The sequence below is a fragment of the Methylorubrum sp. SL192 genome, from assembly GCF_026672325.1.
Lineage (GTDB): Bacteria > Pseudomonadota > Alphaproteobacteria > Rhizobiales > Beijerinckiaceae > Methylobacterium > Methylobacterium extorquens.
Genome location: NZ_JAPPQV010000003.1, coordinates 4,232,680 through 4,288,726, shown reverse-complemented (window position 1 = coordinate 4,288,726; position 56,047 = coordinate 4,232,680). Strand labels below are relative to the sequence as shown.

At 68.8% G+C, this 56,047-nt stretch carries 53 protein-coding genes (2 of these 53 running past the window's edge); 27 read left to right on the top strand and 26 right to left on the bottom strand.

What is annotated here, in order from left to right; all coding sequences use genetic code 11:
- Both clpA and clpS read right to left on the bottom strand, forming a co-directional pair.
- Nucleotides 1-180 carry the 5' portion of an ATP-dependent Clp protease ATP-binding subunit ClpA gene (clpA, locus tag OVA30_RS20665; RefSeq protein ID WP_268176662.1) on the bottom strand. 2,304 nt of this gene lie to the left of the window's left edge, so 180 of the gene's 2,484 nt are visible here — the first part of the coding sequence; it begins with the start codon at nt 178-180; the stop codon falls past the left edge of the window.
- 22 nt (nt 181-202) lie between these two features.
- Complete coding sequence (clpS, locus tag OVA30_RS20660; RefSeq protein ID WP_268176661.1) at nt 203-598, bottom strand: ATP-dependent Clp protease adapter ClpS; 396 nt, start codon at nt 596-598, stop codon at nt 203-205.
- Between the two features lie 433 nt (nt 599-1,031).
- Between clpS and OVA30_RS20655 the strand changes: the two genes are divergently transcribed.
- A complete protein-coding gene (locus OVA30_RS20655) occupies nt 1,032-2,516 on the top strand; it encodes a D-alanyl-D-alanine carboxypeptidase (protein WP_003600921.1) in 1,485 nt (494 codons plus the stop codon).
- Nucleotides 2,517-2,643: 127 nt separating this feature from the next.
- Here OVA30_RS20655 and OVA30_RS20650 read toward each other — a convergent pair whose 3' ends face one another.
- Nucleotides 2,644-3,339, bottom strand: a complete 696-nt coding sequence (locus tag OVA30_RS20650; protein WP_268176660.1) for a J domain-containing protein — start codon at nt 3,337-3,339, stop codon at nt 2,644-2,646.
- 69 nt (nt 3,340-3,408) lie between these two features.
- Complete coding sequence (locus OVA30_RS20645) at nt 3,409-4,554, bottom strand: S1C family serine protease (RefSeq protein ID WP_268176659.1); 1,146 nt, start codon at nt 4,552-4,554, stop codon at nt 3,409-3,411.
- Between the two features lie 515 nt (nt 4,555-5,069).
- Here OVA30_RS20645 and OVA30_RS20640 point away from each other — a divergent pair.
- Nucleotides 5,070-5,285 carry a hypothetical protein gene (locus tag OVA30_RS20640; RefSeq protein WP_003600916.1) on the top strand — a complete coding sequence of 72 codons (216 nt, stop codon included), beginning with the start codon at nt 5,070-5,072 and terminating at the stop codon, nt 5,283-5,285.
- On the opposite strand, the gene OVA30_RS20635 is transcribed toward OVA30_RS20640, so the two are convergent.
- Entirely contained in the window at nt 5,278-6,207 is a 930-nt protein-coding gene (locus tag OVA30_RS20635; RefSeq protein WP_268176658.1) for a DUF817 domain-containing protein, read from the bottom strand. The two genes, OVA30_RS20640 and OVA30_RS20635, sit on opposite strands and share 8 nt — an antisense overlap.
- A gap of 114 nt (nt 6,208-6,321) precedes the next feature.
- On the opposite strand from OVA30_RS20635, the gene OVA30_RS20630 reads away from it, so the two are divergent.
- The 3 genes from OVA30_RS20630 (at nt 6,322) to OVA30_RS20620 (ending at nt 10,719) form a co-directional block, all read left to right on the top strand.
- Entirely contained in the window at nt 6,322-6,822 is a 501-nt protein-coding gene (locus OVA30_RS20630) for a hypothetical protein (protein ID WP_268176657.1), read from the top strand.
- A 104-nt stretch (nt 6,823-6,926) separates the two neighbouring features.
- The gene (scpA, locus tag OVA30_RS20625) at nt 6,927-9,092 is read left to right on the top strand and encodes a methylmalonyl-CoA mutase (protein WP_268176656.1); all 2,166 of its coding nucleotides are present in this window, start codon (nt 6,927-6,929) and stop codon (nt 9,090-9,092) included.
- Between the two features lie 193 nt (nt 9,093-9,285).
- Entirely contained in the window at nt 9,286-10,719 is a 1,434-nt protein-coding gene (locus OVA30_RS20620; RefSeq protein WP_268176655.1) for a mannose-1-phosphate guanylyltransferase/mannose-6-phosphate isomerase, read from the top strand.
- On the opposite strand, the gene glpD is transcribed toward OVA30_RS20620, so the two are convergent.
- From glpD to OVA30_RS20600, 4 genes are all read right to left on the bottom strand, one after another.
- Nucleotides 10,707-12,224 carry a glycerol-3-phosphate dehydrogenase gene (glpD, locus tag OVA30_RS20615; protein ID WP_268176654.1) on the bottom strand — a complete coding sequence of 506 codons (1,518 nt, stop codon included), beginning with the start codon at nt 12,222-12,224 and terminating at the stop codon, nt 10,707-10,709. The genes OVA30_RS20620 and glpD overlap by 13 nt on opposite strands.
- Nucleotides 12,221-12,523, bottom strand: a complete 303-nt coding sequence (locus OVA30_RS20610) for a hypothetical protein (protein ID WP_268176653.1) — start codon at nt 12,521-12,523, stop codon at nt 12,221-12,223. Before OVA30_RS20610 ends, glpD begins: the two co-directional genes overlap by 4 nt.
- Before the next feature lie 8 nt (nt 12,524-12,531).
- Entirely contained in the window at nt 12,532-12,717 is a 186-nt protein-coding gene (locus tag OVA30_RS20605) for a hypothetical protein (protein ID WP_012255824.1), read from the bottom strand.
- Nucleotides 12,718-12,816: 99 nt separating this feature from the next.
- On the bottom strand, nt 12,817-13,026 hold the full coding sequence (locus tag OVA30_RS20600) for a hypothetical protein (protein WP_003600907.1): 210 nt from the start codon (nt 13,024-13,026) through the stop codon (nt 12,817-12,819).
- A 326-nt stretch (nt 13,027-13,352) separates the two neighbouring features.
- On the opposite strand from OVA30_RS20600, the gene OVA30_RS20595 reads away from it, so the two are divergent.
- A complete protein-coding gene (locus OVA30_RS20595) occupies nt 13,353-14,993 on the top strand; it encodes an inorganic phosphate transporter (protein ID WP_268176652.1) in 1,641 nt (546 codons plus the stop codon).
- Between the two features lie 13 nt (nt 14,994-15,006).
- Here the strand turns inward: OVA30_RS20595 and glcE are convergent, their stop codons facing one another.
- Nucleotides 15,007-16,197 carry a glycolate oxidase subunit GlcE gene (gene glcE, locus OVA30_RS20590; RefSeq protein WP_268176651.1) on the bottom strand — a complete coding sequence of 397 codons (1,191 nt, stop codon included), beginning with the start codon at nt 16,195-16,197 and terminating at the stop codon, nt 15,007-15,009.
- Between the two features lie 132 nt (nt 16,198-16,329).
- The gene (locus OVA30_RS20585) at nt 16,330-17,790 is read right to left on the bottom strand and encodes a lipopolysaccharide biosynthesis protein (protein ID WP_268176650.1); all 1,461 of its coding nucleotides are present in this window, start codon (nt 17,788-17,790) and stop codon (nt 16,330-16,332) included.
- A 139-nt stretch (nt 17,791-17,929) separates the two neighbouring features.
- Here OVA30_RS20585 and OVA30_RS20580 point away from each other — a divergent pair, with 139 nt between their 5' ends.
- Nucleotides 17,930-18,571 carry a MarC family protein gene (locus OVA30_RS20580; protein WP_012255819.1) on the top strand — a complete coding sequence of 214 codons (642 nt, stop codon included), beginning with the start codon at nt 17,930-17,932 and terminating at the stop codon, nt 18,569-18,571.
- A 43-nt stretch (nt 18,572-18,614) separates the two neighbouring features.
- Here the strand turns inward: OVA30_RS20580 and OVA30_RS20575 are convergent, their stop codons facing one another.
- The gene (locus tag OVA30_RS20575) at nt 18,615-19,619 is read right to left on the bottom strand and encodes a magnesium transporter CorA family protein (protein WP_003603801.1); all 1,005 of its coding nucleotides are present in this window, start codon (nt 19,617-19,619) and stop codon (nt 18,615-18,617) included.
- A 214-nt stretch (nt 19,620-19,833) separates the two neighbouring features.
- Between OVA30_RS20575 and groES the strand changes: the two genes are divergently transcribed.
- From groES to OVA30_RS20560, 3 genes are all read left to right on the top strand, one after another.
- Nucleotides 19,834-20,124 carry a co-chaperone GroES gene (gene groES / locus OVA30_RS20570; protein ID WP_003603800.1) on the top strand — a complete coding sequence of 97 codons (291 nt, stop codon included), beginning with the start codon at nt 19,834-19,836 and terminating at the stop codon, nt 20,122-20,124.
- 92 nt (nt 20,125-20,216) lie between these two features.
- Nucleotides 20,217-21,857 (top strand): chaperonin GroEL, encoded by a 1,641-nt coding sequence (groL, locus tag OVA30_RS20565; protein WP_003603799.1) that lies wholly within the window; start codon nt 20,217-20,219, stop codon nt 21,855-21,857.
- A 271-nt stretch (nt 21,858-22,128) separates the two neighbouring features.
- Nucleotides 22,129-22,338, top strand: a complete 210-nt coding sequence (locus OVA30_RS20560) for a hypothetical protein (protein WP_238507793.1) — start codon at nt 22,129-22,131, stop codon at nt 22,336-22,338.
- Between the two features lie 24 nt (nt 22,339-22,362).
- On the opposite strand, the gene OVA30_RS20555 is transcribed toward OVA30_RS20560, so the two are convergent.
- A complete protein-coding gene (locus OVA30_RS20555; protein WP_268176649.1) occupies nt 22,363-22,887 on the bottom strand; it encodes a hypothetical protein in 525 nt (174 codons plus the stop codon).
- Nucleotides 22,877-23,782, bottom strand: a complete 906-nt coding sequence (locus OVA30_RS20550; RefSeq protein ID WP_268176647.1) for a ParA family protein — start codon at nt 23,780-23,782, stop codon at nt 22,877-22,879. The genes OVA30_RS20555 and OVA30_RS20550 overlap by 11 nt, the downstream gene beginning before the upstream one ends.
- A gap of 296 nt (nt 23,783-24,078) precedes the next feature.
- Here OVA30_RS20550 and OVA30_RS20545 point away from each other — a divergent pair, with 296 nt between their 5' ends.
- The gene (locus tag OVA30_RS20545; RefSeq protein ID WP_003603794.1) at nt 24,079-24,477 is read left to right on the top strand and encodes an MAPEG family protein; all 399 of its coding nucleotides are present in this window, start codon (nt 24,079-24,081) and stop codon (nt 24,475-24,477) included.
- Between the two features lie 18 nt (nt 24,478-24,495).
- Here OVA30_RS20545 and OVA30_RS20540 read toward each other — a convergent pair whose 3' ends face one another.
- Nucleotides 24,496-25,563 (bottom strand): adenylate/guanylate cyclase domain-containing protein, encoded by a 1,068-nt coding sequence (locus OVA30_RS20540; protein WP_041358316.1) that lies wholly within the window; start codon nt 25,561-25,563, stop codon nt 24,496-24,498.
- 294 nt (nt 25,564-25,857) lie between these two features.
- Nucleotides 25,858-28,041 (bottom strand): transglycosylase domain-containing protein, encoded by a 2,184-nt coding sequence (locus tag OVA30_RS20535; protein WP_268176646.1) that lies wholly within the window; start codon nt 28,039-28,041, stop codon nt 25,858-25,860.
- A gap of 454 nt (nt 28,042-28,495) precedes the next feature.
- On the opposite strand from OVA30_RS20535, the gene OVA30_RS20530 reads away from it, so the two are divergent.
- Nucleotides 28,496-29,797, top strand: coding sequence for a PepSY-associated TM helix domain-containing protein (locus tag OVA30_RS20530; protein WP_268176645.1), 1,302 nt, complete (start codon nt 28,496-28,498; stop codon nt 29,795-29,797).
- A 2-nt stretch (nt 29,798-29,799) separates the two neighbouring features.
- Here OVA30_RS20530 and OVA30_RS20525 read toward each other — a convergent pair whose 3' ends face one another.
- The 3 genes from OVA30_RS20525 to OVA30_RS20515 all read right to left on the bottom strand — a co-directional run bounded on the left by OVA30_RS20525 (nt 29,800) and on the right by OVA30_RS20515 (nt 32,573).
- Nucleotides 29,800-30,582, bottom strand: coding sequence for a restriction endonuclease (locus OVA30_RS20525; protein ID WP_268176644.1), 783 nt, complete (start codon nt 30,580-30,582; stop codon nt 29,800-29,802).
- Between the two features lie 219 nt (nt 30,583-30,801).
- On the bottom strand, nt 30,802-31,329 hold the full coding sequence (locus OVA30_RS20520) for a MucR family transcriptional regulator (RefSeq protein WP_015952860.1): 528 nt from the start codon (nt 31,327-31,329) through the stop codon (nt 30,802-30,804).
- Nucleotides 31,330-31,922: 593 nt separating this feature from the next.
- The gene (locus tag OVA30_RS20515; protein WP_268176643.1) at nt 31,923-32,573 is read right to left on the bottom strand and encodes a class II aldolase/adducin family protein; all 651 of its coding nucleotides are present in this window, start codon (nt 32,571-32,573) and stop codon (nt 31,923-31,925) included.
- Nucleotides 32,574-32,916: 343 nt separating this feature from the next.
- Here OVA30_RS20515 and OVA30_RS20510 point away from each other — a divergent pair, with 343 nt between their 5' ends.
- The gene (locus OVA30_RS20510; RefSeq protein WP_012255810.1) at nt 32,917-35,619 is read left to right on the top strand and encodes a bifunctional acetate--CoA ligase family protein/GNAT family N-acetyltransferase; all 2,703 of its coding nucleotides are present in this window, start codon (nt 32,917-32,919) and stop codon (nt 35,617-35,619) included.
- A 109-nt stretch (nt 35,620-35,728) separates the two neighbouring features.
- On the opposite strand, the gene OVA30_RS20505 is transcribed toward OVA30_RS20510, so the two are convergent.
- The gene (locus OVA30_RS20505; protein ID WP_003607126.1) at nt 35,729-36,256 is read right to left on the bottom strand and encodes a Dps family protein; all 528 of its coding nucleotides are present in this window, start codon (nt 36,254-36,256) and stop codon (nt 35,729-35,731) included.
- Between the two features lie 146 nt (nt 36,257-36,402).
- Complete coding sequence (locus OVA30_RS20500) at nt 36,403-38,163, bottom strand: L,D-transpeptidase family protein (RefSeq protein WP_268176640.1); 1,761 nt, start codon at nt 38,161-38,163, stop codon at nt 36,403-36,405.
- A 455-nt stretch (nt 38,164-38,618) separates the two neighbouring features.
- Here OVA30_RS20500 and ruvB point away from each other — a divergent pair, with 455 nt between their 5' ends.
- The 4 genes from ruvB (at nt 38,619) to ybgC (ending at nt 41,446) form a co-directional block, all read left to right on the top strand.
- Nucleotides 38,619-39,689, top strand: a complete 1,071-nt coding sequence (ruvB, locus tag OVA30_RS20495) for a Holliday junction branch migration DNA helicase RuvB (RefSeq protein ID WP_268176638.1) — start codon at nt 38,619-38,621, stop codon at nt 39,687-39,689.
- Nucleotides 39,682-39,807: a hypothetical protein gene (locus tag OVA30_RS20490; RefSeq protein ID WP_442786116.1), complete on the top strand. Its 126-nt coding sequence runs from the start codon at nt 39,682-39,684 to the stop codon at nt 39,805-39,807. Before ruvB ends, OVA30_RS20490 begins: the two co-directional genes overlap by 8 nt.
- A gap of 320 nt (nt 39,808-40,127) precedes the next feature.
- Nucleotides 40,128-40,844, top strand: coding sequence for a DUF4142 domain-containing protein (locus OVA30_RS20485; protein WP_056464146.1), 717 nt, complete (start codon nt 40,128-40,130; stop codon nt 40,842-40,844).
- Between the two features lie 170 nt (nt 40,845-41,014).
- Entirely contained in the window at nt 41,015-41,446 is a 432-nt protein-coding gene (gene ybgC, locus OVA30_RS20480) for a tol-pal system-associated acyl-CoA thioesterase (protein ID WP_041358313.1), read from the top strand.
- Here ybgC and OVA30_RS20475 read toward each other — a convergent pair.
- Nucleotides 41,433-42,683, bottom strand: a complete 1,251-nt coding sequence (locus OVA30_RS20475; RefSeq protein WP_268176637.1) for a methyl-accepting chemotaxis protein — start codon at nt 42,681-42,683, stop codon at nt 41,433-41,435. The two genes, ybgC and OVA30_RS20475, sit on opposite strands and share 14 nt — an antisense overlap.
- Nucleotides 42,684-43,122: 439 nt before the next feature.
- Here OVA30_RS20475 and tolQ point away from each other — a divergent pair, with 439 nt between their 5' ends.
- The 4 genes from tolQ (at nt 43,123) to tolB (ending at nt 47,181) form a co-directional block, all read left to right on the top strand.
- Nucleotides 43,123-43,839: a protein TolQ gene (tolQ, locus tag OVA30_RS20470; protein ID WP_003602810.1), complete on the top strand. Its 717-nt coding sequence runs from the start codon at nt 43,123-43,125 to the stop codon at nt 43,837-43,839.
- A 49-nt stretch (nt 43,840-43,888) separates the two neighbouring features.
- On the top strand, nt 43,889-44,338 hold the full coding sequence (locus OVA30_RS20465) for an ExbD/TolR family protein (protein WP_268176635.1): 450 nt from the start codon (nt 43,889-43,891) through the stop codon (nt 44,336-44,338).
- Nucleotides 44,339-44,352: 14 nt separating this feature from the next.
- The gene (gene tolA, locus OVA30_RS20460; RefSeq protein WP_268176633.1) at nt 44,353-45,762 is read left to right on the top strand and encodes a cell envelope integrity protein TolA; all 1,410 of its coding nucleotides are present in this window, start codon (nt 44,353-44,355) and stop codon (nt 45,760-45,762) included.
- A gap of 78 nt (nt 45,763-45,840) precedes the next feature.
- Complete coding sequence (gene tolB / locus OVA30_RS20455; protein ID WP_003602805.1) at nt 45,841-47,181, top strand: Tol-Pal system beta propeller repeat protein TolB; 1,341 nt, start codon at nt 45,841-45,843, stop codon at nt 47,179-47,181.
- An 898-nt stretch (nt 47,182-48,079) separates the two neighbouring features.
- Here tolB and OVA30_RS20450 read toward each other — a convergent pair.
- Nucleotides 48,080-48,715 carry a glutathione S-transferase N-terminal domain-containing protein gene (locus OVA30_RS20450; protein WP_012255801.1) on the bottom strand — a complete coding sequence of 212 codons (636 nt, stop codon included), beginning with the start codon at nt 48,713-48,715 and terminating at the stop codon, nt 48,080-48,082.
- A gap of 359 nt (nt 48,716-49,074) precedes the next feature.
- On the opposite strand from OVA30_RS20450, the gene OVA30_RS20445 reads away from it, so the two are divergent.
- From OVA30_RS20445 to gltX, 6 genes are all read left to right on the top strand, one after another.
- Nucleotides 49,075-49,356, top strand: coding sequence for a hypothetical protein (locus OVA30_RS20445; protein WP_015824774.1), 282 nt, complete (start codon nt 49,075-49,077; stop codon nt 49,354-49,356).
- A gap of 162 nt (nt 49,357-49,518) precedes the next feature.
- Complete coding sequence (locus OVA30_RS20440) at nt 49,519-49,953, top strand: DUF4345 domain-containing protein (RefSeq protein ID WP_253398753.1); 435 nt, start codon at nt 49,519-49,521, stop codon at nt 49,951-49,953.
- Nucleotides 49,950-51,986: an FUSC family protein gene (locus OVA30_RS20435; protein WP_268176631.1), complete on the top strand. Its 2,037-nt coding sequence runs from the start codon at nt 49,950-49,952 to the stop codon at nt 51,984-51,986. The genes OVA30_RS20440 and OVA30_RS20435 overlap by 4 nt, the downstream gene beginning before the upstream one ends.
- 8 nt (nt 51,987-51,994) lie before the next feature.
- Nucleotides 51,995-52,189, top strand: coding sequence for a DUF1656 domain-containing protein (locus tag OVA30_RS20430; protein WP_012255798.1), 195 nt, complete (start codon nt 51,995-51,997; stop codon nt 52,187-52,189).
- Nucleotides 52,186-53,265 carry an efflux RND transporter periplasmic adaptor subunit gene (locus OVA30_RS20425; RefSeq protein ID WP_268176630.1) on the top strand — a complete coding sequence of 360 codons (1,080 nt, stop codon included), beginning with the start codon at nt 52,186-52,188 and terminating at the stop codon, nt 53,263-53,265. The genes OVA30_RS20430 and OVA30_RS20425 overlap by 4 nt, the downstream gene beginning before the upstream one ends.
- 56 nt (nt 53,266-53,321) lie before the next feature.
- Complete coding sequence (gltX, locus tag OVA30_RS20420; protein ID WP_268176629.1) at nt 53,322-54,671, top strand: glutamate--tRNA ligase; 1,350 nt, start codon at nt 53,322-53,324, stop codon at nt 54,669-54,671.
- Here the strand turns inward: gltX and OVA30_RS20415 are convergent.
- The 3 genes from OVA30_RS20415 to OVA30_RS20405 form a co-directional block, all read right to left on the bottom strand.
- Nucleotides 54,668-55,447 (bottom strand): class I SAM-dependent methyltransferase, encoded by a 780-nt coding sequence (locus tag OVA30_RS20415; RefSeq protein ID WP_268176628.1) that lies wholly within the window; start codon nt 55,445-55,447, stop codon nt 54,668-54,670. The genes gltX and OVA30_RS20415 overlap by 4 nt on opposite strands.
- Nucleotides 55,444-55,935 carry a VOC family protein gene (locus tag OVA30_RS20410; protein WP_268176627.1) on the bottom strand — a complete coding sequence of 164 codons (492 nt, stop codon included), beginning with the start codon at nt 55,933-55,935 and terminating at the stop codon, nt 55,444-55,446. The genes OVA30_RS20415 and OVA30_RS20410 overlap by 4 nt, the downstream gene beginning before the upstream one ends.
- A gap of 88 nt (nt 55,936-56,023) precedes the next feature.
- On the bottom strand, nt 56,024-56,047 hold the end of the coding sequence (locus tag OVA30_RS20405; RefSeq protein ID WP_012255793.1) for an MFS transporter. Its footprint extends 1,191 nt past the window's final position; 24 of the gene's 1,215 nt are visible here — the last part of the coding sequence; its start codon lies beyond the right edge, outside the window — the gene reads right to left on this strand; it ends in the stop codon at nt 56,024-56,026.

Sequence of the window (56,047 nt, the reverse complement as noted above, 5' to 3'; positions counted from 1 at the left end):
GAGATTGCGGCGCAGTACGTCGGTCTCGACGTTACAGGCTCGCATCACCGCGGCAGCATCCTGATCATCGACGAGGGCGAGCAGGAGGTGTTCGAGGGTCGCGTATTCGTGGCGGCGCTCTCCGGCCAAGGCCAGGGCGCGGTGGAGGGCTTGCTCGAGGCTACGTGAGAAGCTGGGCAATGCTCTGGCCTTCGCTGGATGCCTATTTCTTTTCCATAACGCACTGAAGCGGATGTTGGTGCTTGCGGGCGAAATCCATCACCTGCGTCACTTTCGTTTCCGCGACCTCGTAGGTGAACACGCCGCACTCCCCCACACCATTGTGGTGGACGTGCATCATGATCTGGTAGGCGTCGTCGTGGCTCTTGTTGAAGAACCGCTCCACGACATGCACGACGAATTCCATCGGCGTGTAATCGTCGTTGAGCAGCAGCACGCGGTACAGGCTCGGTCGCTTCGCCCGCGGCTTGGTGCGGGTGATGATCGCGGTGCCCGAACGGTCGTCGTCGCCGGGGCTGCGCGGGGTTGAGGCCGCACGCACCGGAACTCGTCCCCGACCCGCCTCCTGCACGTTGTCCTTAATCAGCTTGGAAGACATCTGAATCGAAGCGACCTTGGTCTGGCAGCCTTCGGCGCCAGCGTCCCGGTGAGGGGCGCGGCGCTCAACAGGCAATCTATAGGCCGATCGGCGCCTGCGCCAGTGAGGTGCGCGAAACTGTCCGTACTGATTGAACGCGCGGCCAGCCCTGCGCCCACGCGCGAAATGCGGCGCGGCCGTCTTTGGATCCGATGACGAAACGCCGCATGGCGGACCCGACGCGGGCGACGCCGGCCTTCCCGAGCGGGTCTCGTCAAGACCGGCTTAACCCCTGTGGCGAAAGGACGATCTCGCACCCGCATCGGCCGGCATTAACGGCCGCGTAACCGCGTTCATCCTACCGTCTTCGACAGAGATTGCGGACCCGATGGCGGCGTTCGTGAAGGGTGCCAGCCGGGCTTGAACGTCCGACTGTCGAGGCGAAGGTTTCGAGATGCGTCGCGTAGAAGGCCGGCCCACCACGGGGTCCCGCGCTGTCGCCGTGCTGCTCCTGGCGACGAGTTTTCTCGTCGCAGTGGCCGACCCGGCCGAGGCAAAACGCCGAGGCCACGCCCGCAAGGCGGTGAGCGGGTACAACCCGCCCTACGCCGCCATGGTCGTGGACGTGAAGTCGGGCCGCACGCTGCACGCGGTCAACGAGGACGCGCTGCGCCACCCAGCCTCCATCACCAAGGTGATGACCCTCTACATGCTGTTCGAGCAGCTGGAGAAGGGCCGCTACGACCTCGACTCGCCGCTCTCGATCTCGGCCAACGCCGCCGCCCAGGCGCCGTCGAAGCTGGGGCTGCGCCCCGGCTCGACCGTCACGGTCGAAGAGGCGATCAAGGCGCTCGTCACCAAGTCGGCTAACGACGTGGCCTGCGCCATCGGCGAGAACATCGCCGGCTCCGAGCCGCGCTTCGCCGAGATGATGACGCGCAAGGCCAAGGCGCTCGGCATGAGCCGCACCCACTACGCCAACGCTTCGGGCCTGCCCGACCCCGACCAGATCACCACGGCCCACGACCTCACCCTGCTGGCCCGTGCGATCCAGGATCGCTTCCCGCGCTACTACCGCTACTTCCAGACCCGCTCCTTCGCCTTCCGCGGCCGGACCATCGGCAACCACAACCGCTTGCTCGGAAATGTCGAGGGCGTGGACGGCATCAAGACCGGCTACACCCGCGATTCCGGCTTCAACCTGATGACCGCAGCCAAGCTCGGCGACCGGCAGATCGTGGCGATCGTGCTCGGCGGCAAATCGGGCGCGAGCCGCGACCGGATCATGGCCGACCTCGTCCGCGCCAATCTGCCCCGCGCCTTTGCCGGCAGCCGTCAGACCGCGCCCGTGGTCGAGGTGGCCGAGCGCGGTCGCCCGGCGGTGGTCGCCGAGGCCGATTCCCGCACCCGTACGGTCCTTGCCTCGGCGGATGACGAAGACATCGAGACGACGAGCTCCACCAGCAACGCTCCGCTCGACATCCGGCCTGCCACCACCACGCCGGGATCGCGCCGCACCACCCTCCAGGCGCTGCCGGGCGCTGCCCAGGCCTATGCCGGCTCGGCGGGTCAGGCGCCGTTCCCGGGTACGGCCGGCAAGTCCACCGCCCGCTTGCCCGCCGTCGAGGGCGTCGCCTCCCGGGCCGAGGGCCCGCCGAAGGATGCCCGCGGCGACAGCGCCAAGCCGGTCACGCCGAGCCCCTGGGTGATCCAGCTCGGTGCCATGGACGACGAGGATAAGGCCAAGTCGATCCTCGCCGACGCACGCAGCCGCACCGGCATGCTCTCCAAGGCCGCGCCCTACACGGTGCGCGTGACCCATGGCGGCACCACGCTGTTCCGCGCCCGCTTCTCGGGATTTGCCGAACAGAGCACCGCGCAGGATGCCTGCGCCGCGCTGAAGAAGAACGGCTTCAACTGCTTCGCGACCCGGAGCTGATCGCCTCCAACAGCCCTCCTCGGTGCGGCTGCCGGCGCGTTCGGCCGGCGACCGCCCGATGACAGGAGCCGTATCAAGCGGCTTCGACGACCTTCGACATATCGACCCTGACAACGCGCGTGGAGTTCTAGCGATGTCGGTTCACCAGTCTGTCACGCGCCGCGTTCACGCGCGCCGCTCCCTCGACGCTGCCGCCCTGGTCGGGATGCAGCCGCTTCATCAGCGTCCGATGAGCCGCGCGGACGTCCTCCAGGGACGCCCCGCGCTCAAGCCCCAGGACCTGATAGGCCTCCTGCTCCGTCATCGACCCTGGCTTCGTCGGTCCGCCCGTCCGCGGGTCTCCGTCGACATCAGCGTCTACACGCCAGCCGGGGTGCCGGCGGTCGAGATACGCCTCTAGCCCGCGGGCGCCCTCGGGATCGTTGGCGCTCAGCAGAGCGGCCAACTCGATGAGCGCCTCTGACGGCACCGCCGAGAGGCGGCGGCCGGCGAAGGGTCCGACGAGCACGGTCCCGTCCATCGGCTCCCCGTCGGTGCCGAGGTCGAATTCGAGGGCGGCCGTCCGCACTTGCCGGGGCTCCCGGTATCCGCGCCATGCGCGGACCCGCCGGATCACGCCCGCCTCGCCCTCCGAGAGCCAGACGCCTCCTGCACCGAGCAGAAGGGCCAGGAGGAAGCTGCCGCGCAGCGACAGCACGAAGGCCGTTGCCAGCAGGACGTAGCCGGCGAGCAGGCGCGGCGTCAGGCCGAAGGGCAGGCGCCCGTTGCGGCGGCCGAGCCACCAGAATCCGATGAGCGCCAGAAGGCCGAGGGCGATGAGCATCCCGCGGTCATCGGCTGGTTCGGTGCGCGCGTAAAGCGCTCATCCGGTGCACGCCCACGGGGAGCGGGATTACAACCGCGTCTGCGCCACGTCGGCGGTATTCACCCGCACCGTCCGCACCCGGCCATCGCGCTCCACCAGCAAGCTCACCGGGCGGTCGAGCCCGGCTTCCTCGACCGCGGCGGTCAGATCCGACAGGCGGTGAACCGGGCGGCCGTTGGCGCCGACGATGACGTCGCCGATCGTGCCGGTGCGGGGATCGACGCCGCGCAAGCCGGCCTGCGCCGCCGGCGAACCGGGCAGCACCCGCAGCACCACGACGCCGTCGATGCCGAGCCGGGCGGCGGTCGCCTCCTGGCCGGCGATGATGCCGATGCCGGGATTGCGCACGCGCCCGTTCTTGATGAGGTCCGGCACCACCCGGTTCACGACATCGACCGGCACCGCAAAGCCGATGCCGGCGCTGGCGCCCGAGGGCGAGAAGATGGCGGTGTTGACGCCGATCAGGCGCCCGGCGGAATCGAGCAAGGGCCCGCCGGAATTGCCTGGGTTGATCGCCGCATCGGTCTGGATGACGCCCGACAGCTCCCGGCCCTCCTGCGTCGGCAGCCGCCGCTGGAGTGCGCTGATGACCCCGGTCGTCAGCGTGTGATCGAGGCCGAACGGGTTGCCGATGGCGAAGGCCGACTGCCCGACCTTGAGGTCGGCCGAGGTCCCTACAGCCAGGGGAGGGGGCATCTTGGCCACGCGGCCGAGCTGGAGCACGGCGAGATCGTAGCTCGGCGCCGTGCCGACGACCCGCGCGCCGATCACTTCGCCCGAGGCGAGCCGCACGGAGATCGAGCCGCCACCCTTCGTCGCGGCCTCGACGACGTGGTTGTTGGTGACGACGTGGCCCGCCGCGTCCCAGACGAAACCGGTGCCGGTCTGCGTGCCGGAGCCCTGCTGCTGTTCCCCTTGGCCGAACTCGTCGTCCGGCTCCATCAGCGCGCGCCCTTGCGCCGCCGCCTGGGCGAAGACGTGGACGACGGAGGGCGAGGCGCTGGCGAACAGATCGACGGTGGTCTTCTCCGCCGCCGAGAGATCGCCGCGCGCCGCGACCGAGCGGGGCGCGTTCGCCGAGTAGAAGAAGGCGAGGATGTAGGGCTGCGCCACGAAGGCGATCAGCAGGCCCAGCGTCACGCCCAAGGCGACGCGCACGAAGCGATCCGGCACCGACAACCTCAGCCCTGCTCAGCCATGAACCGCGCGACCCGCGCCGCGTCGGCGGTACGGGCTACGTTCAGGTTCTCTCCACCAAACTCCTGAGAGTCAGGTCCGTCGCGCCGAAAAGCGCGCGTCCGGCAATTGAGACTTAGCTGTGTCGGGTGTGGCGTCCAGTCAACAAATCCCCGCTTTCCTACACAGGGAAGCTGGGTGCGGCACCGCACCGAGGGATGCCCCTACGAAGAGTAACCAATTGCATACTGTTTCATACGCAGTGTCGTCCTACAGATGAAAAGGCATCGGTGGGTGGGTCCGGACCAATTCTTGGCGAAACCAAGGCAAGGTTCAGACGAGGAACTGCGACGAAACGGTGATCGAACGGCTATCGAGCACTCGAATTGATCGCAAAGCCGCCCCAGAGATGCTTCGATCGCCCTAGAACTTTGTACATACCGGCCCAGCGACGTCAGTCGTCGCCGCGATCCTTTCGCGAACGGGCCCGGTTCGAACAGGAAGCGCATGAGATGGAAACCGAAGCTCTCGAACGTCCTGCCGACCTGACGATCTGGCGCACCCTGCCGGCCTCGTCTCCCCTGGCCCAGCCGGAGCGCTACGACACCCTGCGCGAGGCGCTGCTTGCCGCCAAGGGCGCCCTCGGCGACCCCTCGAAGCAGCCCTGGATCATCACCGAGGAGGGCGAAATCCTCTCCCCGAACTGGATCCGCACCTACGTCAACTGATCGCGGCCTCAGCGCCCGGATCGGCAGGCCGTGCGGGTGCCGCCTCGGGGCATGGCTCCGGCCGGCTCACCAGCGTGACGAGCACGTAGGACACGATCATCAGCAGGAACCACGAGCCGAGCTTGGCCGCCGAGACCGGCGACCAGCCGGCCGCCTGGTTCGGGTAGAGCCAGACCCGGCTCGCCGTGCCGATGTTCTCGGCCAGCCAGATGAACCCGGCAACGAGGACGAAGCCGAGCAGCAGCGGCATCTGCCGGTACACGTGCCAGACCTTGAAGTGCACGACCGTGCCGCCGAACAGCACGCCGGTCGCGATGAACAGCATCGCCCGCATGTCGGCCACGTAATGGTGGCTGAAGAAGTTGAGGTAGATCGCCCCCGCCAGCGGCAGCGTGAACATCAGCGGCGGATGCCGGGTGAAGCGGAAGTCGAACAGGCGCCAGACACGGGCGATGTAGGAGCCGATGCTGGCATACATGAAGCCGGTGAACAGCGGCACGCCCATGATCCGCAGCAGGCTCGCCTCCGGATAGATCCACGAGCCGACGCCGGTCTTGAAGATCTCCATCGCCGTCCCGACGACGTGATAAAGCGCGATGACCTTGGCCTCCTCCCAGGTCTCCATGCCCAAAGCCAGCAGCCCGACCTGGATCAGGATCGCGGCGAGCGTCAGAAAATCGTAGCGCGAGAGCGACGCGTCGGCCGGGTAGAACAGGTGCGTGCCGATGAGCAGCGCGCAGATGAGGCCGCCGAACAGGCAGGCCCAGCCCTGCTTCACCCCGAACCTCAGAAACTCGTAGGCGAAGGCCGGCAGCCGGCCCGCGGCCTCGGCGCGCTTGCCGAGCCGGCGCTCGGCCGCGACGAAGCCTGCTAGGAACGGCCAGTTCCGCGCCGCACTTGGCTCCCTCCGCTGTGCCGCCATTCCGTCCAACCTTCCGCGCGCGCTCCCAGCGACCCGAGCCGCGGAAAGCGGCGGTTTGACGGTCACGCTCGCCTCGCCGCACATTCGGCGCGGCAAGCGCAGCGGGGAGGGGGCGTGCGGGCGAACGCGGTGGAGGATCGGGCTCACGCCCGGCGGCGGACGGAGCGCGAATTGCACCGGCTCGAAGCGCTGGTCGCGCGCAAGCGTTTCCGCAGGCGGAGCCTGCGGGCGCTGCGCGGATCGGCTGGCGCCGCGGCAACCTTCGGCGCTCTCCTGAAAGTGAAGGTGGTCGGAACGTTGGCCGGCAAGGCCGCCATCGCCGTCCTCGTCGGCCTCGGCTTCGCGTGGCCGGCGCTGGTGATCGGCGTGATCGGCGTCGTCGGGATCGTGTTGGCGGTGGTCAGCCTGTTTTCCGGCGAAGGCGGCCCCCACGGCTTCGACGTCGGTTGCAGCTGCGACTGCGCAGGCAAGGAGAAGCGGGCCGAACGGCTCAAGGCGCTGATCGCCCAGCGCAGAAGATGGCTAGCCGCGCCGTCGGGGCCGGCGCCGAGCGTGCGCTGGGATGCGCGCGGGCGCCGTCATCTGGCAGGCAGCCAGCGCAAGCGCGGCCGGTGAGTCCGGCCTTATGGACAGTAGCCGCGTTTGGTGGCTTGCCTATAATGCTCAAAAAATTCATCGTCTCCGCCGATGCCGAGACTGACGCCAGGAACAGACGCACGATGAGCTCCCGCATCCCCGATTTCGCCTCCGTCGCCTACGCGGCCGACGGCTTCAAGGCGCCGCCCCCGCCGGCCGGGGAGCCGTGGATGACGCCCGAGGGCATTCCGGTGAAGGGCTTCTACGGCCCCGAGGACCGCGAGGGCTGCGAGGGGATCGACTCGTTCCCCGGCCTGCCGCCCTACCTGCGCGGCCCCTATCCGGCGATGTACGTCACCCAGCCCTGGACGATCCGGCAATATGCCGGCTTCTCGACGGCCGAGGATTCGAACGCCTTCTACCGGCGCAACCTCGCCGCCGGCCAGAAAGGCCTCTCGGTCGCCTTCGATCTCGCCACCCACCGCGGCTACGATTCGGACCACCCCCGCGTCTCGGGTGATGTCGGCATGGCGGGTGTCGCGATCGACTCGATCTACGACATGCGCACGCTGTTCTCCGGCATTCCGCTGGACGAGATGACGGTGTCGATGACGATGAACGGCGCGGTGCTGCCGGTGCTCGCGCTCTACATCGTCGCGGCCGAAGAGCAGGGCGTGCCGCCCGAAAAGCTCGCCGGCACGATCCAGAACGACATCCTCAAGGAGTTCATGGTCCGCAACACCTACATCTATCCTCCCAAAGGATCGATGCGGATCATCTCGGACATCTTCGGCTACACCTCGAAGAACATGCCGAAATTCAACTCGATCTCGATCTCCGGCTACCACATGCAGGAGGCCGGGGCGACGCAGGATCTGGAGCTCGCCTACACCCTCGCCGACGGCGTCGAGTACATCAAGGCCGGCCTCGCGGCGGGCCTCACCATCGATCAGTTCGCCCCGCGCCTGTCGTTCTTCTGGGCGATCGGGATGAACTTCTTCATGGAGATCGCCAAGATGCGGGCCGCGCGCCTGATCTGGGCCAAGCTCGTCAAGGAGTTCGAGCCGAAATCCGATAAGTCGCTGCCGCTGCGCACCCACTCGCAGACGAGCGGCTGGTCGCTGACGGCGCAGGACGTGTTCAACAACGTCACCCGCACCTGCATCGAGGCGATGGCGGCAACGCAGGGCGGCACCCAGTCGCTCCACACCAACGCGCTCGACGAGGCTTTGGCGCTGCCGACCGACTTCTCGGCCCGCATCGCCCGCAACACCCAGCTCTTCCTGCAGCAGGAGAGCGGCACCACGCGGATCATCGATCCGTGGGGCGGCTCCTACTATGTCGAGCGGCTGACCCGGGACATCGCCGCGCGCGCTTGGGAGCATATCCGCGAGGTCGAGGCGCTCGGCGGCATGGCGAAGGCCATCGAGGCCGGCATCCCGAAGCTGCGCATCGAGGAGGCCGCCGCCCGTGCCCAGGCGCGGATCGATTCCGGGCGCCAGACCATCGTCGGCATCAACAAGTACAAGCCCGACGACGAGATGAAGATCGACCTGCTGCGCGTCGACAACGCCGACGTGCGTGCCAAGCAGATCGACAAGCTCAAGCGCCTGCGCGCCGAGCGCAACCAGGCCGACGTCGATGCGGCTCTGGCCGCCCTGACGAAGGCTGCGGATGGCGAGGGCAACCTGCTCGAACTGGCGGTGAACGCGGCGCGGGCCAAGGCCACGGTCGGCGAGATCTCGGAAGCGCTGGAGAAGGCCTGGGGCCGTCACCGCGCCGAGATTCGCTCGATCTCGGGCGTCTACAAGCGGGAGGTGGGCGGCATGTCGCCGGTGGTGGAGAAAGTCCGCGGCCTCGTCGAGGCCTTCGAGGAGAATGACGGGCGCCGCCCGCGCATCCTGGTCGCCAAGATGGGCCAGGACGGGCACGACCGCGGCCAGAAGGTGATCGCCTCGGCGTTTGCCGATCTCGGCTTCGACGTTGATATTGGGCCGCTCTTCGCCACACCCGACGAGGCGGCACGTCAAGCGGTAGAGAACGACGTGCACATCGTCGGCGTCTCCTCTCTGGCGGCGGGCCACCTGACGCTGGTGCCGGAACTCAAGGCCGCGCTGAAGCAGCAGGGCCGCGACGACGTGATGATCGTGGTCGGCGGCGTGATCCCGCCGGGCGACTACGATGCGCTCTACGCCGCGGGCGCCTCGGCGATCTTCCCGCCGGGCACCGTGATCGCGGAAGCGGCCGTGAAGCTACTGGGCGAACTCAACACGCGCCTGGGCTACGGCGAGCGGCAGGCGGCCGAGTAGTCCGCTTTTCCAGTCTCGGCGGGGGTCATGCCCCCGCCTTTCATTTGAATTTACCGGGATTCCAGGCGGCACCATGCCTCGCGTGGTGCCGCCTCATCGGATCGGCTAAGACGGCAGGGTCATTTTTCGCGCCCGCCGCTCCCGCATCCGTGCCCAACCGGCTGGCGCCTCCCGATACGCGACGGACTGGGCAATGGCCGAGGCAGACCACGAAAAGATCCTGCCCGTGATCCTGTGCGGCGGCTCGGGCACGCGGCTGTGGCCGGCTTCGCGCGAGAGCATGCCGAAGCAGTTCACGCCGCTGGTCGATCCGGCGACCTCGACCTTCCAAGCCACCGTCCGCCGCGTCGCCGACGAGGCCGTGTTCGCGAGGCCGACGGTCATCGCCTCGGCCGAGTCCCGCTTCATCGTCGCCGAGCAGCTCGCGCAAGCGGGCATCGCTGCCGACATCCTACTCGAACCCGAGCGGCGCGACTCCGCGGCCGCCGTCGCGGTGGCCGCACTTCACGGCGCGCGGCGCGGGCCGGAGACGGTGGTGCTGGTGATGGCCGCCGACCACGTGATCGAGGACGCCGCTGCTTTTGCCAGCGCCGCGCAGGAGGCGGCCTTGGGCGCCCGGCTCGGCCAGATCATGACGCTGGGCATCACCCCGACCCGGCCGGCGACCGAGTACGGCTATATCCGCACCGGCGGCGCACTCCCCGACGCGCCGGGCCTGCGCCGGGTCGAGCGCTTCGTCGAGAAGCCGGACGCGGCCGGCGCCGAGAGCCTGATCGGGGAGGGCGCCCTGTGGAACTCGGGCTACTTCCTGTTCCGCGCCGACGTGATGATCGCCGAGCTGGAAGCGCACGCACCCGACGTGCTCGAAGCCGCCCGCGGCGCGCTCGCGAACGCCGCCACCGATCTCGACTTCGTCCGACTTCAGGCCGAGTCCTTCGCGCGGGCGCCGAAAACCTCGATCGATTACGCGGTGATGGAGCGGACGACACGGGCCGGGGTGCTCGCCGTCTCCTTCGCGTGGTCGGATGTCGGTACCTGGGACGCGGTGTGGCAGGTGCTGGAACGCGACGCCCAGGGCAACGCCGTGCGCGGCCGCGTCGAACTCGTGGAGACCACGGGCAGCCTCGTCCATAGCGAGGGCGATGGGCTCACCACGGTGGTCGGCCTCGACGACGTCGTGGTGGTCGCGACCCCCGACGCGGTGCTGGTCGCCTCCAAGGCGAAGTCGGGCAAGGTCAAGGATCTCGTGACCGTGCTGCGCGAGAAGGCGCATCCGGAGGCGGATGCCCACCGCCGGATGTACCGCCCCTGGGGCTGGTATCAGCGCATCGATATCGGCGAGCGCTTCCAGGTGAAGCGGATCATGGTGACGCCGGGCGGGCGGCTCTCGCTGCAGAAGCATTTCCACCGGGCCGAACACTGGGTGGTGGTGAAGGGGACGGCCGAGGTGACGCTGAACGATTCAATCGTGCTCGTGCACGAGAACGAGGCGGTCTACCTGCCGATCGGCTCGATGCACCGGCTGACCAATCCCGGAAAGATCCCGCTCGAACTGATCGAGGTGCAGGTCGGCTCCTATACCGGCGAGGACGACATCATCCGGGTCGAGGACGTCTACGGGCGCTGAGCGCCGGAATCGGCCGATGGGTTGGCGAGGGCGCGCCCGAGCCGCGCGACATCCGCCCGGCCGCTCCTGAGCCCGAGCTTCGAGCGCCGCCACAGAATATCGTCGGGCGTGCGCGCCCATTCGTGCCGCACGAGGTAATCGACCTCGCGCGCGCTGAGATCGCCGCCGAAGGTCTCGCCGAGATCGGACAGCGCCCGCGCATCGCCGAGCAGATGCTCCAAGCGAGTGCCGTAGGCGCGGGCGAGCCGACGGGCGGTCGCCGCCGGGAGGAAGGGACGCTCCGCCACGAGCCTCGCCAGGAACCTCTCGAAATCCGCGCCGTCCATGTCGCCGCCGGGCAGGGGGGCGGTTCCGGTCCAGGGCGGCTTCAGGCCGGGCAGGTGCGGTCCCAGCCGGTCGAGGGCGTGCTCAGCGAGCCGGCGATAGGTCGTGATCTTGCCCCCGAACACGGAAAGGACCGGGGGACCGTCGGTGTCGAGTTCGAGCACGTAATCGCGGGTGACCGCCGAGGCGTTCGCCGCCGCGTCGTCATCGTAGAGGGGTCTCAGGCCCGAAAAGCTCCAGACCACGTCGTCCGGGCCGATCTGCCGCTCGAACGAGCGGTTGATGCAGGCGCAGAGATAGCGTGTCTCCTGGGCCGAGATGACGACGGGGCCAGGGCCGCCCTCATGCGCCACGTCCGTGGTGCCGATCAGGGTGAAATCGCGCTCGTAGGGGATGGCGAAGACGATGCGCCGGTCGGGCTGCTGCAGGATGTAGGCCTGATCGCCCTCATAGAGTCGCCGGACGACGATGTGGCTCCCCTTGACGAGGCGCACCTTCGGCCGGGCCTCGACGGCGAGCGTTCGCAGCAGGGTCTCGCCGACCCACGGTCCGGCGGCGTTGACGACGACCCGTGCCCGTACGCTCTCCCGCCGCCGTTTGTCGGAATCGTAGAGGGTGACGGTCCAGGCACCTTCGTCGCGACGGGCGGATTCGACGGCGGTCCGGGTGCGGATCTGCGCGCCGCGCTCGGCGGCGTCGAGCGCGTTCAGCACGACGAGGCGGCTGTCCTCGACCCAGCAATCGGAATAGCCGAAGCCCCGCGTCAGCCGCTTCTGAAGCGGCGCGCCGGCCGCGTCGCGATCGAGGCGCAGCGATGTCGAACCCGGCAGCGTCTTGAGGCGCGTGAGGTGATCGTAGAGGAACAGCCCGAGCCGCAGCATCCAGGCCGGCCGTAGCCCCGCATCGTACGGCAGGACGAAGCGCAGGGGCCAGACGATGTGGGGTGCGAGCCGCATCAGCCGCTCACGCTCGGCGAGCGCCTCGCGCACGAGCCGGAACTCGTACTGTTCGAGGTAGCGCAGGCCGCCATGGATCAGTTTGGTCGAGGCCGACGAGGTGTGTTCGGCCAGATCGCCCCGCTCGCACAACAGGACGCGCAAGCCCCGGCCCGCCGCATCACGGGCGATCCCGGCGCCATTGATGCCGCCGCCGATGACGAGGAGGTCGAACGGGTCGCTCACAGGCGGACCAGTCCGCTGACACTGACGACGATGCCGATCAGCACGAAGCCCCCGAGGCAGCGCCGCCACGGATTGACCCCGCGGACGATCTCATCGAGCGCCCAGACGGTGAGGCTCAGGAGTGCGACGATGCGAAGGCCCGCGAAGACCGGAGCCGGCAGGCCGGGCGTCGCCGCCTCAAGCAGCCATTCCAAGGCCGAGGCCGCGGCGAAGATCCAGAGCGGTAGGTTTGGCCATTGGCCGATCACGACGGCGCCGCTGCGCCGGTCGCGGAAGAACCAGTCGAAGACCCGGCGCAAGCGGGGCCTCAGATCGCGCTCGTGCCTCGAGCGGCCCGGATCGGCTCGCAGATCTTCGGGCTGATCCGGTCGAGATGCGGGCAGGCATTGGTCTGGTACCAGCCCCGCAATTCGGGCTGGTTCGGCGCGACATACATGGCCGTCAGCACGAAGCCGCCTGCGAGCACGATCAGAAGCAGGAGAAGGTTGCGCAAGGGACGTCTCCAATCCGACGGACCTCGGAGCGGAGGCCGGTTCATCGCGGCAGACGCGCGAAGGCCGGGAGAGTTCCCTGGCCGCCCTCGGCAGCGCCGTCATCGATGGCTGTCATCCAGCGTCAGAGGCCGGGTGTGAGTCAACGGCCCCTGTGAGCCGGGCAGGAGCCCGAGATCCTGAAGCCAGAGCATGGCGAGCAGGGCCGCGATCAGGCTGCCCAGCCCCATGAGAAGGGTGAGGTGGCGCCGCCGGACGATGATGAGGATCACCACGACGAGGAGGGCGAGCGAGAGCGCGAGCGTCAGCATGAGCGTCCTTCTACGACGATCCGAACCCCGGCGTCCCATGGCTTGATGCGACCGGGAGAGTCGCCATGTGTAGCGCCTGTCAACAGTCCAGACCCGACCATCAAAGTGCAGAGACGTGGATGACCGAACGAGATGCGGACCAAATCTGCTTTTCCCTCATGTCATCGAAACTTCACTGAACCTCTCCACTGAGCAGAGCTTGTAAGCCTGGCGTTGGGTCGATCGATGGGTGGACGCCGCTGCGCGACCGGCCGCGGCAGGGTCCGAGACCGTATGGCCCCGCGCCCGGCATCAGCGAAGTCCGCAGTCGATTCCTTCGAGGTTCAATGTCAGACGCGCTCAGCCTGCAGGACAGGGGTTCGGCACCGACCGAAGCCCGCTCGCCACGGGGCCCCAATCTCGACGGCCGGATGCATCCGGCTGGAATCGGCCTTTTCTTGCTCGTCCTGGTGGGAGGGCTTGGCTACGCGCTCTTCAACCTGATCACGGATATGCAGGCCGCCGGCCAGCCGCCGCTGGCGATCGGCGCCTTCGCGCTGCTCGGCCTCGCGCTGCTCATCGCTCTCGGCTTCGAGTTCGTGAACGGCTTCCACGACACCGCCAACGCCGTCGCGACGGTGATCTATACCCACAGCCTGCCACCGGTCGTCGCCGTGGTCTATTCCGGCGTCTTCAACTTTCTCGGCGTCCTCGTCTCGACCGGTGCCGTCGCCTACAGCGTCGTCACCTTGCTGCCCGTGGAACTGGTGCTGAAGTCCGGTTCGTCCGCCGGTTACGCGATGATCTTCGCGCTGCTCATCGCCGCGATCATCTGGAACCTGGGGACATGGGCGCTCGGCCTGCCGAACTCGTCCTCGCACGCGCTGATCGGATCGGTTCTCGGCGTGGGCCTCGCCAACCAGCTCCTTGCCGCCGAAGGCTCGGGCACCTCCGGCGTTCAGTGGAATCAGGCGTGGAGCGTGCTGCGGGCCCTGCTGTTCAGCCCCCTCGTCGGCTTCGTTATGGCGGCCCTGCTGCTGCTGACGATGCGGTTCGTGATCCGCAACCGCACCCTCTACCAGGAGCCGCAGGGTGACACGCCGCCCCCGCTCTGGATCCGCGCCCTACTGATCCTCACCTGCGGCGGCGTCTCCTTCGCCCATGGCGGCAATGACGGGCAGAAGGGCATGGGCCTGATCATGCTGATCCAAATCGGCGCCGCGCCCACCGCCTACGCGCTCAACCGGACCATGTCGGAATCGGCAACGCCGCATTTCGTTCAAGTCTCGGAGCGCGCCCGGACGGTGTTCCAGAACCGGGCGGACCAAGCCCCGATGCCGAGCCCGGCCGAGGGGCGCGTGCAGATCACCGAGGCGCTGGGGAAGAAGGACCTCGACCGGCCGGAGACCTATGCGGCCCTGGCCGCCCTCTCGGACGACATCGCCACGAAGGTGAAGGAGTACGGCGCGATCCGCCACGTTCCGGCGGAGGCGACGCCGAACCTGCGCAACGACATGTACCTCGCCTCGGACGCGATCCACAGCCTGAAGAAGCACGAGGGGCTCTTCGTCGGCGAGGAGGCCGAAACGCTGAAGGCCTACGAGACGAGCCTGAACGACGGCACCCGCTACATCCCGACCTGGGTGAAGGTCTCGGTCGCCCTGGCGCTCGGCCTCGGCACGATGGTGGGCTGGAAGCGCATCGTCGTCACCGTCGGCAGCCGCATCGGCAAGAAGCACCTGACCTACGCGCAAGGGGCGTCGGCCGAGATCACGGCCGCGGGCACGATCGGCCTCGCGGAGGCCTACGGCCTGCCAGTCTCGACCACCCACATCCTGTCGAGCGGCGTTGCCGGCACCATGGCCGCCAACGGCTCGGGCCTGCAATGGGCCACCGTGCGCAACCTCGCCGCCGCGTGGCTGCTGACCCTGCCAGCGGCGATCACCCTGGCCGGGCTGCTCTATGGCGGCCTGCGGTTCGTGTTCTGAGGCGAACCGAGGATCAAACGCCTGCGTACATCCGGCCGGGGTTGAAGATCCCGGCCGGATCATGCGCGGCCTTGATGCCGGCGGTGATGCGCATCAGCGGCTCGGGCAGCGGCTCGAAAACGGGGACGGCGGCGCGCAGAGTCTCGGGCGCGCGCACCAGGGTCGCGTGCCCGCTGCCGGCGGCCTTCACCGCAGCGCGGATCACCGCGGCGCCGGCATCGTCGGAGGCATCGGTGGCGAGCCAGATCAGGCCGCCGCCCCAATCGTAGAACCAGCGCGCGGCACGCTCGGCCGCGATCGCCGCGGTGACCGCCGGCCCGCGGGTCGGAGCGGTGGAGATACGCCAGATCGCGGCCGCGCGCGGTTCGGCCAGCAGGGTCGCGTCGCGCACGGCACGCCAGAGCGCGGCGCTCTCCTCACCCTCGACGACCTGCGCCGCGCCGTAGCGGCGCAGCAGGCGGCGCAGCTCGCCGAGGCGGTAATCGACCGATTTGGCGAAACCTTCGACGCGCATCAGCGTACGCGGCTCCGCGCCGCCGATACCGGCAGGCCAGTGGGCGGCGCCCGTCAGCTCGAACGGCGAGCCGAGGGCGGTGGCGAGCGCCTCGACCGCAGCGGCGTCGGAAAGGCCCGGCAGCACGAGGGTCGCGACCTGCTCCTGCACCGGCAGCACCTTGAAGGTGACCTCCGTCAGCAGGCCGAGCGTGCCCCAGGAGCCGGCCATCAGCTTCACGAGGTCGAGGCCGGTGACGTTCTTCATCACCCGCCCGCCGGACTTGATCGGCTGGCCGCGTCCGTTGACGAAGCGCACGCCGATCAGGCTGTCGCGGGCCGCGCCCGCATTGATGCGGCGGGGGCCGGAATTGTTGGCCGCCGCCACCGCGCCGAAGGTCGGCTCGCCGGTGGAGCCGAGGAGCGGGCGGTGATCCATCGGCTCGAACGGCAGCATCTGCCCGCGGCCGGCCAGCAGCGCCTCGACTTCGGCGAGCGGCGTGCCGGCCCGCGCGGCGACCACCATCTCGGCCGGCTCGTAGAGGGTGATGCCGGTGAGCCCCGTGGCGGCGAGCGTCGCCTCATCCTGCGGTGGGCGGCCGAGCGCCGCCTTGGTGCCGCCGCCGACGAGACGCAGCGGTTCCGATCGGCCGGCGGCCTGCGCCACGATGGTAGCCGCCTCCTGCTCGCTCGCCGGCGCGTATGAGGTCATCGTTTCCGTCCCGTGGGATTTTTCTGGAGCTTTGAGAAGCTCCCGGACTCAAACCCCGTTTGGCCGGAGGTGGCAAGCCGAGACTGCGCTAAGCCGACTTTGGGCCAAGCCGACCTTGGGCCAAGCCCGCGCCTACCGCGCGGCGGCCGGCAGCCGCTTCGGGAAGCGCTGGCGCACAGCGCTGCGCAGGCCGGCGATGTCGAGGAACCAGACGAGGGCCCCGTAGACGAGCATTCCGGCCGCGATGCAGGCGGGCAGAGCGAGCGCCGGCTCCAGGCCGCGGAACGGCAGCACGGCCAGAACCATGGCGAGGCAGGCGGCGGCGGTGAGGGCGAGGTCGCGGCCCGGCAGGCGCAAGCGCTCGATCCCCGTGAGCGCCCGCAGGCCGAGCACGGCGACCGCCGCGACGAGGCCGAGGGTCTGCGCGACGGCAACGCCCTGCGGTCCCAGCATCCGCGGCAACAGGACGAGGCCGACGGCGTTGACGGCCAGCCCGATGAGCGCAGCCGCGACCACCGGACTCGTCCGGCGTCGGATCTGGAAGATGGGATTGAGGGCGAAGTTCATGATCGAGAGGCAGAACAGGCCCGGGATCAGCAGGTCGGTGTAGTCCGCGAACGGTCCGCGAAACTCCTCCGGCACGATCAGCGCCTGGAGGGCCGGCGTCACGGCCCAATAGCCGGCGGCGCAGGGCAGGAGCAGCGCCACCACGATGGCAATGTTGCGCGCGACCTGCGTCTCGGCGGCCTCGCGGCCGTGATGCTCCTCGGCCTGCACGGCGATCTGGAACAGCAGCAGGTCGAGTGCGGCCCCGAGCGTCGAGAAGGCCCGCGAACCGAGATCGGCGGCGAGCGCGAAATAGCCGGCCTCGGCAAAGCCGGCGGTGCCGGCGATGGCGGCGCGGTTGAGGAAGGGCATGATCTGATAGACGGCGTTGGCCGCGATCAAGGGCAGGCCGTAGGCCGCGAACAGGTGCAGAGTTTCACGAGCTCGGCCATGGGGCAGGGCGGGCGCGTGCCCCAAAAGCCCGTCGCCCAGGATCTTGCGCATCGGCAGCACCGCCAGGAACTGGCTCAAGCCCCCTGCGATCAAAACCCAGACCGGCTGCGGAAACAGCCATGCCGTGCCGGCCATCAGCACGAAGGCCAGGACGTTCTTCCACACCACGAGCCGGAGATAGGCGCTGCCGATGAAGCGGGCGCGGGCGAGCGCCGCGTGATAGTCGAACAGCCCGATCCCGATCGCCGCGACCATGGTGCCGGCGGTCATGACCAGACGTCCCTCGGGGGTCGGATTGACCGCGATCCCAAGTCCGGCGCAGAGGGCGGCGGTGGCAAATAGCGCCAGCGCGATGACCCAGTAAGCCCGGTCGAGACCCTGGCGGATCCAGGGCTCGGCCTCGCGTACCCGCGCCGAATAGAACCGCGTCGCCGAGAGCCGCAGCCACTCGAAGAGGATCGTGTTGAGCACGACCGCGCCGGCCGTCGCCAGGGCGAACCGGCCGAAATCGGCCGGCCCCAGCATTCGGGCGATGGCGATGCCGAGGATGAAGTTCAGCCCGGCATTGAGGACGAAGGCGGCGATGACGGCCATGGGACGGGGTGCGCTGCTCGCTCAGCCTGGAGCCTGAGGACGAGACTCGCAGCTAGCCGCCAACAAAGCCTGAATTGTGGGGCGCCGGGCCGAAGTCGGAGCCGTGCTATGGGTCTGAGGTTCGAAACCGGGATTCGCGATGTCTGTCGATCTGTCCTTCGTCACGAAGGTCTTCGCCGCTTTGTTCGCCATCATGAACCCGATCGCGAATGTGCCGGTGTTCCTCTCCCTCACCGATGGCGCCTCCGACGCCGTGCGGCGGCACGTTGCGGTCAAGGCCGCTGTCGGGACCACGATCGGTTGCCTCGTCTCGATCGTGGCCGGGCAGGCCATCCTGGATGCCTTCGGACTCAGCGTCGACGACTTCCGTCTGGCGGGCGGGCTCATCGTCCTGACGATCGCGCTCTCCATGCTTCAGGGCTCGTCGAGCCAGACGCATGGCCGCAGCCCCAAGGAGAAGGAAGACCAGATCGATGCGGACAGCGTCGCCATCTACCCGCTGACCATCCCCCTGCTCGTCGGTCCGGGGACGATCGCGACGCTCATCGTGTTCGGCCAAACCGCCAAGGCGCAGGCCAAATGGCCGGAACTCGCGCTCGGTGTCGGCGCCTTTCTCACGCTTCTGACTGTCGCGCTGCTCTCGGCCCCCTGGCTCGGCCACCACCTCTCCGCCACGGCCACCGCAATCACGCGCCGCCTGATGGGCATGATCCTGGCCGCGGTTGCGATGGAGATGATCGTGACGAGCCTGCGCAACCTGTTCCCCGGCCTCAGCCATTGAGCCGCAGAGAGCGCTCCAGACGGCGGCGCTTCTCGACGCCGCGTTACAGCCAGCCCTTCGCCTTGAAATAGAGCAGCGGCACGATCGCCGAGATCGCGATCAGGGCGAGGCCGTAGGGGTAGCCGTAGGCCCAGTCGAGTTCGGGCATGTGCTTGAAGTTCATGCCGTAGAGCGAGGCCACCAGGGTCGGCGGCACGCCGACCACGGACACGACGGTGAGAACCCGGAAGGCGTTGTTCTGCTCGATGTTGATGAGCCCGAGCGTCGCGTCGAGCAGGAACTGGACGGTCTCGGAGAGTCGCGTCTCGAACTCGTCCAGCGAAGCGATGTCCTGCGCCAGCGTGTCGAAGCGCGGCGCGTCGCCCTCCTTGAGAGTCTGCCCGCACTCGCTCTTGGCGAAAGCGATGATGCGCCCGAGCCCGAGCAGGCTGGCGCGGACCTTCGACAGCGACTTGCCGTGGCGCCCCACCGAACGGAGCAGGCGGCGCAGGGCAAGGTCGCGCCGCTTCGGCGCGGTGGTGTCACCTTTGCGGGCGCCGGGCCGGGCGCCGGAATCGAAATCGAAGATGCGGGTGGAGAGCGCATCGAGATCGCCCGACATCTCCTCCAGCAGGTCGGCGAGGTTGTCGACCAGTTCCTCGACCACGAGCAGGAACATGCCCGTGCTGGTGCTGCCGTCGCCGTCGCGCTCGTCCACACGCTTCCGGACCGCCGCGATGGCGCGCATGTCGTGGAAGCGCACGGTGACGAGATGGTCCGCGTTGAGCAGGAAGCCCAGCGGCTTCAGGCTGAAATCGGAGCGGTCGAAGGTCACCATCGGCGTCGAGAGGGAGAGGCCGTCGCGGTTGCGGCGCAGGCGGCTCGACGACTCGACCTCGCTCAGCGCCGCGCGCGAGGGCACGCGGATGCCCGTCTTGCGTTCGACCTGCGCGGCCTCCTCGGCGGTCGGATCGTTCAGATCGATCCAGACCGCGTGATCGGGCAGGCTCGCGCCGCCTCCCGCGCCGCCGTGCTCGACCGCGCCGTTGGCCCCATGAAGGCTCATCATCGGGAGAATGTGTCCCCGTCCGTCCCAGGCGCGCGAGAAATTCGCGTGAAACCGCCGCAGCCGGGAAGAAGCTGCGCCTTGACTCAAAAACGCCACGCGCCTATCTCGCCAGCGTCGTTAGCACTCACTTGCTTGGAGTGCTAACAATCAGGTGGAGCGCGGTCGTCCCGGCCGCATGAAGACCAACCGCCATTCCGAAGCAAGAGGGCAGCTCATGAAGTTCCGTCCGCTGCACGACCGCGTCGTCGTCCGTCGCATCGAGAGCGAAGAGAAGACGAAAGGCGGCATCATCATCCCGGATACCGCCAAGGAGAAGCCGCAAGAGGGCGAGATCGTCGCCGTCGGCCCCGGCGCTCGCGACGAGCAGGGCCGCGTCAACGCCCTCGACGTGAAGGTCGGTGACCGCGTGCTGTTCGGCAAGTGGTCCGGCACCGAGGTCAAGATCGACGGCCAGGATCTCCTCATCATGAAGGAATCCGACATCATGGGCGTCGTCGCCCTCTAAGGCGCGCAACCCCTCCACCGCCCTTCGAGGCCGCCAGGGCTTTTGCCCTCGGCCGGCTTCAGGGCCCCTTCCATCATTCGAGGTAAACTCACATGGCAGCGAAAGACGTACGTTTCTCCGCCGATGCTCGCGACAAGATGCTGCGCGGCGTCGACATCCTCGCGGATGCCGTCAAGGTGACGCTCGGCCCCAAGGGCCGCAACGTCGTGATCGAGAAGAGCTTCGGCGCCCCGCGCATCACCAAGGACGGCGTCACCGTCGCCAAGGAGATCGAGCTCGCCGACCGCTTCGAGAACATGGGCGCACAGATGGTGCGCGAAGTGGCCTCGAAGACCAACGACATCGCCGGTGACGGCACCACCACCGCGACCGTACTGGCCCAGGCGATCGTCCGCGAAGGCGCCAAGTACGTCGCCGCCGGCATCAACCCGATGGACCTGAAGCGCGGCATCGACCTCGCCACGGCCGCCGCGGTGAAGGACATCACCGCCCGCGCCAAGAAGGTCGCCTCCTCCGAAGAGGTCGCCCAGGTCGGCACGATCTCCGCCAATGGCGACAAGGAGATCGGCGAGATGATCGCCCACGCCATGCAGAAGGTGGGCAACGAGGGCGTCATCACCGTCGAGGAGGCCAAGACCGCCGAGACCGAACTCGACGTCGTCGAGGGCATGCAGTTCGACCGCGGCTACCTCTCGCCGTACTTCGTGACCAACGCCGAGAAGATGGTCGCAGAGCTCGAGGATCCCTACATCCTCATCCACGAGAAGAAGCTCTCCTCGCTGCAGCCGATGCTGCCGGTGCTCGAGGCCGTGGTGCAGACCGGCAAGCCGCTCGTCATCATCGCCGAGGACATCGAGGGTGAGGCGCTCGCCACGCTCGTCGTGAACAAGCTGCGCGGCGGCCTCAAGGTCGCGGCCGTGAAGGCTCCGGGCTTCGGTGATCGCCGCAAGGCGATGCTCGAGGACATCGCGATCCTCACCAAGGGCCAGACCATCTCCGAGGATCTCGGCATCAAGCTCGAGAACGTCGCCCTGCCGATGCTCGGCCGCGCCAAGCGCGTCCGCATCGAGAAGGAGACCACCACGATCATCGACGGTCTCGGCGAGAAGGCCGACATCGAGGCCCGCGTCGGTCAGATCAAGGCGCAGATCGAGGAGACCACCTCGGACTACGATCGTGAGAAGCTCCAGGAGCGTCTGGCCAAGCTCGCGGGCGGCGTCGCGGTGATCCGCGTCGGCGGCGCGACCGAGGTCGAGGTCAAGGAGAAGAAGGATCGCGTGGACGACGCGCTCAACGCCACCCGCGCTGCGGTGGAAGAGGGCATCGTCCCCGGCGGCGGCGTCGCGCTGCTCCTGGCCAAGAAGGCGGTCGCCGAGCTGAAGTCCGACATCCCGGACGTCCAGGCCGGCATCAAAATCGTCCTCAAGGCGCTCGAAGCCCCGATCCGTCAGATCGCCAGCAACGCGGGTGTCGAGGGCTCCATCGTCGTCGGCAAGATCACCGACAACGGCGGCGAGACCTTCGGCTTCAACGCGCAGACCGAAGAGTATGTCGACATGATCCAGGCCGGCATCGTCGACCCGGCTAAGGTCGTGCGCACCGCCCTTCAGGACGCGGCCTCGGTCGCCGGCCTGCTGGTGACCACGGAAGCCATGGTCGCCGACGCGCCGAAGAAGGACAGCGGCGCCCCGGCGATGCCGGGCGGCGGCGGCATGGGCGGCATGGACTTCTAAGTCCACGCACCCGGTCGAAGAACGGAAGAGGGGTCGCCGAAAGGCGGCCCCTTTTTCGTCGCTGGCACCGCGGTTCCCCGACGATGAGCGGACGTGCGCGGATGCTTCCACGTGAAAAGCGCCCAGGGTTTATCCTATGCAGTGGCCGGAGGCGCCGAGCCTCGGGCAGCGTCGGCGCGTTGTCGGCCTGACGTTTGCGAGTACCGTGACGGACCGTATACCCGCCCCATCGCCCTCTGACCTCCATGCCCGCGAGACGATGCTGAGTCTGATGCAGGCGCTGACCGAGGGAATACGGATCGATAGCCTGATGGCCGATCAGCTTTCTCAGATCTCCGAGCGCGCCCGGCTCTGCGGCGAGGCCGAGATGGCCGACGGGCTGCTCGACGTCACGCGGCAGCACCGGGTCGCAGTCCTGGAAGGGCAGGGCCGGCTCGCCGCCGTCGAAGCGCGGTACGCGGTGCTGTTTCCGGAGATATAGGCAGCCGTTTTGAGCGGAAGGGCTTCAGCCCTTCTTCTTCTTGCCCTTCCGATACTTCTCCTTATCCTTCTTCTCCCGGCTGTCCTTCGTGGGCGGCGCGTCGTGGTCCTTGCCGTCCCAGACTGCGGAGAAGGGACGGCTGGCAAGGGCGCGCTCCGGCGGCGCCTCACCTGAACGCAGCTTCGCCGGACTGTCTTCGGCGCGGGTCTCGCCCTTGCGGAACGGCGCGTCGCCGGCCGCCAGAGCGCTGAAGCGGTGGCGGTGCCACCCCGGCGTCGCGGTCTTCAGCGAGGGGTGGTGCGGGTCGAGGCGAGTCACCACTCCCTTCACCTCGGCCTCGGACATCCCGTCGGCGATCAGGGCGAAGCTCTCGCCGCCCAGCACCTCGCGGATCAGACGCAGCGACGCCACGCGCAAGGCCCGGGCCTTGAGCTGCTTCACGACGAGGGCACGGGCGGCTTTGGGAATCTCGGTGCGGATGTCGGGAAACGCTTCCGGCGCGGAGGCCATCGCCTGCAACACGGCATAGCCATCGACATCAAGGGCCATGGAGGATTTCCTTCACTTCCGCGACCAACGGGATCAGCACGTTGGGGACATGGGCGCCGTACTTGGCGGAGAAGGTCGGGGGCGCCCCGTCGGCCGGGACAAGCGCGTCGGCGAGCGCCGCCGCCTGAGGAATGCGGGTTTCGAGCAAATGGAAGCCGGCATCCTCGGCCCGCGCCTCCGCCTGGAGCCGCGCCAGGGTTCGCTGATGCTGGCGCACCTGGGACTGAAAGCGGGTGACGAGGACGTAGGGTGCGCTCTTCGGCGCAATATGGCTCGCCTGCCGGCTGGAGCGCCGCCAGATCGTCTCGACGAAGGCGTTGAGCCCGTAGGTCGAGAGAAAGTCGGGGATCGAGGTGACGAGAACGAGGTCGGCGGCGCGCACCGCCACCTCGGTGATCGGCGAGATCCCCGGCGCGCAATCAAAGAAGACGTAGTCGTAATGCCGCGCCAGCGGCACGAAGTCGTCGTGAAAGACCTTCCACAGCTTCTCGTCGATGGCGTGCATCGAGAATTTTCGCTCGGTCAGCTCGTAGAGGATCTCCCGCTCCACCAGTCGCAGATGCGGGCCGGACGGCAGCAGCGAGAGCGCGAGCGGCGCATTCTTGTGGGTGGTCAGGCTCACGCCGGGCTGGATGCGGGCGGAGAGATCGGGCTTGTGGCGGGTGATGAGCTTGAGGGCGAGATAGGCCTCCAGCGTGCGCCCGCGGACGATCATCTCGCCGAGCAACGCATCGCCCGCGAGGCAGACCGACACGCTCGCCTGCGGGTCGAGATCGACCACGAGCACCCGCGCCCCATCGGCGGCCAGCGCCTCGGCGAGCATGACCACGGTGGTGGTCTTGCCGACCCCGCCCTTCATGTTCGCCACCGCGATCAGCTTGCCGCCCACCGACATCCTCCTGAACGGCCCTTTCGCACGGCCACGCTCCGCAGACCGGCCGAGTCGCCTGGCGCTACCCTAGTGCATCACCTCTCGCAGAAAGCCGACGACACCTTTCGGTAGAATGCTTAATGTCATCCCATCGCCCGCCGCGCCGAGCGGCGTGCAGGGCCCGTCGGCGAGTGCCGCGCCGGGAATACGCCTTCGTGATCGCCCGTATGGGCGGAACACGGCGCTGATAATCCTATCTTGCGAAGCGCCAACGACATCCGCCCGATGGCGGGTCGCCCTCCGATCCGAGGTTTTTCCCTGTGATTTTTCCGACCACCACGGCCTTCTACGCCGCGATTCTGGGCCTGATCTATGCCGGACTGACCGGATGGGTGATCGGCGGCCGGGTCACCGGCAACGTCCTGTTCGGCGATGGCGGGCAGGACGCGCTCCAGCGGCGCATCCGCTCGCACGGCAATTTCCAGGAATACGTGCCGCTGACCCTGCTGCTGATCGCGCTCTACGAGGCGGGCGGCGGCTCCCATGGCTGGGTTCAGGGCCTGCTGATCGTGCTGGTGATCGCGCGCATCCTGCATCCGATCGGGATGTTCGCCCCCACGAACTCGCCGCGCCAGTTCGCCTGCCGGGGCGGCGGCATTCTCGCGACGTTCGCGGTCATGACGATCGCGTCGATCCTGCTGCTGCTGCAGGTCGGCTGACCGGCGGGTTCGCCCGTCCTACGGCGCGGCGGCGATCCGCGGCGCCGTGGCCTCGGCCAATGCGGCGGTTCCGTTGCGTTCGAGGGTCGCGACGGACAGGGGCTGACCGCGCCCGCGCAGGGCGTGGGTGCCCAGCGGTCTCACCACGACACCCTCGGGCAGCCGCGGCAGCCGCTTCAGCAGATCCTCGGAGATCAAAGTATCGACGCCGAGCGGGCGGCACAAAGCCTCGACCCGGGCGACGACATTCACGGCGTCGCCGAAATAAGCGATCTTGTGCCGGTCGACCCCGACTTCGGCCGTCACCACCGGGCCGCCATGCAGGCCCGCCCGCAGGCGCGGCACGGTGCCGAAGCGCGCTTCCCAGCCCTCCGCCTCCGCCTCGATGCGCTCGCGCACCGCGAACAGGCACTCGACGCAGCGCGCATCCTTCAGGCCGCGCTCCATCGGCCAAGTGATCATGGCCAGATCGCCGATATAGTCGTCGGTCGAGCCGTAGAACCGGCGCACCGGCTCGGCGAGGGTCGCGAAGACGGCGCTGAGATATTCCTGCGCCCGCAGGTCGCCGTGGGTCTCGGCGAAGGCGGTCGATCCGACCACGTCGAGGAACAGAAAGATGCGCTCCTCCTCCACCGGGCGATGATAGCGCCCGACGAGGAAGTTGATGAAGACCTCGCCGCCGATCAGGTCGCGCATGCGAATCACGAAGACGAGCAGGGCCGAGACGGCCAGCGCGTAGGCGAGCACCCGCGGCGTGGTGCGCACGGCCTCCTCCAGGCTGTCGCCGGTCAGGCCGAGCAGCCAGACGACGAAGCCGCCGAGCGCGTTGCCGACGACGATCATCGCCACGTAGGAGAGTTCCGCCGCGACGACGTAGAGCCCGGCGGGCAGGCGCCGGATGCGCGACTGGACGCCCGCCAGCAGCACGCCCCGGTCGAAGGCCAGGGCCGAGACACCGACACACAGGCCGTAGGTAAAGCCGGCCGCCGGGCTCGCACCACCGGCGAAAATGACGTTGTAGAGCAGCCCGGCGCCGCCCGCGGCGAGCAGGATGAGAAGCCAGAACCAGCGATGGTGCGGCAGCATCAGATCGGGCTCCGGCGGCCGGCGGAGAAGGATGCGCCCGGCCCGTTCGCGGAGGCCACAGGGCCATGCGGGCAACGGTCGGGCAGGCGGGTCGACACGGAGGCTCCTTCCGTCGGCAATCAGGAGATGCGGGCGAAGGCCGCGGTCCTCTCCCGACTGTCGGAGGGTCATGCCTGCAACGTGGCGCGAATGTGGCGCACGGCCGCATGCTCGGTTCCGGCCGCGCCCGATTTTTTATCGGTCGCCGCCCGACGGGAGGGATTACCCATTCCCGTCGGGTGAATCAGGCAGCGGCTACTCGCCGACCCCGAACAGCTTCTCGAGGAAGTTGCGATCGTCCCGGCTCGGACCGCGCCCCCTCGGAACCGAGCGCGGGGGGAGGGCGGAGGCCGTCTGCTCCGGCTCGCCGAGCAGCGCGCCGATCAGGCCGCCGGGGCCGGAATCCCGCTCAGGCTGCGCCTCGGGCCGCGGCGCCCGCCAGCGGTTCATGCCCGGCAGGCCCACCGGCTTCTCGCCCTTGAGCGCCGTGGTCATGTAAGCCTTCCAGATCTCCACCGGCAGGCTGCCGCCCGAGGCGCGCTTGGTCGGCTCGCCGTCGTCGTTGCCGAGCCAGACCCCGGTCACCAGCGTCGCGGAGTAGCCGACGAACCACGCATCGCGGAACTCCTGGCTGGTGCCGGTCTTGCCGGCCAACTCCCAGCCGGGGATCTCGGCCTTCTTCGCCGTGCCCATGGTGAAGACGTCGTGCATCATGGCGTTCATCATGCCGACGGCGTTGGGGTCGATGACGCGGCCGAGCCCGCCCTCGCCGCGCTTGTAGAGTACCTTGCCGGTGGCGCTCTTGATGCTGGCGATGACGTAGGGAATCACGCCGGTGCCGCCATTGGCGAAGGCGCAGTAGGCGCCCACGAGTTCGAGCGGCGTCACCTCCGAGGTGCCGAGCGCGATCGAGCCGTTGGCCTGGAGCGAGGACGAGATGCCAAGCCGCTGGGCGGTCTGCACCACCGCCTTCGGGCCGACCTCCTGGCCGAGCTTCACCGCCACCGTGTTGAGCGAGAGCGCCAGCGCCTCGCGCAAGGAAACCGCGCCGCGATAATTGTGCGAGTAGTTCTCCGGCGCCCAGTTGCCGATCCGCACGGGCGCGTCCTCGCGCATCGTGTCGGGGGTCAGGCCGCGCTCGACCGCGGCGAGGTAGACGAAGGGCTTGAAGGCCGAGCCCGGCTGGCGCTTGGCGGTTGTGGCGCGGTTGAACTGGCTCTGCGCGTAGTCGCGCCCGCCGACGAGCGCACGGATCGCCCCGTCCGGCCGCATCGAGACGAGGGCGCCCTGGCCGACGTTGTAGCGGCCACCCTTGGCGTTGAGTTCGTCGGTGAGCGCCTTCTCGCCGGCCGTCTGCATGCTCGCATCGACGGTGGTGGCGACGACGATGTCGTCGTCGAACTTGGGCAGGAAGTCGTCGAGCACGTCCATCACGAGGTCGGCGACGTAGTTCGGCGAGCCGCCGCCGCGGGTCGAGGCGGGCCGGGCCGGCTGGGCCAGCGCGACCTTCGCGTCGGCGCTCTTGGCAAAGCCCAGCTCTTCCATCGCCGCGAGCACCTGGGCCGCGCGAGCCTGCGCCGCCTTCAGGTTGCGGTTGGGGGCAAGCCGCGAGGGCGCCTGCACGAGGCCGCCGAGCATGGCGGCCTCCGCCAGGGTCACGTTCTTGGCAGGCTTGCCGAAATAGCGCTGCGCCGCGGCTTCGACGCCATAGGCGCCGGCACCGAAATAGACCCGGTTGAGGTAGAGTTCGAGGATCTCGTCCTTCGAGTATTTGTGCTCCAGCCACAGCGCCAGGATCGCTTCCTGGATTTTTCGCGATGCCGACCGTTCCGGGGTGAGGAACAGGTTCTTGGCGAGCTGCTGGGTCAGCGTCGAGCCGCCCTGCGCCACCCCGCGCCGGGTCAGGTTCTGGGTGATCGCGCGGGCAATGCCCACGGGATCGATGCCGAAATGGTCGTAGAACCGCCGGTCCTCGATCGCGACGAAGGCGCGCGGCAGGTAGGGCGGCAATTCCTTGATCGAGACGACGCGGCCGCCAGTCTCACCGCGGTTGGCGAGCAGGCTGCCGTCGCTGGCGAGAATCGCGATGTTGGGCGGGCGCTTCGGAACCGCGAGCTGGTCGATCGGCGGCAACTGCGAGGCGTGATAGGCGATGAGGCCGGCCAGCCCGATCGCCACCCAGATGCCGAGGACGACACCGGCATAGACCAGACGGCCGAGCCAGGAGCGCCGCCGCGGCGGGCGCCGGCCGCTGCCGCCGCCGGAGGCCTTGCGCGCACGCGCTTTCGGCGCCGAGGCGGGGCGGCCGGCCGAAGCCCGCTGCCCACCCGCCGACCGGTCGTTGCGCGACAGGCGCACGTCGAGGCGGCCCGGCTCGCTCCCCTCCGGGATGTCGAAGGTGGGTTCGCTGCGTGGTTTGCGTCCGCGAGACTGCGCCATGCGTTCCATGCGTCCGGGGCTGCCGATCCTCGAAGGAGTCTTGTCCTCGAAGGATCTTGCCTCCCGCGACCGTGCTCCCCTGCTCGGGATCCGCGCGTCGGTATTCCGCCGGATCGATCCCCTCGGACGCGCCGGCTGGCCCTGCGGCACGGCGGGTCGCCCCTTGCGTCAGAGACAGTAAATGCGGCGGGTTTAAGGGTTGTTAAACCAGCCGAAGCACGCCCGACCGGCCTTTACCGGATCTTCACGCGTGATCGTGTCACGCACGATTCAAGGGGCGCCCAAGGGGTGGCGCATCGAGGTGGCAACCGTTATCGACGGGTTCGCCCTCACCGCGCAGGCATGAGGGCCCGCACAAGGCACTGACCGGACCGGGGCTCGTTCGTCCGAGGGCCGGATCGCCTTTCCTTCTCCGACGACGGTCGCTCCGTCGCGGAAAGAGGCTCGAGGGTTGATGGCGCGCTCCGTTTTCGTCCTTCTCCACCGCTGGGCCGGTCTGACGATCGCCGCCTTCCTGCTCGTGGCGGGGCTCACCGGCGCGGTGATCTCCTGGGACCACGAACTCGACGATTGGCTGAACCCGCATCTGCACACGGTCGAGAGCCGCGGTGCGGCGATCCCCGCCCTCGACCTCGCGCGACACTTCGAGGCCCGGGATCCACGCGCCCGCGTCGCCTATCTCCCGCTCGCAGCTGAGGCCGGCGAGTCGCTGTCCCTGTTCGTGATGCCGCGGGTCGATGCGGCGACCGGCGGCCTGCACAAGCTCGGCTACAATCAGGTCTTCCTCGATCCCGTCACCGGGGCCGAACTCGGCCGGCGGGAATGGGGTCAGGTCTGGCCGATCACCCGCGAGACGCTGATCTCGTTCCTGTACAAGCTGCACTACTCCCTGCACCTGCCGGAGATGTGGGGCGAGGAGCGCTGGGGCATCTGGCTGCTCGGGATCGTCGCCGTCGTCTGGATGCTCGATTCCTTCGTCGGCTTCTACCTGACGCTGCCGGTGCGCAAACCCGCCAACCCGGAGCGCCCGGCGGCGGTCGAGCGGCAGCTCGGCCGGGGCTGGTGGTCGCGCTGGAAGCCGGCCTGGAAGGTGAAGACCGCGGGTAGCCCCTACCGCGTGACCTTCGATCTGCACCGCGCCTTCAGCCTCTGGACCTTCGCGCTGCTGTTCGTGCTCGCCTTCACGGCGTTCTCGCTCAACCTCTACCGCGAGGTGTTCCTGCCGCTGATGTCGAGCGTCTCGCAGGTGACGCCCGACCCGTCGAACACCCGCCCCTTCGTCTCGCCGCTCAAGCCGATCGAGCCGGGGGTGGATTATGCCCGCATCCTGGAGGCGGCACAGGCGGAGGGGCAGCGCCGGGGCTGGAAGGAACCGATCGGCGCGCTCGCCTACGCGCCGATGCAGGGCTTCTACACCGCCCGCTTCTTCGAGCCCGGCGACGACCACGGCGCCGCGGGCGTCGGACCGGCGGCGATCTATTTCGACGGTGGGGACGGCCGGGTGATCGGCGACCGCCAGCCCTGGGTCGGCACCGCCGCCGACATCTTCGTGCAGGCGCAGTTCCCGGTGCATTCGGGCCGCATCCTCGGCCTGCCCGGCCGCATCCTGATCTCGTTCATGGGGCTCGTCGTCGCGATGCTGTCGGTCACCGGCGTGGTGATCTGGTGGCGCAAGCGCGCGGCGCGTCTGTCGGTTCGGCGCAAGGCCGTCGCGCTGCCTGCCCGGCCCGTCAGCCGGCCCGTGCCGGCGGAGTAGGTTCAGCGCCCGGCCGCCAGCACACGGCGGCCGGCCCGGCGGGTCGGCGCCAGTGTCGCGAGATCGTCGTGGTGGAGGAGCAGGACGCCGGTGGTGCCGGCGAGCTTGCGGGCGGCGGGCGTGAAGCCGGCATTCGAGACCACGGCCGCCATGTCGCCCGACCAGTGGAGGGCGGCGGCCGCAACCTCCTGCACCGCCGCGTTGCCGACCGGGCGGCCGTAGCGCTTGCACTGTACGATCAGGCGCAGGCCCGCCTTCTCGGCGATCACGTCGCAGCCCTGGTCGCCGCTCGCCCCCGTGGGCCGGGCATCCCAGCCCGCCTCGCCCAGAAGTTCGGCGCAGTATCGCTCGTAGGCGATCCCGTCTTCCGGCGTCTCCATTTCGTCAGGCAGTTCGTGCGCACAGGCCACCCGCTCGACGATCTCCACCATCTCTTCGAAGCGCGGCTCGGCGTAATCGGAAAAGCCGCGCTCTTCGACGAGCGGCAGGACGGTGCGCTCGACGAAATACTCGCGCTCGCGCAGCCAGCCATCCTCGATCGTGTTGCCGTAGGCGTCGAGGAAACGCTCTTGCCGCCGTCGCAGGGCGAGCGTCGCGGCGTGGCGCCGGGCGATGCGACGCACGAGCGCGCGGAAGCGGCGCGGCCGGTCGAGGCGATGGAGGAGGATCGCGAGGCAGACCGCTCCCGTGGCGGCGAGAGCCGGTGCTCCATAACGGATGGCAGCGCCACCGCCGAGGACGACGGTCCAGAACAGGCGCGTGGCAATGGTCGACCGGCCGGACATCATGTCTCCCGCGAGAGACCGGGACGATGCCCGGACTACACAGGAACTGTTCCCGCCGAGCGGTTGCCCGACTTCTAACGCCGAGGCTTGATCCTGCTCTCGCCGACGGAGTGTAGCCGCATCGCGTGTGGATAAGCGGTTCCGGCGCAAACCCGCCGCTCGGAGGCCGGGCGATCGCTGGCGGCCCGGCCTTCTATACTGTCGGTCAGCGCGATGCGCTCAGACCGCGTCCGCGGAACGAGCCCGGCCACGGCGACGCGGCGCCGAGGCGCTGGTCTCATTAGCGGGTTCGGCGGCCGGTTCGGCGATTGTCTCCGGCGCCGTCTTGGAGGGCCATTTCCGGCGCTGCTGGCCGAGGCCCATGGTCCGGGCCAGTTCCGAGCGGGTCGCGGCGTAGCTCGGTGCGACCATGGGATAGTCGTCCGGCAGGTTCCAGCGCGCGCGGTACTCGTCAGGCGAGAGATTGTAGCGCGTCCGCAGATGCCGCTTGAGCGATTTGAACTTTTTGCCGTCTTCGAGGCAAATGAGGAAATCCTGCTGGATCGAACGCCGGATCGAGACAGCCGGCGTCGGGGCCGGTTCTTCAGGCTCACTCGGCTTATTCGATAAGTGTGCCAGCGCACCATGAACCGACGTGATCAGCCCGGGCAGTTCCCCGACCGCCAGGGAGTTATTCCCGACATAGGCCGACACGATATCGACAACCAAGGCCACGTGATCGCCAGCGGAGCCATCCTCAAGCGACATCCTCAATATCCCTTCCGATATCTGCAAACGACGAACTGCAACGAGCGCCATAACGAAGACGCCATCATTGCCGAGCACGGTGCGACTGCGCTGAATGATCCAGGACTTAACCTTTGATGGGTCCGGCTGCAAGATGGAATTTGAGCGTCTTCCAAAAATCAATTGAACTTTCGCCCGTTTGACACGGCTATTGCGATAAAAGTCGTATTGCGAACTCCATGAAAACCCCGACATACGGTATAATTCCGAAATGCAAGACGGGATCATTACGCAGACCGGTGGGAGAGTACCGTTCGGGAGCGTCGCGCCAGATTCGGCGGCGATTGCAAAAAGCCAAGCTCAAAAACGCTCAAACCACCGATATTTGAAATATATATCTGAGAACTTGAAGGAAAATACGAGTTTGAAAATCTAGAAAATACTCTATTTCCACGCTTCTCGGTAGAAATTTCAGTTAATATATCTCAGATAGAAAGTTATTATGTATTACCGGAGGCTATTTTGATACCATAATTATAATCAAAACTCATTTCATCAAACAAAATTCAAACCATTCTGCATCGAGGCCAATCGAAATCGCTGTATGCAAAAACTCAATGCCCGGATTTTTCGCGGGGGCCATAGGACTTGAATCGCTCGACCGTCTCGGCGACTTCGGCATCGGACAGCACCACCGGTGCGCCGACCTGCAACGCGATCGCATATTGGCGGCACAGGGCCTCGACTTCGACGGCGAGCCACATCGCCTTCGACAGGTTCGGGCCCGTGGCGATCATGCCGTGGTTAGCAAGCAGGCAGGCGCTGCGGCCTTCGAGGGCGTCGAGGGCGAAATCCGAGAGGCGCTGCGTGCCGTAGGGCGCGTAGGGGGCGCAACGGATGGTCGGGCCGCCGGCCATCGCGATCATGTAATGCACCGCCGGGATCTCCCGCCCGCAGATCGCGAAACCGGTCGCGTAGGGGGGATGGGCGTGGACGACGGCGCCGATCTCGGGCCGGGCCGCCAAGATGTCGCGATGGAAGCGCCACTCGGAGGAGGGGGCCAGCGGATGGTCCCAATGCCCGTCGAAATCCATGGGGACGAGGTCATCGGGGCTGAGCTGCTCCGCCGGAAGCCCGGAGGGCGTCACGAGGAAGCCGCTTCCGGTTCGGACGGAGAGGTTGCCCGAGGTTCCCTGGCTGAGGCCGAGATCGAGCATCCGGCGCATCGCCTCGACCATCGCTTGACGGGTCGCGAAAGTCGGCACGGGCAACTCCTCTGAGGGCGGATCGATCCTGCGATGCAGGGCACGCGGAGCGAACAGACTTTGTCGGGCGCGATTGCACCGGCAATCGCCGGAACGGATCCGTGACACTATCCGCAGGAGCGGCCGGGTGAAACCGGGGCAGGGGGAGCCGGACCGGGACCGCCGGCTGAGGATGCCTGCCGCCTGAGGCGGCAGGAACGCTCGCCGAACACGCGTATTGGACAGAGGTGTACTCGCTCTACGCGCTTCACTTGCGGCTCCGTCGCGCCGATTGTGGTCGATCTGCTCCATCAGACGGCGGTTTGACGCTCGGCCTCGAGCCTTGAAATGATATAGGCGGCCCATGAGCACCTATCGATTCGAGGCTCTGCTCGCCCCGCGCCGCATCGCCGTGGTCGGAGCGGGCGACCGACCCGGCTCCGTCGGCCGGGCGATCATCGACGGCCTGCGCGCAGGCGGATTCACCGGCGACATCGTTCCGGTTCATCCGCGCGAGACCAGCGTCGATGGATTGGCGTGCAGCCCGCGCCTTGCCGACATCCCCCAGGCGCCCGACCTCGTGATGATCGCCACGCCCCCGGCGGCGGTGCCGGGTATCGTCGAGGAGGCGGGGCAGATCGGCGCCGCCGCGGCGGTGATCCTGTCCGCCCATCTCGGCGTCGGCGAGGCGGCCCCGGCCGGCGCCGCCCACGCGGCGGCACGGCGGCACGGATTACGGCTGATCGGGCCCGACAGCGTCGGCCTGAGCGTCCCGGCACGCGGCCTCAACGCGAGCCTGCTCGCCCGTCCGCCGAAGCCCGGCGATCTCGCCCTCATCTCGCAATCCGGCACCGTCGCCTCGGCCATCGCCGAATGGGGATGGCGGCACGGGGTCGGCTTCTCCGCAGTGATGACGCTCGGCCGCTCCGCCGACATCGACATCGCCGACTGCCTCGACCACTTCGCCGAGGATTTCCACACCCGCGCGATCATCCTGTCGCTGCACCACATCACGGATGCGCGGAAATTCCTCACCGCAGCCCGGGCGGCGGCGCGCGCCAAGCCGGTCGTGGTGCTGCGCACCGGGCGCCACGACGCGCCCGGCCGCCGACCGGAGACGCATACCGGCGCGCTCGCCCGGCCCGGCGCCGTCTACGAGGCCGCCTTCCGACGCGCCGGCCTGCTCGCGGTGGACGGGCTCGATGCCATGTTCTCCGCCGTCGAGACCCTGGGGCGCCAGCGGCCCTTCCCCGGCAACCGGCTGATGATCGTCTCCAACGGGCGCGGCATCGGCGCGCTCGCCGCCGACCGGCTGGCCGATCTCGGCGGCACGCTGGCGGAGCCCGCACCGGCAACGCAGGATTGCCTAGCCCCCGTGCGGCACGGCCGGCAGGCCAACCCGCTCGATCTCGGCATCGACGCGGTGCCGGGCGATTACGTCGGTGCTCTGGAACCGCTGCTCGCCGGACGCGACAGCGACGCGATCGTCTCGATCCATGTGCCGACCGCGCGGGCGGGCAGCCGTGAGGTCGCCGAGACCGTGGCCGGCGCCGTCGCCAAGGCGCGTTCGGCGGGACGCCGCAAGCCGGTCTTCGCGGTCTCGATCGGCGAGGACGAGGCGATCCGCGCGATCTATGCCGACGCCAAGATCCCGCTCTTTGCCACCGATGCCGACGCGGTGGAGGGCTTCCTGCACCTCGTGCGCTACCGCGAGGCGCAGAACGACCTGATGCGCACGCCGGACGCCCTGCCGCGCGAGTTCACGCCGGACGTCGCCGCCGCGCGCCGCATCGTAGACGAGGCGCTGGCCGAAGGGCGCACCTGGCTCGACCCCTACGCGGTGACCGAGCTGTTGACCGCCTATCGGATCGTCTCGGTGCCCGTCACGCTGGCGCCCGATCCCGACGGGGCTGCGGCGGCGGCGTGGCCGCTGATCGCGGGCGGCGGCACGGTGGTGCTCAAGCTCGTCTCACCGGACGTGGTGCACAAATCCGAGGTCGGCGGGGTGCGCCTCGGCCTCACCTCGGAAGCCGACGTGCGCGAGGCGGCCCACGCCATGATCGCGCGCGTTCGGGAACTCCGCCCCGACGCGCGGGTGGCGGGCTTTGCCGTGCAGCCGATGCTGCGCCGGCCGCAGGGGCGGGAGCTGATTGCGGGCCTCGCCGAAGATCCGGTCTTTGGGCCCGTGGTCGTGTTCGGGCGTGGCGGCACGGCGGTCGAAGTCATCGACGACCGGGCCCTGGCCCTGCCGCCGCTCGATCTGGCCCTGGCGAGCGAATTGATCGGCCGCACCCGCGTGGCCCGCCGTCTCGAAGCCTATCGCGACGTGCCGGCGGCGGATTTGCCGGCCATCGCCCTGCTGCTGGTGAAACTCGCCCAACTCGCCGCCGACCTGCCGGCGGTACGCGAACTCGACATCAACCCTCTACTGGCGGACGCCGACGGCGCGGTCGCCCTCGACGCGCGGGTACGCATCGCGCCGGAGCCGAGCCCGCCGGAGCGTCGCCGTGGCAACTGGCACCCGCGCTTCGCGATCCGGCCCTATCCGTCCGATTGGGAGCGGCGGATCGAGGTCGGCGAGCGGTGCGTACATGTCCGGCCGGTCCGGCCCGACGACGAGGACATGTTCCGCGCCTTCTTCGCGCAGGTGGACCCCGAGGATGTGCGCCTGCGCTTCTTCGCGCCGGTGCGGGACTTCAGCCATGCCTTCCTCGCCCGGCTGACCCAGCTCGACTACTCCCGCGCCATCGCCTTCGTTGCCCTAGACGACGCGGCGGAGGAGGACCGGCGCATGCTCGGCGCCGTCCGTCTGCACGCCAACGCCAACCACGACACGGGCGAGTTCGCGATCCTCGTGCGCTCCGACATCAAGGGCACGGGCCTCGGCGCCGCCCTCATGCGCATGATGATCGACTGGGCCAGGGCCGAGGGCATCGCCGTGGTCGAGGGCAGCGTGCTCGCAGAGAACCGGCCGATGCGAGCGGTCTGCCGCCACCTCGGCTTCGTGGAGAAAGCGGTTCCGGACGACCCGAGCCTTGTGAAGGCGACGCTGACCGTCGGGGAATAATCACCGCCTACGGCCCCGATCGCGACCGGCCTTTTCGCGCGACGCTCCGCAGACAAAGAAAAACCGCCGACCCTTTCGGATCGGCGGTTCCTCGGTAGCGAGAAAAGGCTCAGTGGCCGCTGTCGGTGGCCTCGCGGGTCGACTCGTAGAGGAACCACGTGCGCTCCTCGGACTGATCGATCCACTCTTCCAAGAGGCTCGTGGTCGAGACGTCGTTGGCCTCGTCGGTGACGCTGTGCAGCTCGCGCATGTTGGCGGTCAGCGCCTTGTTGTCGTCGCGCAGTTCCTTGAGCATCTCCAGCGGGCTCACATAATCCGCGTTGTTGTCGGGAACGCGCTTGAGCTGCTCGGCCTGTCCGAGGGAGCGAAGGGTCGTGCCGCCGATCTTGCGGGCGCGTTCGCCCACGGCGTCGATGATCGCGAAGATCTGCTCCGACTGCTCATCGAGCAGCAGGTGATAGTCGCGGAAATTCGGCCCACTGACATGCCAGTGGAAATTCTTGGTCTTGATATAGAGCGCGAAGAGATCCGACAGGAGAACGGTCAAGCCCTCGGAGATCTTCTTGACGTCGTTCGGGTCGAGATCGGTCGGGGTGTTGAGCCGGTCACTGGGGACGCGCAGCTTCGCTTTCGCCATGGGGGGTATCCTTAACACTCTGCAATCGAATTCAGACGGGCGACAACCGCGCCGGTACTCGATCGGCAGAATGAGGAAGCAGGAAGCTTTGTTCCGCTCCGCATGGCAGCGCTGCTTTAGATGGGACGCGGCGCCGCCGGGGCGCCTCAGCCCCGGCCTCCGACGAGGCCGGGCGGTAGCGGCACCGGCTCGCTCTCCGGCCCACGGGCGGGCGGCGCGGCTTTGCGGGCCTGCGGCTTCGGCGGAGCGGGCAGGGCGGTTGCGGGCGCCGGAACGGGCGCGACTCCGACCGGTGCCGGCTTGGCCGGCGTGGGCTTGACGGGCGCAGCCTGCGCCGTGGGCGGCAGGGGACGCGGCGCGAGGCCCAGTGCGGCCGGGCGGGGTGCCGGCGCCGTGCGGGGCGTGATGGCACCGGTGGTCGTCACATCGGGGGCGGGCGGCGTCGCCGCGGCCGGCGCGGGTGGTGTGTCGAGGCCGTAGATGTCGTCGCGGAAATGCACCCGGCCGTCCGAGGTCGCGTAGCCGGTCATGTACACGAAGGCGACCGGCGTCGGCTTCACGAGCTTCACGTCGCGCCGCTCGCCGACGGCGATGGCGGTTTCGATCTCGATCGGCCCCCAAGCGGAGCCCGACCCGTTCGGTCCCTCGGTGCCCTGAAGCAGCCAAGCGGCGAACTCCTTCACCTGACCGACGCGCACGCAGCCATGCGAGTGGAAGCGCACCGAGCCGGCGAACAGCGACTTCGACGGGGTGTCGTGCATGTAGATCGCGTGGCGGTTCGGCATGTCGATGCGCACTTGGCCCAGCGAATTGTCGAGGCCGGAATCCTGGCGCAGCGTGTAGTTGGTCGCCTTCTGCGTGTTCCAGTCGATCGCATTCGGATCGACCTCGACGCCGCCGGGGCCGAGGATGCGGATGCGGTTCTTGGCGAGATAGCCCGGATTCTTGCGCATCGTCGGGATGATCTCGTTCTTGATCACCGAGACGGGCACGGTCCAGGTCGGATTGAGGTTCACGTCGGTGATGCGGGTCTCGACCGCGGGGGTCTGCTTGTCGGGCGAACCGACCACGGCGACGTAGCGGCGGGTCACCGCACCGTTCTCCACCGCCTCCACCGTGGCGGAGGGGATGTTCACGGTCACGTAGCGCTCGCCGAAGCCGAAGCTCGACCCCATCAGCCGCTGCGCCGAGGCGCGCAACTGCCGCTGCCGCACGTCGGCCGGCACGTTGAGGGCGTTCAGCGTCAGGCGGCCGAAGATGCCGGCATCCGGCAGGCCGTGGCGGGCCTGGAACGACTTCACGGCCGCCACCAGCGGCGGATCGAAGCGGTCGGAGGGCGGCGCGTCGGCGGGAAGGTCGCCGGTCAGGGTAAGGTGATGGCGCAGCGAGGGGATGGCGGTGTGGCTGTCGCCGGGCTTCGGGGCGAAGTCGGCGGGCAGCGTCTTCCAGCCGCCGGCTTCGGCATAGACCTGATAGCGCTCGGCGGCGCGCATCGTGTCGACGAAGGTCTGCGCGGTGTAGCTCGGCAGCGGATCCTCCGACACGCGGGCATAGACGACCGGCGGCAATTCGCGCGACACCTTCTTGGCCGGGGGCGCGTCGGCGGGAACCGCCACCGTGTCGGCGGTCGGGCGCTCCAGTTTCGGCGCAGACTTAGTGTCGGGCTTCGTGTCGGGCTTCGGATCGACCTTGGGCTCCGGTTTGGGATCGGCCCTCAGCTCGCGTTTCGGCTCCGGCGCGGCCTCGGCCTTCGGCTCGATCCGCAGGTTGATCCGCGAATCGGGCTGCGGCTCGGGGACGGGCTCGGCCCGGAGTGGGCCGGCGAGCAATAGGGCGAGGGCGGCTCCGGTGCCGCCGATGAGCCGGGCGCGGCGGGGCCTGCGCAGGGCGGGGATAACATTCGGCATCGCGGATCTCATCGGGTGCACGGCCCGATCATCGGCGGGGTTGGTTACCAACTCGCTCACCGCCTCGCCCACGGCGTGTGCCGAAGCACGCAAGCCACGCCAGATCAGACCGCATGGCGATCGCTCGAAGCCGCGTGAGCGGCTTCGCGGCGCGAAGAGTGCCGCGCGGAGCGGGGTTTTCGGGGCGTCAGCCCCGGAAAGCTCCGAGCGGAGCGAAGCATAAGCCCGCGGAGGCGGGCGCCGGCGACTGAGGCCCGCCAGAAACCAGGGTGATCGCGTTCGAGCGATTGCCCTGGAGCCGACTGTTCTGCCGCGGTGGTGCAGGCGTGCAGGATGTGCAAAACGCGAGGTTGGAATCCCTCACGAGACGCCCCGTCGCCGGCCGTTTCCCCTCGGGGCGACGGCGCAGCGGGCGTTTTGCGAGAGCCATTCGGCCGACGCCCCGCGAGACCCCCGTGAGCGAAGACAGACCCTCCAAGCCCGGCAAGACCCTGCTGAACCCCGAGCGCCGGCCGGACGACGCCGACCAGTCGATCCGCCCCTTGAGCCTCTCCGAGTTCATCGGGCAGCGGGCGGCGCGCGCCAACATGCAGATCTTCATCGAGTCCGCCAAGAAGACCGGCCAGGCCCTCGATCACGTCCTGTTCGTCGGCCCGCCGGGCCTCGGCAAGACGACGCTGGCGCAGATCGTCGCCCGCGAACTCGGCGTCAATTTCCGCTCGACCTCCGGACCGGTGATCGCCAAGGCCGGCGATCTGGCGGCGCAGCTCACCAATCTGGAGGAGCGCGACGTCCTGTTCATCGACGAGATCCACCGCCTCAACCCGGCGGTGGAAGAGATCCTCTATCCCGCGATGGAGGATTACCAACTCGACCTCATCATCGGCGAAGGCCCGGCCGCCCGCTCGGTAAAGATCGAGCTGCCGAAATTCACCCTCGTCGGCGCCACCACCCGCGCGGGTCTGCTCACCACGCCGCTGCGCGACCGCTTCGGCATCCCGATCCGCCTCGAATTCTACGAGATCGACGAACTGGAACTCATCGTCCGCCGCGGCGCGCGGGTGCTCGGCCTCGGGATGTCGGAGGAGGGCGCCAACGAGATCGCCAAGCGGGCCCGCGGCACCCCGCGCATCGCCGGGCGCCTGCTGCGCCGGGTGCGCGACTTCGCCATCGTCGAGGACGCGACGACGGTGAGCCGCGCCATCGCCGACCGGGCGCTGCAGATGCTCGACGTCGATCCCGTCGGCCTCGACGTGATGGACCGCAAGTATCTCACCCTGATCGCGGCCTCGTTCGGCGGCGGCCCGGTCGGGATCGAGACGATCGCCGCGGCCCTCTCCGAGCCGCGCGACGCGATCGAGGACATCATCGAGCCCTACCTGATCCAGAAGGGCTTCGTGCAGCGCACCCCGCGCGGGCGGGTGCTGACACCGCACGCCTTCCGGCACATGGGCTTTGCCGAACCGCGGCGCGATCCCGGCTCGCAGTTCGGCCTGTTCGGCGGCAGCGACGACCCGGATGCGTGAGGGCCGAAGCCCCGTTTCCGTCACGCGACGAACGGTGCTGATCGGGCTCGGCACGAGCATCGCCCCGGTGCGCTTCGGCGTGCCGCAGGAGATCGTCGTGGTCGAGCTTGGAGCATAGAACGCGAAGCGCTGAGGCATGCATCGAGCACATATCATCTGCGTCATAATCGACGAAGACGTCGGCGTATTTCAGTCATTTTAGACTGTATCGGCGACCGTCAGCGCGACGCTCATTGACAACAAACCATTGCTCTAAAACAATTTATCTGAGATCTGTCGGTCTTTCCAGCAGCAATCCGGCGCATCCGTGGTTCTCGGTGGCGTGACCGGCGGTATGCGGAACAGGCGTGCATCGCACAAGTTGAGGGCCCGACCACGCTCTTCGGGAGCGCCGGCCCAACGAACGATTCCAGCACGACCTTCAAGGAACCCTCCGCCATGAAGACGACCGTCCTGGCCGCCCTCGGCCTGTCCGTCGCTGCCCTCGCCACGCCCGCCCTGGCTCAGGACGCCCTGCCGCTGCGCATCGGCGGCGATGCACCGATCGGGCGCGCCGGAACCGATACCCGCGACTTCCGCGCCGAGGCCCTGCGCTCGGATGCCACCAGCATCGAAGCCAGCCGGATCGCCCTGGAGCGCTCCCGCAATCCGCACGTGCGCAACTACGCCAACCGGATTCTGGTCGAGCGTCAGGCCACCACGCGCGCCTTGCTGCCGGAGGGTACGTCGCTGACCGCCAGCGGGCGCGTCGTCTCCGACCAGCAGGGTATCCCCACCCGCCTCGACAACCCGATCGGCGTGGTGCTGGCCCCGGTGACGCTGGCCGCCAACATCGGCACCGGCATCGTCGGCGGCGTGCTCGGCGGCGTCGGCCTGATCGACAACAGCCCGGGCGAACCCGGCCGTCGCGTCGCCCTCGGCCCGAACGGCCAGCAGCGCCTCGAGCGCCTGCGTTCGGCCCGCTCGGCCCGCGACTTCGATCGGGCCTATGTCAGTGGTCAGGCCCGCTCAGATGCCCGCACGCTGGCGCTCTACGGCACCTATGCCCGCAACGGCGACAGCGCCGCCGGCCGCACCTTCGCCAACGAGGCGCTGCCCTACATCGCCGACGAGCACGCCCACTCGGCCACCCTCGCCAACCGCATCGGCGGCTGATCGACCCGAACTCGACTGCCGTGCAGGGCCGCCCTCGAAAGGGGCGGCCCTTGCCGTTCGAGGCACCTTTGCCGTTGTCGAACCGGCCCGCCGGAAAGGGCGCCGCCCAACCTCTCGCCACTCATGACGAGACCCGCTAAATGACGGGATCCCCACGAACCCGGACGTCCATGGATCCGACCACAGGCGCCGATGCGCACCGCCTTCCGCTGCGCATCTACTACGAGGACACCGATTTCTCGGGCTTCGTCTATCACGCGAGCTACCTGCGCTTCATGGAGCGGGGCCGCACCGAACTCCTGCGCACGCTCGCGGGCGACCAGTCCGAGATGCACGCGGAGGGCACGGGGCTCGTCTTCGTCGTACGGAAGATGACGCTCGACTTCCTCAAGCCCGCCCGCATGGACGATTGGATCGAGGTTCACACCCGGTCGAGCGAGTTGCGCGGCGCCTCGATGCACCTCGCCCAGGAGGTGCGCCGCGGCGACGAGGTGCTGGTGCGCGCCGATGTCGTGGTCGCCTGCGTCAGGGACGGACGCGCGATCCGCTTGCCCGAAGGACTGCGCCGCGCCCTGACGCCGGCCGGTCTCAGATCCGCCTGACCTCGACCAGGAATTCCTGAACCGCCCGCGTCACCTGTTCCATCTGCTGGTCGAGGATCGTCGTCGCGGAGAGGACCGAGCGGGCCGAGCCGGCCGAGGTCTCGGCCGTGGTGGCGACCTGGGCGATGCTGCCCCCGACGAGCCCGGTGCGATCGGCCGCCTCGCGGGCGCTCCGGCTGATCTCGCCGGCCGTGGCCGATTGCTCCTCGACCGCGGCGGCGATGGTGGTGGCGCCGTCGTCGAGGCCGCGGATCACCCCGGAAATCCGCTCGATGGCCGCTACCGTCTGGGCGGTCGCCGCCTGGATCAGCCCGATATGCTGAGCGATCTCGCCGGTGGCCCGCGCGGTCTGGCCGGCGAGCACCTTGACCTCGGTCGCCACCACGGCGAAGCCCCGTCCGGCCTCGCCGGCCCGGGCCGCCTCGATGGTGGCGTTGAGCGCGAGCAGGTTGGTCTGACTGGCGATCGAGCTGATTAGACCGACGACCTCGCCGATGCGCTGCGACGTCTCGGAAAGCGCCTTGACGCTCTCCATGGCCGCGCCGGCCTCGGTCACGGCCTGTCCGGTCGCCGCGCTGGAGCGGTTGACCTGCCGAGTGATCTCGCCGTTCGAGGCGGTCAGTTCCTCGACGGCGGCGGCGACGGATTGGACGTTCACCGTCGTGTCGGTCGCGCCGGTGGCAGCGCTGTCCGCCGCGCGGGAGGTCGCGTCGGTCGCGGAGAGAACGCGCTCGGCCGCCCCGCGCATCGCGCCCGTGGCCGCGGTGGCCTCACCGAGAGCGGTTCGGACGGCGGCGTCGAAGCTGGCGATGGATTCGGTGAACGGCGTCACGTCGGCCCAGGACAACACGGCGGCAATGTAGCGGCCGGCCGTGTCGCGGACCGGCGAGACGTGAAGGTCGAGCGTCTTCGGTCCGAGCCGGATCTTGGTGCGCCAGGGCAGGCGGGCGGGATCAGCGACGATGCTGCGCTGGTGCGCCGGGTTCTTATGGAACACGTCCATGGTGAGGCCCACCATCGCGTCCGGATTGACGGAGGTCGGCAGATGCTCGCGCAGGCTGCGCAGTGTTTCGATGCTGCGCTGGTTCGCGAAGGTGATGGTCGCCTCCGTCGGGTGGAGGACGAGAACGTTGACCGGGAGCGCGTTCAGAACGGCCGCGTAATCAACGGCAAGCGTGTTTGCATGCTCCCGCGGCTGTAGCGCGGCCGCTTGGGATGCCCGTCGCCGGAGGATCATGGGAAAAAACACCTGCTCGCTTGAGGGCCGAAGCGGCCCGTTTCGACGAGAGATAGCCTTACATATGTTGGTTTAAGAACGGTGAAGGACACTACAGAAGTAAACATTCGTTGCCATAGGGCGGCCAAGTAGAAAAATGCTGCGCAGGTCTATTTCAAGTTTTTTGCCGATCTCAGATGCGCTCACAGGCTTCGACAGTCTTCACCGAGCGTTTCTCGAAGCCCGCGCGGCGCGGCTGCGACAACGATTTCTTAACCATGCCACGGGCTTAGAATCAGGCGTGGGACGGCTCGCATGGCACCGCGGAACGGGTGGAGCCTGACTGACCCCGACCCTTACTTTCGACAGATTCCCGAGTGATCTCAAACCCTATCGCTCAAAGGATCAGTCGGCAGTCCGGTGCGCCTCGGCGCGGCCCTGACGACGCGAGGATCGTTCGATGACTCCAGCCGATGCCATGCAGGCCGCGCCCGTCGCAGACATGAGCCTGTTCGGCCTGTTCTGGCAGGCCCACTTCGTCGTGAAGCTCGTGATGGTGGGCCTGCTCGGCGCCTCGATCTGGTGCTGGTCGATCATTGTCGACAAGACGCTGCTGTTCCGCCGCACGGAAGCCGAGATGGACGCCTTCGAGGAGGCGTTCTGGTCCGGCCGCTCGCTGGAGGAGCTGTACCGCTCCTTCAACGACCGCCAGCCCACCGGCCTCGGCGCGCTGTTCGTCGCCGCCATGCGGGAGTGGAAGCGCTCCTTCGAAGGTTCGGGCCGGCAGATCCACTCGCTGTCGCAGCGCATCGACAAGGTGCTCGACGTCACGATCCAGCGCGAGGTCGAACGGCTCGATTCCCGCCTCCTGTTCCTCGCCTCGATCGGCTCGGCCGGCCCCTATATCGGCCTGTTCGGCACGGTCTGGGGCATCATGACTGCCTTCACCTCGATCGCGGCCTCGAAGAATACCTCGCTCGCCGTCGTGGCGCCCGGCATTGCCGAGGCCCTGTTCGCCACCGCCATCGGCCTGTTCGCGGCGATTCCCGCGGTGCTCGCCTACAACAAGCTTCAGGCCACTGTGGCGAAGTCGCAATCGCGGCTCGAAGGCTTCGCCGACGAGTTCTCGGCGATCCTGTCGCGGCAGATCGACGAGCGCCTCTCGGTCGCCGCCTGAGCGCCTGAAGCAGATCGAGAGCGGGAGCTGAATCGATGGGCAAGACGCGATGGGCATGACGCACGGCGCGGCACAGGGCGACGGCAAGCGCCGCCGCCGCGGACGGCGCGGACACGGCGCCATCAACGAAATCAACATGACGCCGTTCATCGACGTCGTGCTCGTGCTGCTGATCGTCTTCATGGTCGCGGCCCCGATGATGACGGTCGGCGTGCCCCTCGACCTTCCGCAATCGAAGGCGAGCCCACTCAATTCCGACGTCAAACCGATCACGATCTCGATCCGCCGCACGGGCGAGGTCTATCTCGGTGAGGTCGAGCTGAAGGACGACGACATCGTGCCCCAGCTCATGCAGACCTCCAAGACCGGCACCGAGGAGCGGGTGTTCGTGCGCGGCGACAAGCGCGTCGATTACGGGCGCGTGGCCCAGGTGATGGCGATCGTGACCGGCGGCGGCTTCAAGAAGGTCGCCCTCGTCACCGAGCCGGAAGCGAATTAGCGGAGCAAGGCACCGTGGCTCTGCGCTGGCCCACTTCCCTCACCGAGTCTTTTCGAAATCGCGAACCCGGCGTCTGGATCTCGGCCGCGGTCCATGCCGTCGTGCTGGGCGCCGCCCTGTTCGTCGTCGCCGCACCGGTCCTGCCGGAAGGGGAGGAGGGCGTGCCGGTCGAGGTGCTGACCGAGCAGCAATTCTCCGAATTGACCCGTGGCGAGCTCAACGCGGAAAAGCCCGAGAACAAGCCGAACCGCGCCGATCGCGTGGCGGAGAAGCAGGAGCAGCGCGAGCCCGAGAACGCCAAGACCGACGCGCCGGCCGCGCCCACCCGCACCGCCGATACCCGGCTCGCCGCCGTCGATGCGATGCCGCTGCGGGCCGACACCGCCGACCCGGTGAAGGAAGAGGCGGAGGCCGCCGCGGCCAAGGCGGAAGCCGCCAAGGCCGAAGCCGAGAAGGCGGCCGCAGCCAAGGCCGCCGAGGCGAAGGCCAAGGCCGAGGTCAAAGCGAAGGCGGATGCCGCCGCCAAGGCCGAAGCGGCGAAGGCTGAGGCTGCGAAGGCGGCCGAAGCGAAGGCGGCCGCCGCAAAGGCGGAGGCCGAGAAGCGCGAAGAATTGCAGAAGCTGGTCGAGCACGAACAGGCGGAGGCCGAAGCCGCGGCCAAGGCCGCCGAGGCGAAGGCCAAGGCGCGCGCCGAGGCCAAGGCGAAGGCCGACGCTAAGGCAAAAGCAGAGGCCAAGGCCGAGGCGGAAGCCAAGGCGAAAGCAGAAGCGAAGGCGGAAGCCGAAGCGAAGGCCAAGGCCGAAGCGGCCGCCAAAGCCGAAGCGGAGGCCGAGCACCGCAAGCAGGTCGCCGAAGCCAAAGCCAAGGCGGAGACCGATGCGAAGGCCAAAGCCGAAGCCGCCGCGAAAGCCAAGGCCAAAGCGATGGCCGACGCCAGGGCGAAGGCCGATGCCGAGGCCAAGGCGCGCCAGCAGGCGGAACTCGCCAACAGGACCAGCCCGGGCGACAGCCGCGAGACGCAAACCCGCGCCGCCTCGCAATCGACCGGCTCGACCGGCCGCGAAGTGCAGCGCACGGCCTCGCTCGGCACGGCCTCCGGTACCGCTCAGCGCCTCTCGCCGTCGTTGCGCGGCGCTCTCGTGGGCATGCTGCAACAGCAGATCGAGCGCTGCTACTCGGCGCCGCCCGGCGCGACGCAGGGCGTCGTGCTGCCGATGCTCGACATCCGCCTCAACCCGGACGGATCGCTCACCACCGAGCCGCGGGTCATGCGCGCGGGCAACAACTCGGTCGATCAGTCGATCGCCCAGGCGGCGCTCCGGGCTGTGCGGCGCTGCGCACCCTTCAAGATTCCGGCCCAGTACGCGCCGTATTACAACGACTGGAAGGCCATCAACGCCGAGTTCGAGTTCTCGCCCGTGTGATCCGCCGGCTCGACCCGCCGATCCACCGCGTCATCGGCCTTTCTGTCTCGCATTCCCCGAACGACCTGGACTTGTCCCATGCCTGGAACAGCCTTCACCCGGCGCACCCTCCTGCCGGCGCTCACGGCCGCGCTCGGCGTCCTCGCCCTGGCGCTGCCCGCCGCGACTCCGGCGCGGGCGCAGCTGCAGCTCCGCATCGGCAGCGGCGCCTTCCAGCCGATGCCGATCGCCGTCGCCGACTTCGCCGGTGACGCCAGCCTCGGCACGCTGGTGGCCAGCGTCATCACGAACAACCTGCGCCGCTCCGGCTACTTCACGCCGCTGGAGAAGGGGCGCTTCCCCGAGAACCCGAGCTTCGACGCCGCGCCCAACTTCGAGGCGTGGAAGGGCGCGGGCGTCCAGGCGCTGGTGACAGGCCGGGTCGGGCGCGACGCCTCGGGCCGGCTCACCGTCGCCTTCCGCCTGTGGGACGTGGCCTCAGGCCAGCAGATCACGGGTCAGCAATACGGCACCGACGTCGCCAATGCGCGCCGCACCGGGCATCTCGTGTCGGATGCGGTCTACACCAAGGTCACCGGCCTCGGGCCGTGGTTCGACAGCCGCGTCGCTTTTGTCGATGAGTCCGGCCCGAAGGAGAACCGCCGCAAGCGCCTGATGGTGATGGATCAGGACGGCGCCAATGTCCGCGCGCTGACCGGGGGCGGCGACGTCTCGGTGGTGGCGCCGCGCTACTCGCCGGCGGGGCAGGACATCGCCTTCATGACCCAGGCGCCGGGGCAGCAGCCCAAGGTCCAGATGATCGATCTGGAGACCGGCAAGCGTCAGACGGTCGGCAATTTCGCTTCGATGAGCGCCAGCCCGCGCTTCTCGCCGGACGGGCGCCGCCTCGTGATGAGCGTGCAGCAGGGCGGCAACGCCGACATCGTCACCGTCGATATCGCCTCGAAGGCGCAGACGCCGGTCACGCAAGGTCTCGCGATCGACACCTCACCGAGCTACGCGCCGGACGGCAGCCAGATCGTGTTCGAATCCGACCGCGGCGGCTCGCAGCAAATCTATGTGATGGGCGCCGACGGCTCGAACCCGCGCCGGCTCTCCTTCGGCGAAGGCTCGGCCTCGCAGCCGGCTTGGTCGCCCCGCGGCGACCTCATCGCCTTCACCCGGCAGCGCAAGGGCGGTTTTGCCATCTGCGTGATGAAGCCCGACGGCTCGGGCGAGCGGGTGCTGACCGAGGGCTTCCACAACGAGAGCCCGACCTTCGCGCCGAACGGCCAGTACGTGATGTTCTTCCGCGATCCCGGCGGCCAGGGCGGCGGCAAGCTCTACATGGTCGACATCACCGGCAAGGTGGAGCAGCCGGTGCCGACCCCGTCCTTCGCCTCGGACCCGACCTGGTCGCCGCTGTTGTCGGGCAAGTAAGCCGGCCGGAAGCGCACGGAGCACGGCCGAAATCGCGCGATGACGGAGCGGTCAACCCGCACCGTCGTTGCGAGCCGAACGGCTTCGCTTCGACGGCACGGCCCGCGCTGAAATCCGCGCGAGCCTCGGCGGCTGGAACGGTGAAAACCTTCGCACTGATCATAAAAACCGCGGCGGAAGCGGTCCGCAGGTGGGGCTGATGCGTGTTCGAAGTCGTGCCGTGTCGGCCGCTTCTGCGCCCCTAAGGATCCGCTTCCGTCCGGTGTTCGTGGCGGGCCACTCAGTCCGAGACCGAACGGGTTCTCAGACTATCGTTGCGGCTTCATGCTGCGGTGGAGTCATCCCTGTCTCCTCCAGCTTTCACCAACAAACCACGCAAAGACCACGCGGTTACTGGCCGATGTGCTTGCGATCGCGAAGCACGAATGTAGACTGCGTCCGTATTGGCAGGCCGTCAAGCGGGAATTTACCGCCAAGCCTTCTGATTTTCGTTCCGACGAATGCTTGTTGAGTAAAATCGTTCGTCGGCAACGGCTTACGACCGGCGATGCGAAAGGGCGGTCCGCATCGGGCGGAACATCAGTGCCGGATACGACGCGAGCGAAAGCTGCGGCCCTCCGAGCGCGGCTCCCGACGCTGCACGTCCCCGCGGGGAAGACACCTCAGCGCACCGACGAGGACACCGCACGCGACGGCAGACGCCCCCGTCATGGGAGATCGCTGCCGCCGGCGGACACAAAGCAGCATCAATCGTCGGCGAGATTGGAGAGCCTGTCCTCGCCGCTAATCCGGCGCCTGGACGGGCCCGCGGGCCGGCCTGAAGCTCCCCGGCAGGTGGGCCGGCCCGCGGACAAACACCTCTTGGACGTCCAGTCTCGGACCCGCCGGATACCCCGCGTCAGATCGCAGTGAGGCCGCGCTGCACCGCCGGCCGGGCGAGCAGCGCGTCGAGCCAGCGGCGGACGTTCGGCAGATCCTCGATCGCGATGCCCTGCTTGCCGTGGAACTTCGCCCAGGTCAGCGCGGCGATATCGGCGATCGAGTATGCGTCGGCGAGATATTCGTGGTCGGCAAGCCGCCGGTCGAGGACGCCGTAGAGGCGTTTGGCTTCCTCCGTGAACCGATCGATGGCGTAGGGGATCTTCTCCTGCGCGTAGATGCGGAAATGGTGGGCCTGCCCCAGCATGGGCCCGAGTCCACCGACCTGCCAGAACAGCCACTCGTCCACCGCGGTGCGGGCGCGCTCGTCGCTCGGATAGAGGCAGCCGGTCTTGCGCCCGAGATATTGCAGGATCGCACCCGACTCGAACACCGAGATCGGCGTGCCGCCCGGCCCGTCCGGATCGACGATGGCCGGGATCTTGTTGTTGGGGGAGATGCTGAGAAAGTCGGGCGCCATCTGCTCGCCCTTGCCGATGTTCACCGGCACGACCCGGTAGGGCAGACCGCACTCTTCGAGCATGATCGGGATCTTCCACCCGTTCGGCGTGCTCCAGGTGTAGAGTTCGATCGGCTGCGCCGTCGTGACCGCCATGCTGGCATCCCGGAAAAGCGGGCCCGCGCCCATCCTCACTTCACGAGGTAGCGCGGAACGGCCCGGCGGCTCAAGCCGAAGGCCAAGCTCCAGGCAGGGCCGCTGCTCGAAGCCGCATGGCGGCTTTGCGGCGCGAAGAGCGCCGCGCGCAGCGGGGACTTCCAGAACTTCAGTTCTGGAAGTCCGTCGAGCGGAGCGGAAGCCTGAGCCCGCGGAGGCGGGCGCCGGCGATTGAGGCCCAAGCATCACCAGGGCGATCGTGCGCAAGTTGTGGAGAGCGCTTGCTCTTTGGCCCCCGATGCGGCTGTGATGCGAGGTGGACGGCCAAGCCGCCGAATCCAACCCACTGGAGTCGCCCGATGTTCTCTCGTCTCCTCGCCGCCGCCCTGCTGGCCGCGCCGCTCCTCCTCGCCCAGGCCGCAACGGCCAAGGAAGCCTGGAACGCGCCGAGCGCCAAGGAGACGGTCAAGGAGCAGACGGCGAAGGAGCCCAGCGTGGCCCAATCCGCCGCGCGCGAGCGGCAGAAGAAGTGCGGCGCCGAGTGGCGCGCGCTCTCCGCCACCGAGAAGACGGCTCAAGGGCCGAAATGGCCGCAATATTACAGCAAGTGCGTCAAGCGCCTGAAGGAACAGAAGGCCTGACGCGGCCGGGAATCGCCTTGACCGACGATCGAACCGGCACCGGGTGAACCGAACGGCGGCAAGCGTGTTGCCCCGCCGACCTGTTCTGACGGGCTCCCGAGCCGAAGCGGATGCCGGCTCCGCGCGGGAGCGCATGAAAGCGAAGACGAAAGCCTTACCGATATGGAGCGTGAACGCCGCTTCCTGCAGCGCACGGTGGCGGTCGTCGCCATCGTCCCCGTCCTGGCGGGGCTCTACGGCGTGCTGTTCGGCATCGACGGCATCGGCGGCGGCACGCCGGTCAACGTCTCGGCCGATAGCCATTTCCGCTACCTGTCGGGCTTGCTGACCGGCATCGGCATCCTGTTCTTCACCTGCGTGCCCGGCATCGAGGACAAGTCGCGGCTGTTCCGCTTCCTCACCCTCGTCGTCGTCCTCGGCGGGCTGGCGCGTCTGCTCGGGCTTTCGCTCACCGGCGTGCCGTCGCTGACCATGCTCGCGGCGCTCGCCCTCGAACTCGTCGTCACGCCGCTGCTGTGCCTGTGGCAGATGCGGGTCGCGCGCCAGGCGCGGGATCAGCGGCAAGAGTTGGCGCCCGCCCTCGAGACGGTGCGGTGAGCGGGGCGGCGCAGCCGACCGGCGGCGCCGGGTTCGGCGAGCGCCTGGTCGACACCCTCGACCGTTGGGTGCCCCAACCCGCCGCCTGGGCCTTTGCGATCCGGATCTGGCTCGCCATGATGCTGGCGCTCTACGCAGCGTTCTGGCTCCAGCTCGACAGCGCGTCGTCGGCCGCGGTCTGCGTCGCCATCCTCGCCCAGCCCAAGCGCGGCCAAGCCCTGTCGAAGGCGGGCTACCGATTCCTCGGCACGGTCGTCGGCGGCATCGTCGGCATCGTGCTGATCGCCCTGTTCGGGCAGGACCGGGTGCTCCTGCTCGTCAGCTTCGCCTGCTGGCTCGGCCTCTGCGTCTTCGTCGCGCAATTCCTGCAGGATACCCGCGCCTACGGGGCGATGCTCTCCGGCTACACCGTGGCGATCATCGCGGTTGCGCATATCGATGCGCCGCAGACGGTGTTCGATGCCGCCATCGGCCGCGTCGCGGCGATGGCCGTCGGCATCGTCGCAATCACCTTCATCAACGATGCGCTCGCCTCGCCGAGCACATGGAAAGCCCTGCTCCCGCGCCTCGCCGCGGCCCATGCGGCGGCCAAGGCCTTTGCCCGCGAGAGCCTGACACAGGGCGATCCCGGCCCCGAGCGCACCGCCGCGTTGATCCGGCAGATCGCGCCGATGCGGGGCGATGCCAGCGCCATCGCGGGCGAACTCGACGACGGCGTGCATCGCGCCGCCGGCGCCCGCAGTGCCATCGCCGCGCTCTACGTCCTGGCCGCGGCGAGCCGGGCGCTCACGGCCGCGATGAGCCGCATCCCCGAACCCGGCCAGCGGGTCCGTGAAGCACAGGCGCTCGCCCTGCGCGCGGTCTCGGAGGGGGACGAATCATGCGCCGAGGCGCTTGCCCGCGACGGCGAGCGGCTGCGCGACCTCGTGGATGCCGGGATGTGCGATGCCGGCGCCACCCTCGACGAGATCGTGGCGCTCCAGCGCGCCCTGGACGTCGTCAACGCCGCGACCTTCGCCGAGGACGGCGTCCGCGCCTTGTCGGACGGCCATGAGCCCCTGCGCCACATCGCCCTGCCGACCCATCGCGACTTTCAGGTCGCCCTGCGGGCGGCGTTGCGCGTGATGATCGCGTTCGGCCTCGCCGCCGGCCTGTTCATCCTGCTCGGGCTGCCGCAATCCTCCTTCGCCCTGGTTCAGGTCGCGGCGACCTGCTCGCTGTCCTCGGTCACGCCCGATCCGCGCAAGTTCGCGCAAGGCGTCCTGATCGGGATGCCGCTCGCCGCCCTCTGCGCCGGGTTCATCCTGTTCGTGGTGCTCAACGGCAACCAGGGCTTTCCCCTGCTCGCCATCGCCATGGCCCCGCCGGTCTTCTTCGGCTGCCTCGTGTCGCTCCACCCGCCGAGCTTCACCATCGGCTTCATTACCCTCGTGTTCACGCCGGTGCTGCTGGCACCGGAGAACCCGCAATCCTACGATCCGCAGACCTTCCTCGTGAATGCGCTGCTGGTTGTCTTCGCAGCGGTGATTCTGTTCCTGACGATCCGCCTCGTCCTGCCGATCTCCGCCTCGCAGCACCGTGCCTTCGCCCTCGAAGAGGCCCGTGAGGACCTCGCCGAAGCGCTCGCGGGGGAGGGCGGCGACGCCACCTCGCGCACTAGCCTCAATGCAGACCGACTGTTCCAGTTCTCGGCGTGGAATTCCGGCAGCGGCGCGGTGCGCCGGGCGAGCCTGCACCACGCTTTCGCCGTGGCGCAGTTGGAGGCCGCCGCCGCGCGAGCCCACGCGCAACTGCGCCCGTTAAGCGAGGTCCGCGGCCTCGCCCCGCTGATCGGTCAGGCGCGCGGGGCGCTTGCCGCCGCCGGCTCGGATGAGCTTGACCGGGCGGCGCGCGCACTGATCGGCGAGGCGCGCGTGCAGGACCGCACGGTGCGCATGCAGCTCGCGCGTGCCGCGACAGACCTCGCGACCGCCTCGCGCGTTATCCGGCGGCATGGGCGCTTCTTCCGGCGCCTCTCCCTTCCCAACTCCTGACGTCTCCCATGCAGCACGACCTCGCCATCGGCGGAATTCTGGTCTCGCCCTTCATCGCCTACGCGCTGATCGCCTTCGCGCTGCTGGTGGCCCTCCGGGTCGTGTTCCGCTGGATCCGGTTCGGGCGCTTCGTCGCCAACCCGCCTCTGGCGGAAGCGGGGATCTACGTCTGCCTTCTCGCGCTCGTGGTGGTGCTCCTGTGAAACGCGACGACGAAGGGCCGGCCGAAAGCCGGCAACAGGAACACATCCCGGCCGACGCGGCGCATTCCGACGAGCCGCCCAAGGCGCAAGGCCCGGCCAAGGCGATTCCGATCGGACGGCGTCGGCGAGGGGGCCGCCTGCTGCGGCTGGCCGCGACCGGCCTCGTGCTCGCCTTCGCGGCAGTGGCGGCCACCATCGTCTGGCAGTTCTACGTGACGGCGCCCTGGACACGTGACGGGCGGGTCCGCGTGCAGGTGGTCAACATCGCCCCGCAGGTCGCCGGCACCATCGTCGAGCTGCGAGTCACCGACAACCAGGAGGTGAAGAAGGGCGACGTTCTCTACGTCATCGACCCATTCGACTATCAGGAGGCGGTGGTCTCGGCCGAGGCCGCGATCAAGAACCGCGAGGCTGACCTCTCGGTGAAGGAGGCGCAGTCGGCCCGGCGCGCCGCGCTCTCGACGGTCTCGACCTCGGTCGAGGAGAAGCAGCAATTCGCGGGCACCGCCAAGATCGCCGAGGCGGCGCTGGAGACCGCCCGGTCGCAGCTTTCGCAGGCGAAGAAGAACCTCGAACGTACGCAAGTACGCTCGACGGTGAACGGCCGTGTCACCAACCTGCTGCTGCGGGTCGGCGACTACGCGCAGACCGGCACCGCCAACGCGCGGGTGATCGACACCGATTCCTTCTGGGTCGACGGCTATTTCGAAGAGACCAAGATGGCGCATATCCACGTCGGCGCCCCCACCGAGATGGCGCTGATGGGCTACGGCGCCTCGCTGAAGGGCACGGTGGAGAGCCTGACGCTCGGCATCTCGACCGCCAATGCCGCGACGAGCACGCAAGGCCTGCCGAACGTCGATCCGGTCTATACCTGGGTGAGGCTCGCCCAGCGGGTGCCGGTGCGCATCCGCATCGACCATGTGCCGCCGGAGGTGACTCTGGTGGCGGGCATGACCGCGACGGTGGTGGTCGGCGACGGCCGCGAGGGCCAGCCGGCCTGGGTCAAGGCGGCACGCGACTGGATTTTTCGCAATTCCGACCGGACGGATCCCGGCACGGAGCGAAAGAACTGACACGGCGACCCGATGCTAACGGTGCGGCGCCCAAGAAAATTGGGTAAGGCGGCTTCATGGCCGCTTCCCCCCTCGTCCGCTTCGCTCCCTCGCCGACCGGCTTCCTGCATATCGGCAATGCCCGGCCCGCGCTGCTGAACGCGCTGTTCACGCGCCGCGAGGGCGGGCGCTTCCTGCTGCGCCTCGACGACACCGACCGCGAGCGCTCGACCGAAGAGTTCGCCACTGCCGTGGCCGAGGATCTCGGCTGGCTCGGGATCGAGCCGGACCTGTTCTTCCGCCAGAGTGATCGCACCGCCCTCTACGACACGGCGGCCGAGCGGCTGAAGGCGGCCGGACGGCTCTATCCCTGCTACGAGACACCGGAGGAGCTGGATCGCCGCCGCAAGCGCCAGCTCGGCCGCGGCCTGCCTCCGATCTACGACCGCGCGGCGCTTTCGCTGACCGAGGCCGAGCGCGCCGCGTTCGAGGCCGAGGGCCGGCAGCCGCATTGGCGGTTCAAGCTCGACCACCGCGTCGTCGCCTGGAACGACCTCGTGCGGGGCGAGAGCCATGTCGATTGCGCCTCGCTCTCCGACCCCGTGCTGGTGCGCGCCGACGGGAGCTACCTCTACACGCTGCCCTCGGTGGTGGACGACGCGGAGGTCGGCGTGACCCACGTGATCCGCGGCGAGGACCACGTCACGAATACCGGCGTGCAGGTGCAGCTCTTCGAGGCGCTGGCCGCCGCCGTGCCCGCCTTCGGCCACCACAACCTGCTGACGACGGCGGACGGGGAGGGACTGTCGAAGCGCCTCGGCCACCTCTCACTGCGCTCGCTGCGCGAGGCCGGCTACGAGCCCGCGGCCGTGCGCTCGCTCGCGGTGCTGACCGGCTCGGCCGAGGCCGTGCGCCCGATCGCCTCGCTCGACGAACTGGCTGGTCTCGTCGATCTCGCCCACCTCTCCCGCGCCCCGGCTCGGTTCGACCCGGCCGAACTCGACGGGATGAACGCGCGCCTCGTCCACGAGATGCCGCTCGAAGACGTGCGCGAACGCCTCGCCGCCCTCGGTGTCCCAGCGGAGGCGGCCGAGCCGTTCTGGCTGGCGGTGCGGGCCAATCTCGGGCGCGTCTCGGACGCCGCCGCATGGTGGCAGGTGGTGAACGGGCCGGTGACGCCCGTGATCGCCGAGCCCGACTTCATCGCGAGGGCCGCCGACCTGCTGCCGGAGGCGCCGTTCGGCCCCGGTACGTGGAAGGCCTGGACCGACGCGGTGAAGGCCGAGACCGGCGCCAAGGGCCGCGCCCTGTTCATGCCGCTGCGCCTCGCGCTGACCGGCCTCGACCACGGGCCGGACCTCGCAGCGCTGCTGCCGCTGATCGGGCGCGAGCGTGCCGTGCGGCGGCTCGCGGGCGAAACCGCCTAATCCGAAACCCCATCGGGTTCGGCCTCGATCATCATGACGTCGAGGGTGAAGCTGCCGTCCTCCTCCAGGCCGAAGTGGGATCGCACCGGCTCCGGCGCGCCGGTCTGAAGCGCGCGGATGGCGGCGATGCTCGCCTCCGGCGTACCCATCCGGGCGACCCACGACGAGAACTCCATGCGCACGCGCCAGCGCCGGACGGCGCCGGGCACGAAGCCGGCTTCCGCCAGCATCCGGCGCCACTCCGCCTCGCCGTAATCGCGGACATGCGAGGGGTCGCGCAGCAGCTCCCAGGCCTGGAGATGGGTATCGAGCAGGGGCGGCCCGGGATGCACGACATCGACCAGGCCGAAGCGCCCCCTGGGCGCCAGCACGCGGTGCGCCTCTCTCAGGGCCGCGGGTACGTCGCCCCAATGGTGGGCGCTGTAGCGCGACACCACGCCATCGAAGCTCGCATCGGCGAAGGGCAGCGCCTCGACGCTGGCCTGGCGCGTGGCGACGTTCGGCAAGCCGCGCCGCTGCGCTTCCGCCGCCACCGCGTCGAGCATGGACTGCGACAGGTCGAGAGCGGTGACGGAGCGTACATCCGGCGCCACCGCGTAGGTGACGTGGCCGCCGCCGCAGCCGAGATCGAGCACGGCCGCATGGGGGAGGGCGGCAAAGCGGGCCAAAGCCGCGAGATCCTCGCCGGCGGCATGGACGGCGCTCGCGACGTAATCGGCGGCGCGGCTGCCGAACTGGCGCGCGGTGTTGGCGTCGTGGCTCAGCGGCTGGCTCATGGCGTCGGCTCTCCTCCGGAAGCGGCGCGTTCGAGAGCCGCGACGTCGAGCTTCACCATGCCCTGCATGGCGGTGAAAACGCGGGCGGCCACATTCGGATCGTGATCGGCGAGGAGGCGCGGCAGCCGCTCCGGCACGATCTGCCACGGCACGCCCCAGCGGTCGCGCAGCCAGCCGCAGGCGATCTCCGCGCCGCCTTCCGCGGTGAGCGCCGACCACAGGCGGTCGACCTCTGCCTGATCCCGGCACGAGACCGAGATGGAGGCGGCGGTCCCGTAATCGACGGACATGCCGCCGTTCAGAGCCTGGAAGCTCTGCCCGCCCAGAGTGAAGACGATTAGGATCGGCTCGCCGGTCTCGCCGCCGGGCCAGGGGCCGGGTGCGCGTTGGATGTGATCGATCCGCGAATCGGGGACGAGCGAGACGTAGAGGCGGACGGCCGCCTCCGCGTCCTTGTCGAACCACAGGCAGGTGCTGACGCTGGTCATGTCGCGCTCTCCCTCTCCCCCGACAGGATAACGAGCGCACGGCCCGAAACTCAATCGGGTCGCCCGACCGTCTCAACGCCGCGCCGTATCAGCCGCCCGTGGGCGGGAGTGG

Bases quoted from the DNA above. Each gene is read 5' to 3' on its own strand.
- clpS (WP_268176661.1), bottom strand. From the start codon at position 598: ATGTCTTCCAAGCTGATTAAGGACAACGTGCAGGAGGCGGGTCGGGGA.
- OVA30_RS20655 (WP_003600921.1), top strand. From the start codon at position 1,032: ATGCGTCGCGTAGAAGGCCGGCCCACCACGGGGTCCCGCGCTGTCGCC.
- OVA30_RS20650 (WP_268176660.1), bottom strand. From the start codon at position 3,339: ATGCTCATCGCCCTCGGCCTTCTGGCGCTCATCGGATTCTGGTGGCTC.
- OVA30_RS20640 (WP_003600916.1), top strand. From the start codon at position 5,070: ATGGAAACCGAAGCTCTCGAACGTCCTGCCGACCTGACGATCTGGCGC.
- OVA30_RS20635 (WP_268176658.1), bottom strand. From the start codon at position 6,207: ATGGCGGCACAGCGGAGGGAGCCAAGTGCGGCGCGGAACTGGCCGTTC.
- scpA (WP_268176656.1), top strand. From the start codon at position 6,927: ATGAGCTCCCGCATCCCCGATTTCGCCTCCGTCGCCTACGCGGCCGAC.
- OVA30_RS20620 (WP_268176655.1), top strand. From the start codon at position 9,286: ATGGCCGAGGCAGACCACGAAAAGATCCTGCCCGTGATCCTGTGCGGC.
- OVA30_RS20600 (WP_003600907.1), bottom strand. From the start codon at position 13,026: ATGCTGACGCTCGCGCTCTCGCTCGCCCTCCTCGTCGTGGTGATCCTC.
- OVA30_RS20595 (WP_268176652.1), top strand. From the start codon at position 13,353: ATGTCAGACGCGCTCAGCCTGCAGGACAGGGGTTCGGCACCGACCGAA.
- glcE (WP_268176651.1), bottom strand. From the start codon at position 16,197: ATGACCTCATACGCGCCGGCGAGCGAGCAGGAGGCGGCTACCATCGTG.
- OVA30_RS20585 (WP_268176650.1), bottom strand. From the start codon at position 17,790: ATGGCCGTCATCGCCGCCTTCGTCCTCAATGCCGGGCTGAACTTCATC.
- OVA30_RS20580 (WP_012255819.1), top strand. From the start codon at position 17,930: ATGTCTGTCGATCTGTCCTTCGTCACGAAGGTCTTCGCCGCTTTGTTC.
- OVA30_RS20575 (WP_003603801.1), bottom strand. From the start codon at position 19,619: ATGATGAGCCTTCATGGGGCCAACGGCGCGGTCGAGCACGGCGGCGCG.
- groES (WP_003603800.1), top strand. From the start codon at position 19,834: ATGAAGTTCCGTCCGCTGCACGACCGCGTCGTCGTCCGTCGCATCGAG.
- groL (WP_003603799.1), top strand. From the start codon at position 20,217: ATGGCAGCGAAAGACGTACGTTTCTCCGCCGATGCTCGCGACAAGATG.
- OVA30_RS20560 (WP_238507793.1), top strand. From the start codon at position 22,129: ATGCAGGCGCTGACCGAGGGAATACGGATCGATAGCCTGATGGCCGAT.
- OVA30_RS20555 (WP_268176649.1), bottom strand. From the start codon at position 22,887: ATGGCCCTTGATGTCGATGGCTATGCCGTGTTGCAGGCGATGGCCTCC.
- OVA30_RS20550 (WP_268176647.1), bottom strand. From the start codon at position 23,782: ATGTCGGTGGGCGGCAAGCTGATCGCGGTGGCGAACATGAAGGGCGGG.
- OVA30_RS20540 (WP_041358316.1), bottom strand. From the start codon at position 25,563: ATGCTGCCGCACCATCGCTGGTTCTGGCTTCTCATCCTGCTCGCCGCG.
- OVA30_RS20535 (WP_268176646.1), bottom strand. From the start codon at position 28,041: ATGGCGCAGTCTCGCGGACGCAAACCACGCAGCGAACCCACCTTCGAC.
- OVA30_RS20530 (WP_268176645.1), top strand. From the start codon at position 28,496: ATGGCGCGCTCCGTTTTCGTCCTTCTCCACCGCTGGGCCGGTCTGACG.
- OVA30_RS20525 (WP_268176644.1), bottom strand. From the start codon at position 30,582: ATGTCCGGCCGGTCGACCATTGCCACGCGCCTGTTCTGGACCGTCGTC.
- OVA30_RS20520 (WP_015952860.1), bottom strand. From the start codon at position 31,329: ATGTCGCTTGAGGATGGCTCCGCTGGCGATCACGTGGCCTTGGTTGTC.
- OVA30_RS20510 (WP_012255810.1), top strand. From the start codon at position 32,917: ATGAGCACCTATCGATTCGAGGCTCTGCTCGCCCCGCGCCGCATCGCC.
- OVA30_RS20505 (WP_003607126.1), bottom strand. From the start codon at position 36,256: ATGGCGAAAGCGAAGCTGCGCGTCCCCAGTGACCGGCTCAACACCCCG.
- OVA30_RS20500 (WP_268176640.1), bottom strand. From the start codon at position 38,163: ATGCCGAATGTTATCCCCGCCCTGCGCAGGCCCCGCCGCGCCCGGCTC.
- OVA30_RS20490 (WP_442786116.1), top strand. From the start codon at position 39,682: ATGCGTGAGGGCCGAAGCCCCGTTTCCGTCACGCGACGAACGGTGCTG.
- OVA30_RS20485 (WP_056464146.1), top strand. From the start codon at position 40,128: ATGAAGACGACCGTCCTGGCCGCCCTCGGCCTGTCCGTCGCTGCCCTC.
- ybgC (WP_041358313.1), top strand. From the start codon at position 41,015: ATGGATCCGACCACAGGCGCCGATGCGCACCGCCTTCCGCTGCGCATC.
- OVA30_RS20475 (WP_268176637.1), bottom strand. From the start codon at position 42,683: ATGATCCTCCGGCGACGGGCATCCCAAGCGGCCGCGCTACAGCCGCGG.
- tolQ (WP_003602810.1), top strand. From the start codon at position 43,123: ATGACTCCAGCCGATGCCATGCAGGCCGCGCCCGTCGCAGACATGAGC.
- OVA30_RS20465 (WP_268176635.1), top strand. From the start codon at position 43,889: ATGGGCATGACGCACGGCGCGGCACAGGGCGACGGCAAGCGCCGCCGC.
- tolB (WP_003602805.1), top strand. From the start codon at position 45,841: ATGCCTGGAACAGCCTTCACCCGGCGCACCCTCCTGCCGGCGCTCACG.
- OVA30_RS20450 (WP_012255801.1), bottom strand. From the start codon at position 48,715: ATGGCGGTCACGACGGCGCAGCCGATCGAACTCTACACCTGGAGCACG.
- OVA30_RS20445 (WP_015824774.1), top strand. From the start codon at position 49,075: ATGTTCTCTCGTCTCCTCGCCGCCGCCCTGCTGGCCGCGCCGCTCCTC.
- OVA30_RS20440 (WP_253398753.1), top strand. From the start codon at position 49,519: ATGGAGCGTGAACGCCGCTTCCTGCAGCGCACGGTGGCGGTCGTCGCC.
- OVA30_RS20430 (WP_012255798.1), top strand. From the start codon at position 51,995: ATGCAGCACGACCTCGCCATCGGCGGAATTCTGGTCTCGCCCTTCATC.
- gltX (WP_268176629.1), top strand. From the start codon at position 53,322: ATGGCCGCTTCCCCCCTCGTCCGCTTCGCTCCCTCGCCGACCGGCTTC.
- OVA30_RS20415 (WP_268176628.1), bottom strand. From the start codon at position 55,447: ATGAGCCAGCCGCTGAGCCACGACGCCAACACCGCGCGCCAGTTCGGC.
- OVA30_RS20410 (WP_268176627.1), bottom strand. From the start codon at position 55,935: ATGACCAGCGTCAGCACCTGCCTGTGGTTCGACAAGGACGCGGAGGCG.